The 56,923-nt window shown below is 55.6% G+C and carries 53 protein-coding genes (2 of these 53 only partly in view); 24 read left to right on the forward strand and 29 right to left on the reverse strand.

The window, feature by feature from the left end:
* From NH395_RS12390 to NH395_RS12410, 5 genes are all read right to left on the reverse strand, one after another.
* Positions 1 to 466 carry the 5' portion of a phosphatidylglycerophosphatase A gene (locus tag NH395_RS12390; protein ID WP_253025220.1) on the reverse strand. 14 nt of this gene lie to the left of the window's left edge, so only the first 466 of its 480 coding nucleotides appear in the window; its start codon is at positions 464 to 466; its stop codon lies off the left edge, out of view.
* On the reverse strand, positions 466 to 1,206 hold the full coding sequence (locus NH395_RS12395) for a tellurite resistance TerB family protein (protein ID WP_253025222.1): 741 nt from the start codon (positions 1,204 to 1,206) through the stop codon (positions 466 to 468). The genes NH395_RS12390 and NH395_RS12395 overlap by 1 nt, the downstream gene beginning before the upstream one ends.
* 117 nt (positions 1,207 to 1,323) lie before the next feature.
* Positions 1,324 to 3,927, reverse strand: coding sequence for an SMC family ATPase (locus tag NH395_RS12400; RefSeq protein ID WP_253025223.1), 2,604 nt, complete (start codon positions 3,925 to 3,927; stop codon positions 1,324 to 1,326).
* Entirely contained in the window at positions 3,924 to 5,069 is a 1,146-nt protein-coding gene (locus NH395_RS12405) for an exonuclease SbcCD subunit D (protein ID WP_253025224.1), read from the reverse strand. Before NH395_RS12405 ends, NH395_RS12400 begins: the two co-directional genes overlap by 4 nt.
* 94 nt (positions 5,070 to 5,163) lie before the next feature.
* Positions 5,164 to 6,792 carry a DASS family sodium-coupled anion symporter gene (locus NH395_RS12410; protein WP_366065857.1) on the reverse strand — a complete coding sequence of 543 codons (1,629 nt, stop codon included), beginning with the start codon at positions 6,790 to 6,792 and terminating at the stop codon, positions 5,164 to 5,166.
* A gap of 274 nt (positions 6,793 to 7,066) precedes the next feature.
* On the opposite strand from NH395_RS12410, the gene NH395_RS12415 reads away from it, so the two are divergent.
* A complete protein-coding gene (locus NH395_RS12415) occupies positions 7,067 to 7,702 on the forward strand; it encodes a CDP-alcohol phosphatidyltransferase family protein (protein ID WP_253025226.1) in 636 nt (211 codons plus the stop codon).
* Positions 7,703 to 7,781: 79 nt separating this feature from the next.
* Here the strand turns inward: NH395_RS12415 and NH395_RS12420 are convergent, their stop codons facing one another.
* Positions 7,782 to 9,083: an MFS transporter gene (locus tag NH395_RS12420; RefSeq protein WP_253025227.1), complete on the reverse strand. Its 1,302-nt coding sequence runs from the start codon at positions 9,081 to 9,083 to the stop codon at positions 7,782 to 7,784.
* 647 nt (positions 9,084 to 9,730) lie between these two features.
* Here NH395_RS12420 and NH395_RS12425 point away from each other — a divergent pair.
* From NH395_RS12425 to NH395_RS12440, 4 genes are all read left to right on the forward strand, one after another.
* Complete coding sequence (locus NH395_RS12425) at positions 9,731 to 10,012, forward strand: hypothetical protein (protein ID WP_253025229.1); 282 nt, start codon at positions 9,731 to 9,733, stop codon at positions 10,010 to 10,012.
* Between the two features lie 132 nt (positions 10,013 to 10,144).
* Positions 10,145 to 10,675 (forward strand): XRE family transcriptional regulator, encoded by a 531-nt coding sequence (locus tag NH395_RS12430; RefSeq protein WP_253025231.1) that lies wholly within the window; start codon positions 10,145 to 10,147, stop codon positions 10,673 to 10,675.
* On the forward strand, positions 10,672 to 11,394 hold the full coding sequence (locus tag NH395_RS12435) for an AzlC family ABC transporter permease (protein ID WP_253025233.1): 723 nt from the start codon (positions 10,672 to 10,674) through the stop codon (positions 11,392 to 11,394). The genes NH395_RS12430 and NH395_RS12435 overlap by 4 nt, the downstream gene beginning before the upstream one ends.
* Positions 11,391 to 11,729 carry an AzlD domain-containing protein gene (locus NH395_RS12440; protein WP_253025235.1) on the forward strand — a complete coding sequence of 113 codons (339 nt, stop codon included), beginning with the start codon at positions 11,391 to 11,393 and terminating at the stop codon, positions 11,727 to 11,729. Before NH395_RS12435 ends, NH395_RS12440 begins: the two co-directional genes overlap by 4 nt.
* A gap of 42 nt (positions 11,730 to 11,771) precedes the next feature.
* On the opposite strand, the gene NH395_RS12445 is transcribed toward NH395_RS12440, so the two are convergent.
* The gene (locus NH395_RS12445; RefSeq protein WP_253025237.1) at positions 11,772 to 12,632 is read right to left on the reverse strand and encodes a DMT family transporter; all 861 of its coding nucleotides are present in this window, start codon (positions 12,630 to 12,632) and stop codon (positions 11,772 to 11,774) included.
* A gap of 166 nt (positions 12,633 to 12,798) precedes the next feature.
* On the opposite strand from NH395_RS12445, the gene NH395_RS12450 reads away from it, so the two are divergent.
* Positions 12,799 to 13,734, forward strand: coding sequence for a LysR substrate-binding domain-containing protein (locus NH395_RS12450; RefSeq protein WP_253025239.1), 936 nt, complete (start codon positions 12,799 to 12,801; stop codon positions 13,732 to 13,734).
* On the opposite strand, the gene NH395_RS12455 is transcribed toward NH395_RS12450, so the two are convergent.
* Positions 13,731 to 14,480, reverse strand: a complete 750-nt coding sequence (locus NH395_RS12455; protein ID WP_253025241.1) for a helix-turn-helix transcriptional regulator — start codon at positions 14,478 to 14,480, stop codon at positions 13,731 to 13,733. The two genes, NH395_RS12450 and NH395_RS12455, sit on opposite strands and share 4 nt — an antisense overlap.
* A 159-nt stretch (positions 14,481 to 14,639) precedes the next feature.
* Here NH395_RS12455 and NH395_RS12460 point away from each other — a divergent pair, with 159 nt between their 5' ends.
* Positions 14,640 to 17,783: an acyl-[ACP]--phospholipid O-acyltransferase gene (locus NH395_RS12460; protein ID WP_253025243.1), complete on the forward strand. Its 3,144-nt coding sequence runs from the start codon at positions 14,640 to 14,642 to the stop codon at positions 17,781 to 17,783.
* Between the two features lie 93 nt (positions 17,784 to 17,876).
* On the opposite strand, the gene NH395_RS12465 is transcribed toward NH395_RS12460, so the two are convergent.
* Positions 17,877 to 18,188 (reverse strand): hypothetical protein, encoded by a 312-nt coding sequence (locus tag NH395_RS12465; RefSeq protein WP_253025245.1) that lies wholly within the window; start codon positions 18,186 to 18,188, stop codon positions 17,877 to 17,879.
* 63 nt (positions 18,189 to 18,251) lie between these two features.
* Entirely contained in the window at positions 18,252 to 19,979 is a 1,728-nt protein-coding gene (locus NH395_RS12470; RefSeq protein ID WP_253025247.1) for a mechanosensitive ion channel domain-containing protein, read from the reverse strand.
* A 304-nt stretch (positions 19,980 to 20,283) separates the two neighbouring features.
* Here NH395_RS12470 and msrP point away from each other — a divergent pair, with 304 nt between their 5' ends.
* Together msrP and msrQ are read left to right on the forward strand one after the other, a co-directional pair.
* Positions 20,284 to 21,303 (forward strand): protein-methionine-sulfoxide reductase catalytic subunit MsrP, encoded by a 1,020-nt coding sequence (gene msrP, locus NH395_RS12475; protein ID WP_066321441.1) that lies wholly within the window; start codon positions 20,284 to 20,286, stop codon positions 21,301 to 21,303.
* Entirely contained in the window at positions 21,303 to 21,923 is a 621-nt protein-coding gene (gene msrQ / locus NH395_RS12480) for a protein-methionine-sulfoxide reductase heme-binding subunit MsrQ (RefSeq protein WP_253025249.1), read from the forward strand. Before msrP ends, msrQ begins: the two co-directional genes overlap by 1 nt.
* A 50-nt stretch (positions 21,924 to 21,973) precedes the next feature.
* Here msrQ and NH395_RS12485 read toward each other — a convergent pair whose 3' ends face one another.
* On the reverse strand, positions 21,974 to 23,629 hold the full coding sequence (locus NH395_RS12485) for an FMN-binding glutamate synthase family protein (RefSeq protein WP_253025251.1): 1,656 nt from the start codon (positions 23,627 to 23,629) through the stop codon (positions 21,974 to 21,976).
* 89 nt (positions 23,630 to 23,718) lie between these two features.
* Entirely contained in the window at positions 23,719 to 24,633 is a 915-nt protein-coding gene (locus NH395_RS12490) for a LysR family transcriptional regulator (RefSeq protein WP_253025253.1), read from the reverse strand.
* 141 nt (positions 24,634 to 24,774) lie between these two features.
* Here NH395_RS12490 and NH395_RS12495 point away from each other — a divergent pair, with 141 nt between their 5' ends.
* Positions 24,775 to 25,176 (forward strand): RidA family protein, encoded by a 402-nt coding sequence (locus NH395_RS12495; protein ID WP_253025255.1) that lies wholly within the window; start codon positions 24,775 to 24,777, stop codon positions 25,174 to 25,176.
* Positions 25,177 to 25,180: 4 nt separating this feature from the next.
* Here the strand turns inward: NH395_RS12495 and NH395_RS12500 are convergent, their stop codons facing one another.
* Positions 25,181 to 26,113, reverse strand: a complete 933-nt coding sequence (locus tag NH395_RS12500; protein ID WP_253025257.1) for an AraC family transcriptional regulator — start codon at positions 26,111 to 26,113, stop codon at positions 25,181 to 25,183.
* A 202-nt stretch (positions 26,114 to 26,315) separates the two neighbouring features.
* On the opposite strand from NH395_RS12500, the gene NH395_RS12505 reads away from it, so the two are divergent.
* A complete protein-coding gene (locus NH395_RS12505; protein WP_253025259.1) occupies positions 26,316 to 27,059 on the forward strand; it encodes an SDR family oxidoreductase in 744 nt (247 codons plus the stop codon).
* 434 nt (positions 27,060 to 27,493) lie between these two features.
* Entirely contained in the window at positions 27,494 to 28,645 is a 1,152-nt protein-coding gene (locus NH395_RS12510) for an alpha/beta fold hydrolase (RefSeq protein WP_253025261.1), read from the forward strand.
* A gap of 138 nt (positions 28,646 to 28,783) precedes the next feature.
* Here the strand turns inward: NH395_RS12510 and NH395_RS12515 are convergent, their stop codons facing one another.
* Positions 28,784 to 30,907, reverse strand: coding sequence for a TonB-dependent siderophore receptor (locus NH395_RS12515; protein WP_253025263.1), 2,124 nt, complete (start codon positions 30,905 to 30,907; stop codon positions 28,784 to 28,786).
* A gap of 212 nt (positions 30,908 to 31,119) precedes the next feature.
* Here NH395_RS12515 and NH395_RS12520 point away from each other — a divergent pair, with 212 nt between their 5' ends.
* From NH395_RS12520 to NH395_RS12540, 5 genes are all read left to right on the forward strand, one after another.
* Positions 31,120 to 31,638, forward strand: coding sequence for a cupin domain-containing protein (locus tag NH395_RS12520; protein WP_253025265.1), 519 nt, complete (start codon positions 31,120 to 31,122; stop codon positions 31,636 to 31,638).
* 70 nt (positions 31,639 to 31,708) lie between these two features.
* On the forward strand, positions 31,709 to 32,005 hold the full coding sequence (locus NH395_RS12525) for a DUF1330 domain-containing protein (RefSeq protein WP_253025267.1): 297 nt from the start codon (positions 31,709 to 31,711) through the stop codon (positions 32,003 to 32,005).
* 36 nt (positions 32,006 to 32,041) lie between these two features.
* The gene (locus NH395_RS12530) at positions 32,042 to 32,584 is read left to right on the forward strand and encodes a hypothetical protein (RefSeq protein WP_253025269.1); all 543 of its coding nucleotides are present in this window, start codon (positions 32,042 to 32,044) and stop codon (positions 32,582 to 32,584) included.
* 324 nt (positions 32,585 to 32,908) lie between these two features.
* Positions 32,909 to 33,241: a helix-turn-helix transcriptional regulator gene (locus tag NH395_RS12535; protein ID WP_253025271.1), complete on the forward strand. Its 333-nt coding sequence runs from the start codon at positions 32,909 to 32,911 to the stop codon at positions 33,239 to 33,241.
* Positions 33,228 to 33,656 carry a hypothetical protein gene (locus NH395_RS12540; protein WP_253025273.1) on the forward strand — a complete coding sequence of 143 codons (429 nt, stop codon included), beginning with the start codon at positions 33,228 to 33,230 and terminating at the stop codon, positions 33,654 to 33,656. Before NH395_RS12535 ends, NH395_RS12540 begins: the two co-directional genes overlap by 14 nt.
* Before the next feature lie 96 nt (positions 33,657 to 33,752).
* Here NH395_RS12540 and NH395_RS12545 read toward each other — a convergent pair whose 3' ends face one another.
* Complete coding sequence (locus NH395_RS12545) at positions 33,753 to 34,661, reverse strand: LysR substrate-binding domain-containing protein (protein ID WP_253025275.1); 909 nt, start codon at positions 34,659 to 34,661, stop codon at positions 33,753 to 33,755.
* Between the two features lie 93 nt (positions 34,662 to 34,754).
* Between NH395_RS12545 and NH395_RS12550 the strand changes: the two genes are divergently transcribed.
* On the forward strand, positions 34,755 to 35,675 hold the full coding sequence (locus NH395_RS12550; RefSeq protein ID WP_253025277.1) for a DMT family transporter: 921 nt from the start codon (positions 34,755 to 34,757) through the stop codon (positions 35,673 to 35,675).
* A 43-nt stretch (positions 35,676 to 35,718) separates the two neighbouring features.
* Here the strand turns inward: NH395_RS12550 and NH395_RS12555 are convergent, their stop codons facing one another.
* Both NH395_RS12555 and NH395_RS12560 read right to left on the reverse strand, forming a co-directional pair.
* A complete protein-coding gene (locus tag NH395_RS12555; protein WP_253025278.1) occupies positions 35,719 to 36,831 on the reverse strand; it encodes a Fic family protein in 1,113 nt (370 codons plus the stop codon).
* A gap of 289 nt (positions 36,832 to 37,120) precedes the next feature.
* The gene (locus NH395_RS12560; protein WP_253025280.1) at positions 37,121 to 38,023 is read right to left on the reverse strand and encodes a LysR family transcriptional regulator; all 903 of its coding nucleotides are present in this window, start codon (positions 38,021 to 38,023) and stop codon (positions 37,121 to 37,123) included.
* 99 nt (positions 38,024 to 38,122) lie between these two features.
* Between NH395_RS12560 and NH395_RS12565 the strand changes: the two genes are divergently transcribed.
* On the forward strand, positions 38,123 to 38,962 hold the full coding sequence (locus NH395_RS12565; RefSeq protein ID WP_253025281.1) for a DMT family transporter: 840 nt from the start codon (positions 38,123 to 38,125) through the stop codon (positions 38,960 to 38,962).
* Here the strand turns inward: NH395_RS12565 and NH395_RS18480 are convergent.
* From NH395_RS18480 to NH395_RS12580, 3 genes are all read right to left on the reverse strand, one after another.
* Positions 38,959 to 39,240: a DUF4357 domain-containing protein gene (locus NH395_RS18480; protein WP_253025282.1), complete on the reverse strand. Its 282-nt coding sequence runs from the start codon at positions 39,238 to 39,240 to the stop codon at positions 38,959 to 38,961. The two genes, NH395_RS12565 and NH395_RS18480, sit on opposite strands and share 4 nt — an antisense overlap.
* A gap of 83 nt (positions 39,241 to 39,323) precedes the next feature.
* Positions 39,324 to 39,530 carry a hypothetical protein gene (locus NH395_RS12575; protein ID WP_253025283.1) on the reverse strand — a complete coding sequence of 69 codons (207 nt, stop codon included), beginning with the start codon at positions 39,528 to 39,530 and terminating at the stop codon, positions 39,324 to 39,326.
* 99 nt (positions 39,531 to 39,629) lie between these two features.
* The gene (locus NH395_RS12580) at positions 39,630 to 39,845 is read right to left on the reverse strand and encodes a hypothetical protein (RefSeq protein ID WP_253025284.1); all 216 of its coding nucleotides are present in this window, start codon (positions 39,843 to 39,845) and stop codon (positions 39,630 to 39,632) included.
* Between the two features lie 330 nt (positions 39,846 to 40,175).
* Between NH395_RS12580 and NH395_RS12585 the strand changes: the two genes are divergently transcribed.
* Entirely contained in the window at positions 40,176 to 40,808 is a 633-nt protein-coding gene (locus NH395_RS12585; RefSeq protein WP_253025285.1) for a hypothetical protein, read from the forward strand.
* Positions 40,809 to 40,887: 79 nt separating this feature from the next.
* Here NH395_RS12585 and NH395_RS12590 read toward each other — a convergent pair whose 3' ends face one another.
* The 5 genes from NH395_RS12590 to guaB all read right to left on the reverse strand — a co-directional run bounded on the left by NH395_RS12590 (position 40,888) and on the right by guaB (position 49,241).
* Positions 40,888 to 42,072 (reverse strand): response regulator, encoded by a 1,185-nt coding sequence (locus NH395_RS12590; protein ID WP_253025286.1) that lies wholly within the window; start codon positions 42,070 to 42,072, stop codon positions 40,888 to 40,890.
* A gap of 1 nt (position 42,073) precedes the next feature.
* The gene (locus NH395_RS12595) at positions 42,074 to 42,526 is read right to left on the reverse strand and encodes a hypothetical protein (RefSeq protein ID WP_253025287.1); all 453 of its coding nucleotides are present in this window, start codon (positions 42,524 to 42,526) and stop codon (positions 42,074 to 42,076) included.
* Positions 42,526 to 45,987, reverse strand: a complete 3,462-nt coding sequence (locus tag NH395_RS12600) for a hypothetical protein (RefSeq protein ID WP_253025288.1) — start codon at positions 45,985 to 45,987, stop codon at positions 42,526 to 42,528. The genes NH395_RS12595 and NH395_RS12600 overlap by 1 nt, the downstream gene beginning before the upstream one ends.
* Before the next feature lie 117 nt (positions 45,988 to 46,104).
* Entirely contained in the window at positions 46,105 to 47,682 is a 1,578-nt protein-coding gene (gene guaA, locus NH395_RS12605; protein ID WP_253025289.1) for a glutamine-hydrolyzing GMP synthase, read from the reverse strand.
* An 89-nt stretch (positions 47,683 to 47,771) separates the two neighbouring features.
* Complete coding sequence (gene guaB / locus NH395_RS12610) at positions 47,772 to 49,241, reverse strand: IMP dehydrogenase (protein ID WP_092829731.1); 1,470 nt, start codon at positions 49,239 to 49,241, stop codon at positions 47,772 to 47,774.
* Positions 49,242 to 49,411: 170 nt separating this feature from the next.
* On the opposite strand from guaB, the gene NH395_RS12615 reads away from it, so the two are divergent.
* Together NH395_RS12615 and xseA are read left to right on the forward strand one after the other, a co-directional pair.
* Positions 49,412 to 50,005 carry a DsbA family protein gene (locus tag NH395_RS12615; RefSeq protein WP_253025290.1) on the forward strand — a complete coding sequence of 198 codons (594 nt, stop codon included), beginning with the start codon at positions 49,412 to 49,414 and terminating at the stop codon, positions 50,003 to 50,005.
* A gap of 4 nt (positions 50,006 to 50,009) precedes the next feature.
* A complete protein-coding gene (gene xseA / locus NH395_RS12620; protein WP_253025292.1) occupies positions 50,010 to 51,353 on the forward strand; it encodes an exodeoxyribonuclease VII large subunit in 1,344 nt (447 codons plus the stop codon).
* A gap of 35 nt (positions 51,354 to 51,388) precedes the next feature.
* Here the strand turns inward: xseA and NH395_RS12625 are convergent, their stop codons facing one another.
* Positions 51,389 to 51,547 (reverse strand): hypothetical protein, encoded by a 159-nt coding sequence (locus NH395_RS12625; protein WP_253025294.1) that lies wholly within the window; start codon positions 51,545 to 51,547, stop codon positions 51,389 to 51,391.
* A 349-nt stretch (positions 51,548 to 51,896) separates the two neighbouring features.
* Between NH395_RS12625 and NH395_RS12630 the strand changes: the two genes are divergently transcribed.
* Positions 51,897 to 52,751, forward strand: a complete 855-nt coding sequence (locus NH395_RS12630; protein WP_253025296.1) for an SDR family oxidoreductase — start codon at positions 51,897 to 51,899, stop codon at positions 52,749 to 52,751.
* Between the two features lie 17 nt (positions 52,752 to 52,768).
* Here NH395_RS12630 and argA read toward each other — a convergent pair whose 3' ends face one another.
* The 3 genes from argA to NH395_RS12645 form a co-directional block, all read right to left on the reverse strand.
* Positions 52,769 to 54,085, reverse strand: coding sequence for an amino-acid N-acetyltransferase (gene argA / locus NH395_RS12635; protein WP_253025298.1), 1,317 nt, complete (start codon positions 54,083 to 54,085; stop codon positions 52,769 to 52,771).
* A 148-nt stretch (positions 54,086 to 54,233) separates the two neighbouring features.
* Positions 54,234 to 55,499, reverse strand: a complete 1,266-nt coding sequence (locus NH395_RS12640) for an inorganic phosphate transporter (RefSeq protein ID WP_253025300.1) — start codon at positions 55,497 to 55,499, stop codon at positions 54,234 to 54,236.
* A 44-nt stretch (positions 55,500 to 55,543) separates the two neighbouring features.
* A complete protein-coding gene (locus NH395_RS12645; RefSeq protein ID WP_253025302.1) occupies positions 55,544 to 56,224 on the reverse strand; it encodes a TIGR00153 family protein in 681 nt (226 codons plus the stop codon).
* 117 nt (positions 56,225 to 56,341) lie between these two features.
* On the opposite strand from NH395_RS12645, the gene NH395_RS12650 reads away from it, so the two are divergent.
* On the forward strand, positions 56,342 to 56,923 hold the 5' portion of the coding sequence (locus tag NH395_RS12650) for a CYTH domain-containing protein (protein ID WP_253025304.1). Its footprint extends 300 nt past the window's final position; the window shows 582 of its 882 coding nt (coding positions 1–582); the start codon lies at positions 56,342 to 56,344; its stop codon lies off the right edge, out of view.

Here is a 56,923-nt window from a genome sequence, read left to right on the forward strand (position 1 = left end):
GCGTTCGGCGTTGCCAGAGCTTCAACAGCAGCGCCAGCACGACCCAGGTCACGAGGGCGGCAATCACGTCGTCCAGCACAATTCCCAAGCCGCCATGAACATACTCGGCCAGGTGAATCGGTGGTGGCTTCAAGCCATCGAACAACCGGTAAACCACAAACGCCAGCAGCATGACCAGCGGCTGGCGTGCGGCCGTTAACCCGATGACGGCCAATGGAAAGGCGACATATTCATCGGCAACGATGCTGCCATGATCAAGACCCGCGTAATGCCATGCAGCGACGTGACATACCGGCACCGCCACCACCAACAGCACCGCGATCCCCGCAGCCTGATAGCCAACGGGCCTGCCCAGCAGCCACCACGCCAGCGGGATGCCAATCAGCGAGCCGAAAGTGCCCGGGGCCATAGGGGCCAACCCCAGACCAAAACCGGTGGCAACCCAGAAATTGAGTGTCTCGAGCATCAACCGGCCTGCCGGGCCTGTTGTTCAAGCTCGCAAGCCATGTCCGGCGATAACTCTAGGGCGCTTGCCAACTGGTCGAGCCAGGCGCGCTCCATGGGGTTTTGCTCGTCTGTCACGGCCACGCTGATCAGGTACATTTCCCGCGCTGCCTGGGGTGAATCCGCTTCAAGGGCCAGTGCCTGGGCGTCCAGGGGTGCCTTTAGCTGCCGCTCGACCCAGTTATGCATTTCCTGATCGGCGCCCAGTTCATCAATTTGCTCGGTGATCAGCGCCTGCTCCTGCTCGTCGATATGGCCATCGGCCCGGGCGGCCATGATCATCGCCTGCAGCAATTCCAGGCTGCGGCGTTCCTGATACTCGCCGTCCAGCACCTCGACGCGCTCACCTTCGGCACTGGCCGACGATTCGCCGGACGCGTTTTTACCGGCCTGCGAGCTTTGCCAGGCCTTCCAGGCCAATACGCCGACGCCCGCAATGGCACCGTACTTGAGGGCCTTGCCGCCCAGCTTGCGGCCGCGCTTGGAGCCGACCAGCATGCCCATGGCGCCCCCACCCAGCAGGCTTTTCATATCGAACCCGCTCGATGAACCACCACCGGACTTGCCGCCTTGATCACTTCCGCCCAGTTGTTTGGAGAGGCCATTCAGCATGCCTTTGACATCGACACCGCCACTGCTGCCGCCCTTCTGGCTACCGCCCGCCTGCTGCATCAGTTGCTGTAAAATCTTGCTTGCGTTCATCCTTGTACTCCTAAGTAGAGAGTCTTTTCAGGACTCGCTGACGACAATTCACGTTATAGAACATGCCATATGAACGCAGCATGAACTATGCCTACGAAAACCAATGCTCCCCTGGCATTAAAGCAGTGCCCCCTTTATGTCCACCGAGCTTCCCTGACGACTCGCCCGTACGTCAACACGGACCGGTATTTGCTCCTTGAGTTCGCTGACGTGGGAAATAATCCCGATCATGCGCCCGCCCATTTGCAGTTCGCTGAGCATGGCAATCGCCTGGTCCAGCGCATCCTGGTCGAGGCTGCCAAACCCTTCATCGATAAATAGCGTATCCAGTTGAATGCCGCCAGCGTAGGCCTGAACCACGTCGGAAAGCCCCAGCGCCAGCGAGAGCGCAGCCATAAAGGATTCACCGCCCGATAACGTCGCCACCGGGCGGTTCTTGCCGGTGTAGGTATCGGCCACGTCCAGCTCCAGCCCCGAGGCGCGGTTGCCTTTGGACGGGTCTTCCCGGCGCACCAGCTGGTAGCGACCGCGGCTCATGTGCACCAGGCGTTCGGAGGCTTGAATCAAGACGTCGTCCAGCAGCACGCCGAGCACAAACCGCTGCAGGCTAATGCGTTGCCCTGTGCGGCCATTGGCAACCTCGCTCAACGTCCCCCATACCCGATACTGGGCTTCAAGGGATGCCTGGGCGGCATGGGCGGCGTCGAGCTTTTCGCGCGTGGCATCCAACTGCGCCATCCGCGCGGCCAACTGCTGATAAGTTTTTTCAAAGGTCTGCTCCTGAGCCTTTGCTGCAGCTACCCGTTCTGCCAGGGGGGCGAGATCCGGCCGCTCCTGCCCCTCAAGGCGAGTGTGAATTGCCTCCAACTGCCCTTCCAGCTTGGCCAGTTCGCGCTGAAAGTGGGCCACCGCGTCGCTCAGTCGTCGCGCCTCTTCGTCGCTTAACCGCGCCTGGTTGAACGCCTCCTCGTCGTCGAAGACACTATCGGCCAGGGCGTGTTGCCACGCTTCCTGCGCCTCATCAAGGGCACTGTCGGCGCGGGCCTGGCGCTGGTTGACGTCGTCCAGGGTGGTCTCGGCGCGAGCCAGCGCCGTCTGGGCCTGCTGGGCTTTTTCCTGAGCGGTCTGCCAGGCGGTTTCGGCGGCTTGAATATCGGCCTTGAGCTTGGCCTGTGCGGCTTCCAGGGCCTCAAGCGAGGACTGCTCACCCAGTTCGCCGCGCAGCCGCTGGCAATGTGCCTCTTTGTCGGCGAGTTGCTGGCTTAACTGCGCGTGGTGCTGCTCGGCTTTCGACAGCGCCTGACGGGCTTTCTCGAACGCCGCACGCGCCTGCTTGACCTCGGCCTGGGTCACCGGCGCCTGCTCAGCGCTCGCCGGGGCCGGGTGCTCGCGACTGCCGCAGACCGGGCAAGGCGCCTGGGCTTCCAGTCGTGCTGCCAGAAGCGCCGCCTGCCCCTGATGCCAGCGCATTTCCTGCTCGGTGGCATGCTGCTCTGCGGCTTCAACCCCCGGCCGCCGTCGCGCGACCTCGGTGGCCGCGCCTTCGACCTGCTCGGCAAGCTGCCCACGCTGGGCCTCAAGCGCCGCCAGTTCCTGGCATTGCTCAACGGCACGGTGCAAGCGAAACGCCTGCTCGCGCATGGCGGGTAGCTGCTCAAACTGCGGCCTGGCATCCGCCAGCGCTTGCTGGGCATCGGCCTGCGCCGCTTGCTGATCGGCCACAGCGCGTTCTGCCTGGGCGAGCTCTTCGCGGGTCGACCGGGCCGTTTGCTGGGCGGCTTGCAGGCGTTGGTACACCGTTGCCAGCGCCTGCGTCTGGCCATGGGCGGCCAGCCGTGCCTGGGCGTCGTCGATGTCGTCTTTCTGATCTAGCAGCGCTTTCCTGGCCGCCTGTAGCTTTGCCTGTTGATCAAACTGGGCCTGCAGCTCCTTGCCCTGGCGCTCGGCGTTTTCAGCGGCCTCACGGCGCGCCCTGGCCTCGGCAAGGTCGTGCTGGGCGGCCTGGCGCTGAGGCTCGAGGGCGCGGCGTTCCTCGTCAAGGGCGGCATCGTTTTCCACGTCGCTGGCCTGCAGAATACCCTGCACCCGCTGACGGTGGTTATTGACCTCGCGCTCGATCTGGTTGGCCTGGGTCCGCAGACGCTCTTCGATGCGCTGGAAGATCTGCGTTTGAAACAGCTGAGAAAAGATTTTTTCGCGGTCTTTCGAGTCCGCCAGCAACATCTCGCGAAACTTGCCCTGGGGCAACACCATCACCTGTCGGAACTGGCTGGCATCGAGCCCTATCAGGCCCTGGACCTGGGTCGTGGCGTCGTTGACGCTTTTGGCGACCAGGCAATCGCCTTTCTCGCCTTCAGCGGTCAGTTGCCAAAGCTGGGCTTCCGCGTTTTGCGTAGTGGTCCCTTCACCACGCGCCTTGGGGCGCTCCTGCTGGGGCACGCGGCGTATCCGATAGGCGTTGCCGCGCAGACGAAAGTCCAGCGTCACTTCGGTAAGCGCATCTGCCGCGGCCTGGTCGCAGCGCATCTGGCTGGCGTCACGTTCCGCACCGGTGGTCTGGCCATAAAGCGCAAAGCACAGGGCGTCCAGAATCGAGCTTTTGCCCGCGCCGGTGGGGCCGTTGATCAGAAACAGCGGGCTTTGCCCCAGCGCGGTGAAGTCGAGGGTTTCCCGACCGGCGAAGGGGCCAAAGGCCTGCATGGTCAAGCTTAGCGGCGTCATCGGGTTTCCTCGTCACGGTTGAGCTGGCTGATCAGTTCGTTCATGGCCTCGGCCTGCTCGTCGGTCATCGCCTCGCCGCTGGTCTGGGCGAAGAAGTCGCTGAACATGTCCAGCGCACTGAACCGCAGCCGCTCGCGATCCAGCTGTTGGCGGCCGCGGGATTCCAGCATGCCGGGCTTTTCTAGGTGCAGTACGTTGGGGTAGGCCTCGCGCAGCTTGCCCATGGGGTCGAGGATGGCGTGGCGATCGGTCAGGCGAACCAGCAGGTAGTCGTCTGCATGGGGGTCGCCAAGCCCCTGGGCAATGAGCGAATCCAGCTCGCCTTCCAGGATCCGCACGTCCAGGCGCGGCGTCAAAGGGCGGTGTTCGATGTGGCGGACGCCCTGCTCGTCGATATCCACCAGGGTAACGCCCTTGCGCTGGCTTGCTTCGGAAAAGCTGTACTTGAGCAGGGAGCCACTGTAGCGGATATGCTCTCCGCCACGGCATTGGGGGCCATGCAAATGCCCCAGCGCCACGTAGTCGAACGATTGCATGGGCTCCCAGGCGACACTTTCAGCACCGCCAAGCGTCAACGGACGCTCGGAGTCCGAGGCACTGCCGCCATCCACAAAGCAGTGGCTCATCAATACCGTGGGGCGCGTTGGGCGGCGCTTTGTGTTGATGCATTCGACCAGGTGACGGTGGGCGCTGTCGAAGTCGCGCACGTCTACCCCTAACTGGCTGCGAACGTATTCCGGGTCGGCGTAGGGAATGCCGAAAACATCCACCTCCACGCCGTTGGCAGACAGCGTCACCGGCCGTTCGATGTCGGCCAGGTCAGACAGAATGTGCAGCCCCGCCTGGCGTAAATGGCGCGCGCCAAAGCCCAGCCGCTGGGCGCTGTCGTGGTTGCCGGAAATCATCACCACCGGCAGGTTGCGCTCGCTGCACAATGCCCTCAGGACGTCGTCCAGCAGGGCGACCGCCGAGGCAGGCGGCACCGAGCGGTCATAGATATCCCCGGCGATCAGCACCGCATCGACGGCCTCCCGGTCGATGATATCGATCAGTTGATCGAGGACGTAACGCTGGTCATCCAGCAGCGACAGGTTGTGAAACAGCCGACCCAGATGCCAGTCGGCGGTGTGCAGTAGGCGCATGGCAAACTCAGCAGCAAGAAGAATAACGGCATCATACTAGCAAAACGCCCCGCTCGTGGCGGGGCGTTACAGGCCAAGCTCAACCGCCAATGAATCAACGGCGGAAGGCGTCGGGGTAGCTGGTCAAATCAACGCCCCACATCATCGGCAGCAGGATATAGACCGCCGCGACGATCAGCACCAGCGCCAGGATATTGAGCCCGAAACCGTTGCGCACCATTTCGATAATCTTGATTTTGCCCGTGGCGAAAATGATCGCGTTGGGCGGCGTGCCCACCGGCAGCATGAAAGCGCAGTTGGCGGCCATGGCCGCGGGCACCATCAGCACGAAGGGGTGCACGTTCAGCGCCAGCGCCAGCGACGCCAGCACGGGCAGAATCATCGTCGCGGTGGCGGTATTCGAGGTGATTTCGGTCAGGAATAGCACCATGGCACTGGCCAGCAGAATCACCAGCAAGAAGTTGACGCCTTCCAGCACGCTCATCTGTTCGCCGATCCACTCGGCCAGGCCCGAGGAACTGAAGCCCGCTGCAATCGCCAGGCCGCCACCGAACAGCAGCAGAATGCCCCAGGGCACATCCTTGGCCACTTCCCAGTCCAGCAGGCAGCCGCCGCGACTTTTGGAGGGAATCAAAAACAGCGCAATGGCCGCCACCATGGCAATCATGGTGTCGTTGATGCCGGGGATATTGAGCAACTGCCCTTCCCATAAAAACGAGCGCGTGATCCACATGAAGGCCGCAAACAGGAACACGGCCAGCACGGCTTTTTCTTCAAAACTGGTCGTACCCAGCGCCTGTTTTTCCTTGTCGATCACCGCTTTGCCCCCTGGCAAATCGGCAAGCCTGACGCGATAAACCACCTTGGTCAGCAGCAGCCAGGCGGCGAAGAGCAGAACCACTACCACGGGAAAGGCAAAGAACATCCATTCGGCGAAAGATATCTGCACCCCGAACAGTTCCGACACAGTCGCTGCCAAGATGATATTGGGCGGTGTACCGATCAAGGTGCCCAGGCCACCAATGGTACCGCCGTAGCCGATACCAAATATCAGCGCCTTGCTGAATTTATCGATATCGTCGCTGTGGTCCCCGTCGGATTTGCTCAGTTCCTGGGTGACTTGATACACAATCGCCGTGCCAATCGGCAGCATCATCATTACCGAAGCGGTGTTGGACACCCACATCGACAAAAAACCAGTGGCCGCCATAAAGCCCAGCACGATGCGATTGATACTGGTGCCCAACAGGCCAATAATCACCAGCGCAATACGCTTGTGCAGCCCCCATTTCTCCATCGCCAGGGCGATCATGAAGCCGCCCAGGAATAAAAAGATAATCGGATTACCGTAGGCCGCCGTTACCCGACTGCCCTCAAGCGCCCCAGTGATCGGCAGCAATACAATGGGCAAAAGCGACGTCACCGGAATCGGGATCGCCTCGGTAATCCACCACACGGCCACCCACAATGTGGTGGCCAGCACCATGCGGCCTTCAACGCTGAGGTCGGCAGGATGGAAAAACAGCAACACAAAGGCGAACAGCAGCGGCCCCAACACCAGCCCGACTTTTTGCGGCTTTGTATATGCTGGCGGACGCGGCTCCCCGCCCGAGCCATTGCCTGAAGAGGCACCGCCTCCCGACCCACCCGAGGTGGGCAGCGCGCACATCAAGAGTGTTTTTGCCTGTTGGTGAGAGACCCAGAGCTGGTCCCACACCGTCATCATTCCATTGCTTCGCATACGACAATTTCGCTCACGGAGTAGGGTGTAAGGTATTGAACAATGCTCACGACCCACCATTGACCAGTGAGCCTATCAATACACGCGGATTCTCGGGGCCCCGTTTTCCACTTCCCTACGCCTTTAGTCCAGTACTTTATGGCTTACTAATACCAAAGTATAAAGACTTTAGTATTAGCAAATACGGCAGCCCAGGACACCGCATCACTGATTAGTCGATATGTTAACTTACTGTTTTTCTTCCAAGGAGCCCCATATGCTCGATCGCTGGACCATGCCCCTGTCCCACCGCCCGCTTGAGCGGCTTGCTCAACGGCTGAAGGGGCGCGCCACGCCCGACCAGGTGACCTGCGTCGCTTTCCTGGTCGGCATCAGCGCCCTGCCGCTGCTGGCCTGGGAATACTACGGTCTTGCGCTGGTGGCCGTGGTGCTCAACCGCCTGGGTGACGGCCTGGACGGCGCGCTGGCACGGGTAAGCGGCCGGTCGAGTGAGGCAGGCGGCTTTCTGGATATCGGCCTCGATTTTGTGTTTTACGCCGCGGTGGTGCTGGGCTTTGCCCTGGCTAACCCCGTGGAAAACGCCCTGGCGGCGGCGCTGCTGCTGTTTGCCTTTATCGGCACCGGCACATCGTTCCTGGCCTTTGCCATTGCCGCCAAACAGCAGGCCATCGAGCGTCCCCACTTTCCCAACAAGGCGTTCTACTATCTGGAAGGATTGACCGAAGGCACCGAGACCGTTGTCGCCCTGGTGCTGTTTTGTCTGTTTCCGGCGCATTTCACTACCCTGGCGGTAGTGTTTGCGGCTGCCTGCCTGATTACCACGGCCACGCGGCTATGGGGCGGCTACTGGACGCTGCGCGCCCACAAAGCCGACGGAGGTGGCATGGGATAAGCCACCCCTAGCCGGGCTGGCAAAGCACAGGCATTGCTTTGCGCCAGCACAATGACATGGGCAGTACCCGACACCAGCGTCATGCTTTTGACGTTAAAGCATCTCTAAGCCGCTCGCGCTCATGCGGTTCATAGAAGCTTGGGTCGTCAAAAAGATCACGCTGGGCATCATCAAGGATCATTTCCAGTGCTTCTGCACTACTTTGCACCATGGGCTCAAAGTGCGCCGTGTGGGTCACCAGAGCCGTTACCCGACGACGCCGGTAGATAGCGTACGCACCCAGCAGGGCGAACACACAGGCAATATAGATAGGTAGACCGTGACCACCGACGACCGTCATCAGTGAACCCGCGGCAATCGGTGCCACCGCGCAGCCTGCGCCGTGCATCACCAACATGTCCGCCGAGCCGGCGACAATTTCATCGGGATGGAGTTGATCAATCAGCTGCGCCACCGCCAGCGGGTAGAGCGAGAACGCCAAACCGCCCCAGATAAAATACAGTCCGAGCAGTATTTCATGGCTGGGCGCAAAGGGCATGGCCGCGGCGACCAGCGCCGCCAGCAGTACCACCCAGGTCATCACTTTGGGGCGGTCGTGCTTGTCCGAGAAGCGACCAATGGGAATCTGCAATAGCGCGCCACCGATGATCGCCACGCTCATCACCAGCCCGACGCCAGCGATATCAAACCCCAGTTGCGTGGCATAGACCGGCGTCATCGACCAGAACGCCCCCATGGCAAGCCCCGAGAGCGCGGCGCACGCTACCGCCAGCGGGGCGAAGCCCAGCAGTGCCCGCAGGCTGCTTTTGGGTCGCTCGGAAATCTTGGGCTGGACGCGACGGGTCATGGTAATCGGCAACAGCGCCCAACTGATCAGGATGGCAATCACCACAAACAGCAAAAAGCCTTGGGGCGACGAGAGCCGCAGAAGCTGCTGAGCCGTGGCCAGCGCTCCCAGGTTGACGACCATGTAGACGGCAAAAATACGCCCGCGCTCATGGCTGGCGGCCTGGCTGTTCAGCCAGCTTTCGATCACGGTAATCAGGGTAATAAACGAGAGGCCGTAGATAACCCGCAGCGGCAGCCATACCCAGGGCGTGATAAACACCAGGTGCAAAAGCGCCACCGTCGCACAAATCGACGCACAGAACCCAAAGGTGCGGATATGCCCCATTCGCCGAATCAACCGTCCGCTCACCCAGGTGCCGCAGATGAAACCGACGAAATAGCCGGACATGATCATCCCCAGTACCGCGCTGGAAAAACCTTCTCCCGTGCCGCGCAAAGTTAACAGCGTATTGAGCAGGCCATTGCCCAGCAGCAACAGCGCTACGCTCCAAAGAATCGATCTGACCGGTTTGAGCATCGCCAATGAACGCATTGAGCTTCCTCGTGGCAGTACCTCAATGGTGATGCATAAAGAGTGCCATGAAGCGCCCTGATGGCCAGGTGAGCGAGGATACATCGGCGGCGGGTAAAGAGGCGGGATGCCGACGCAAAAAACCCCCTTTCGGGGGCCTTCATGCATCTCACCGACATCCTGTCGTTTGTATCCATCCTGGATACCTTTCCTTGGCTTGTGCTGAATGACGTCCTGTCGTTCGACTTCCTATCATTCGACTTCCTGTCGTTTGACGTCCTGTCATATGATTTCCTATCGAGCTTACCGGCTTATCCATAAGCCTGCCTTCCTGGCGAGTCAGACAGTCCCCTGTCCTGCACATAATTAACACTAGATGCTACCCGGCAGTCTTGCAAACATTTGCACAAATTTATTTATTTGGACGCTAACAATTAACTTCAGTATCCGCCTTGCATAGCCACACGCCTAATCAAAAGATAAACTCATGTTATATAACCATAAATTTTAAAATAACGCTCATATTAAAAGACTTTTCATTTGCATATCCTAGGTTATGGTACCGAGATAGACATTATAATAGGCTCTCAACGTACAATTTAAGTACAAGATTAAAGGTATCGGTAACGTTCGACACCGACTACCCAGCATTCACAAGGAGAGGTGCTATGCAACGCGAACAGCGTATTGAGATTTCTCAGGCCGGGCTGCAACTCGCCATTCAGGAAATCAAGGACGACATGTTTGATACCCCCGCCTGCGACTACACCGTCGCCAAGCTACTTAGCCACTGCGGCCGCTTTAACGAAGCCGAACAGCTGATCGACACCATGCTGTTGCGCTGGGGCTCATCCCCGGATGTGGTCGCACTGGTTGAAAAGGGCTACGCAACTATCGATGCCATGAGCGTACCCATTGAAACCGCTTTCAAAAGTACCGCTTCAGCCTAGCGCGGTAACTCCTCACACCCACTGACGGCGGGAGCCAACGGCGTCGGTTGGCAGGTTGTTTGACAGCCGCCTGTTCTTTATATAGAACGTTCTATAAAAGGAACATCTATATAGCCAACAGGCGGCGCTCCCATGGATTCACTTTCACTCAACACCCTTGGCCACCATTTACAAAGACTCCGCCTAGAACGCGGCTGGTCGCTTTCGCAGCTGGCCAGCGAGGCAGGCATCGCCAAATCCAACCTGTGCCGCCTCGAGCAAGGCAACGGCAACCCTACCCTGGACACGATCTGGCGCCTGGCCGTGCAGTTGAACGTACCCTTCGGCACCTTGGTCGCGCCTATTTCCGTGCCGCTCGGCGAAGACGGCGTTCAGGTGCGTCTAATCGATCAGGGCAAGGATTCACCCCAGGTGGACGCCTACTGGATGCGCTGCGCACCCCATACATTGCGCCGTGCCGAAGCCCATACACCGGGCACGCGAGAATCCCTCACGCTGATCAGCGGCTGGCTGGAAGCAGGGCCCGAGGGAGACACGATAACGCTGACCCCTGGGTGCCATGTCACCTTTTGCGCTGACCGGCCTCACCTCTACCGCACCCAAGCGACGGCGGCCACCCTGCTCATGACCATTACCTACGGCAAGGAAGGCGAAACACCATGAGCCAGCTTGCCCGATATTCTGCCGTCCGAAGCGCGCTACAGGGCGTTCGTGAAGCAATTCCACTACTGGGTGGCTACATACCGGTGTCCCTTTCGTTTGGTTTGATTGCCACCCAGGCAGGCTTCAGCACTTGGGAAGCGGTCGTGATCTCGACGCTGATTTACGCCGGCGCCTCGCAGTTCCTGTTCGTGGGCATGGTGGCCGCTGGGTCTCCACTATGGCTTGTCGTGGCCATGACAATGCTGATTAACGTACGCCATGTGGTGTACGGCCCTAACCTGGCGGCGTTATTACCGCGCAGCCGCCACTGGCCCTGGCTGATGCACGGTCTGACTGATCAGGTGTTTGCGTTGGCCCTTACACGCCTCCCCCAACTGCCTGACGCCAAACGGTTTAGCTGGTTTGTCGGTGCCTCGCTGCTGGCCTGGGGCGCCTGGATCATCGGCACCGCCGTAGGCGCCACCGCCGGGGAAGCGTTTACCGCCCGCTGGCCACTATTGGGGGAGATTATGCCCTTCGCGCTCCCCGCACTGTTTCTTACCATGGTGGCGCCTCGCTTCACCGATAAACGCTGGGCGATGGCCATGGGGCTCACTATCCTGGCTGCGCTGGGTTTGACGCTGGTGGGTTGGAGCAACGTGGCCATTCCGCTAGCGGCCGCCTGCGGCGCGCTATGCTTCTATACGGTCAAATTCGACAACAGGAGGCGTGATTCATGAGCACCGCGCTTTGGCTCGCCGTTGTGGTGTCGGCTTTGGGCACCCTGCTCATGCGGGTAGTGCCATTCATGTGGATGCAGCGACGCCTGGATAGCGACACCGGTATGAACGCCATGCCCCAGTGGCTTGGCATCCTCGGCCCGCTGATGATTGCGGCCGTGCTAGGCGTATCCGTCGTGCCAGTGAACCCTGGCCTCATTTCCTGGATAGCGACCGTCATCGGGCTTGGCGTCACGCTGCTGGTGTGGCGGCGGTTACGCTCGCTGGGTTGGCCAGTGGCCGCCGGCGTCAGCGTGTTTGGCCTGGTGGAAATCGTGGCGGCTTTAGTGGGGTAAGCCCTCGTCAAGCCACCATTTATCACGCCGAGATCAAAGGCCTTATCGCGTCACCAGTACAATGCCAACCAGGATAACGCCGCCACCCATCAAAAAATTGATGCTTAGCGGCTCGTTAAGCAACAGAGTGCCGAAGAGGATGCCGAACAGCGGGCCGAGAAACGAGAACACGCCCAACTGGGACGCGCGATAGCGGCGTAGCAGCGTGAACCACAGCATCAGCGCGGCAAATGAAATGATCAGCGCCTGAAAACCAAGGCTGGCAACCGCCATGGAGGTAAATTGCGCGCTCATTAACTGGCCTGATAACGCCGCCACTGGCAATAGCACCAGCGCCGTCACACTCAGTTGATAGCTCAGGGTGAGCTCCGCGGGCGCCTCGGAAAGCGAGGTCTTGCGGATCACCACCGTCGTCGCTGCCCAAGAGAGCCCGGCCAGCAAACCCAGCGCATCGCCGATGAGGATATCGATGCTATAGGCACCGCTAGGCGCCATGGCAATCACCATGCCCATAAACGCCAGACCAACACCCCACCATTGGCGAAGGGAGAGCTGCTCGCCCGGCACCCACAGGTGCAGCCCCAGCGCGGCGAAGATGGGGGCTGTATAGAGAAAGACCGACATATGCGATGCCAGTGTGTAGGTCAGCCCCCAGGCAACAAAAGCAAACTCGGCCGCAAACCCGAGCCCAACCAGTAACCCAGCGCCCCGATGGCGGCTCATATCCGCCCAGCGAATGCCGCGCCAATAGGCCAGCACCCCCACCAGACAACCAGCGATAGCGGAGCGCAGGGCAATCTGAACGACGGGTGAGATATCCTCAGCCACGCCTTTGATCGCAACCTGCTGAAACCCTAGCACCAGGCAAAACAGGAGCATTAACGATGCGGCTGTAGTATCCACAGACTTTCGCTGCGAACGCCCAAGTATGCTGGCAGCACCGGCATTTGAGACTATCCTTTGATTATTCATCGTGAGCTCCTCTAGTATCAAGGCGCTCATTGCAGCAGTCAGCAAAATTGCGTACAAGCGATTACTTATCGGGTCTAGGCTCAGGAAAACTCATGCCATGAGAATTGAGAGGCTACCGCTGAATGCACTGCGCGCGTTTGCCGAAGCGGTGCGGGAAAATAGCTTTAAAGCCGCCGCGTCTCGTTTGGGAGTAACCCCTGGCGCCGTTAGCCGACAGGTGAAACAGCTGGAAGATCGATTGGGCGTGGTGCTGTTTGAACGGCATGCCAATGGCGTGTGCGCCACCGAAGCTGGCCGGGGGCTTGCCGAAGATGTTCAAGCGGGGCTTTTGCGCATCGCCAGCGGCGTGCAGAACGTCACCGAGCGCTCAGAAGACGCTTTTCGATTGCTACTGAGTGCGCCACCTTCTTTCCTACAACTTTGGCTACTCCCCCGCTTACCCGGTTTTGAAGCCAAAGAGCGGCAAATAGAAATCTCTCTGGATGCCGAGGCGCGCTTAACACCACCGTTATGGATGCCTAACAGGGCACGCTTATCGCTGCGCTACGGCCAAGGCCCTTGGCCCGGCGTCACCAGCCAGCGTCTATTTGAAGACACCCTCTTTCCTGTCTGCTCGCCAACCCTGTTAGACCAGGAAGATATACACGAGCCCGCCGACTTGCTGGCTCAGACACTGCTTACCGTCGATTGGTGCAGCCATGCGGGCCACCCGATCCCAAGCTGGCAAGACTGGTTTAAAAACGCCGGGGTGGCCATAAAGAAGCTCCCCCACCAGCGCCAATACTCGCTCTACAGCTTGGCACTCGACCAGGCTATGGCCGGGCAAGGCGTAGTACTGGCCAGTTACCCTCTCGTGGCCGACCGGCTCGCCAGCGGCGTGTTGGTGCGCCCATTTGGGGAACAGTATCCGCTCTCCTCTCCGTTCGCCTATGAACTGATTCTGCCTTCTGAAGGGGTAACACCTCCGGCAGTGGCGCGTTTCATCGAATGGTTAGAGCAAGAAGCCGCTCATTTTCGTGGTACAGCGCTTTAGGATTTTGCCTCGGCTTCACGTTTGTAATCCTGAAACAACCCATACTGCCACTGCCTTACCGCCAGCACGGAAGTGGTGCCAAACCGCTGGTGGATAGGCAGCCCGCTCTCTCGTTCGCATAGCGCATGAAACTCTTTAGCCAAGCGCTGCATGGTCTGCTGCCACTCGGTGTTACCGGCGGGGGACAACAAGCCATTGAGTACCACCAGCTTCTCGCTGTCGCTATCGAAACGGGAGTGGAAAAACTCGTTGGCGATATGCTGCTGAAAGAAGCGCTGGATCGGCCCATCCGCCTGCCAGCGGAAATTGGCAGCTACCCGCCGCCTGATCCGATTACCAGGAAGCAGCTCAATGAGTTTAAGACGCTCAAGCTTGAGTAACTGCTGAATACACTCGGCTTCACTTAGCTGGTACTGGTGATGAATTTCGTCGAAGCTATAGCCATTGATAACGCAGACCGCTACCAGAAACAGCTCACGGTCATCGACGATACTTTGCTCTTGGGCCTGAGTCAGTTCCTGAAGGCGTTGCTCTCCTGCCTGCATGGTCTGCACCAGCTCAGCGAACTCAAGGTTAAGCTGATCACAGATGCACTCTAGCCGCGCCAAAGTAAAGTGCTTTTCAGCGAACAGGCGCTTCACCGAGGCCTCGCTAAGCCCCAACCACCGGGCAACATCGGCATAGGTTTTACCCTGAGCGCGCAACTGGCTTTTAAGCGTTTCAATCAGTGACTCGGCTTGAGACATAAAAACTTCCTTGGACGGCATGGAAGGTATTACACATCAAAGTATCGCATAACGCTACCAACCGGCACTTATATCACAACTTTGTGCAAATGAGTTGCAACCAGTAAGCCTCATAGAGAAAGTGCCAACACTTCCAGGGACTTAAAAGGCTACACAACCATGCAACGACTGCTGCATTTAAAGGGCGCCTTGCCCTACCTGATCGCCATCTTTCTCAATGCCTTTGTGGATTTGGGGCACAAGATCGTTATTCAGAACACGATCTTTAAAAGTTACGATGGCGAAGCACAGGTCGTCCTCACCGCGTTGGTCAACGGGCTTATCCTGCTGCCCTTTATTTTGCTGTTTAGCCCGGCGGGGCACGTGGCAGACAGCTACCCCAAGGTACGCGTTTTACGCGTCTCTGCCTGGGCCGCCGTGGCGGTTTCTCTGGGCATTACGGCTGCTTACTATCAGGGCTGGTTCTGGCTGGCGTTTGCGATGACGCTAATGCTGGCGATTCAGTCAGCCTTCTACTCACCGGCCAAGTACGGCTTGGTCAAAGAGCTGTTCGGCAAACCGCGCCTGGCAGAAGCCAACGGGTTGATCCAGGCCGTCACGATTGGCGCCATTCTGGCGGGCACCGTGGCATTTACCGCCCTGTTTGAGACCTGGGTATCGCCAGAGGATCACACCCCAGCGCAGCTATTGCGCCAAATAGCGCCGCTCGGCTGGCTGCTGGTGCTCAACAGCGCTATTCAAGTGGCAACGCTTTACCGTCTGCCGCTTGATAGCACTACGCAACCGGATGCCCCGCTCACCTGGCAGCGCTACATTAAGGGGGCTGCGCTGAAAGATAACCTGCAGCTTATAGTCCGCCAGCCCGTCATCAGGCTTTCCATTATCGGCCTGGCCACCTTCTGGTCGGTGGGCCAAGTGCTATTGGCGGCCTTCCCCGCCTATGCCAAAGACGCCCTCAGTATCGATAACACCCTGGTGCTGCAAGGCATTCTGTCGGCTAGCGGTATCGGGATTGCGCTGGGCTCCATGCTGGCCAGCAAGCTTTCACATAACCGCATAGAAACAGGCTTGATTCCGGTAGGCGCTGTTGGGGTTGCCGTGGGGTTATGGTGTCTGCCGCTGTTCACCACGCCCGGCAGCCAAGCGCTGAACTTCGTATTTATCGGCATGATGGGCGGGCTGTTTATCGTGCCGCTTAACGCCCTGATCCAGTTTCACGCCGCAGACAACGAACTAGGCACCGTGCTGGCCGCCAATAACTGGATCCAGAACATCGCCATGCTGGGCTTTTTGGTGCTCACGGCGCTATTCGCCCTCGCGGGTGTGGATAGCCACTACCTGCTGCTGCTCATCGCCACCGTGGCGATGGTCGGCGGTGGCTACACCATTGTTAAGCTGCCCCAAAGCCTGGTGCGCTTTCTGTTGAGCTTCCTGCTGACCCGCCGCTACCGGGTCGATGTGCAGGGCTTGCAGAACCTGCCCGCCCAGGGCGGCGTGCTGCTACTGGGCAACCATATCAGCTGGGTGGATTGGGCCATGGTACAGATCGCCAGCCCCCGCCCGGTACGCTTTGTGATGCTCAGATCGGTTTACCAGCGCTGGTACCTCAACTGGTTCTTCAAAGCACTCGGCTGTATTCCCATCGAGCGCGGCAGCGGTGCCGACAAGGCCCTGGCCGATGTCGCTGAACAACTCAACGCAGGCGAAGTGGTGTGCCTGTTTCCTGAAGGGGCGATTAGCCGCACCGGCCAACTGGGGGAGTTCCGCCGCGGCTACGAGCGCGCCTGCAACATGGCCAACCCCGACGTCAAGATTGTGCCTTTCTACCTGCGCGGCCTCTGGGGCAGCCAGTTCTCCCGCTCATCCAGCAAGTTAAAGGAGCTACGCAACGCACCGCTGCACCGCTCGGTGGTGGTCGCCTTTGGCAAGCCGCTGCCCAAAGATACACCCGCTGATGTGCTGAAACGGCGTATTTTTGAGCAGGCAACCCGCTCCTGGCAGCAGGCCATGGGGGAGCTTTCCAGCCTACCCAACGCCTGGATTCAAAGCGTTAAACGCCGCCCTGGCGAGCTTGCCCTGGCCGATAATCTGGGCCGCCCACTCAACGCAAGCCAGGCACTCACCGCCAGCCTGCTGATGGCAAAACGGATTCGCAAACTCAACCCAGGACAGAACGTTGGCCTGCTGCTGCCCACCAGCAGTGCCGGGGTCATTGCCAATATGGCCACGCTACTGGCCGGTAAAACGCTGGTGAACCTGAATTACACCGCCGACCAAGAAGCGTTGACGTCCGCCCTTTCCCAGGCGGAAATCACCACCGTGTTCACCTCACAGCGCTTTGTGAAGAAGCTTGAGCAGCGCGGGCTCGACGTTAGCCAATTGCTCAGTGAGCAGCAGGTAGTCTTTTTAGAAGACCTGCAGACCAAGATTGGCCGCGCCGAGCGCTTGAGCACCTGGCTTGCGGTAAGAATACTGCCGACTTGGCTACTCCAGCATTGCTTCTGCCACGGCCACGATGCCGACGCGACTGCCGCCATTCTGTTCTCCAGCGGCAGCGAAGGCGAACCCAAGGGCGTGATGCTCAGCCATCGCAACCTGATGGCCAATATCAAACAAACCTCGGATGTACTCAACACCCAGAGCGACGACGTGGTGATGGGCTCGCTACCCCTGTTCCACGCCTTCGGCCTCACAGTGACTCAGTTGTTACCGCTGATTGAAGGGCTGCCGCTGGTGTGCCACCCCGACCCCACCGATGCTCCTGGCATCGCAGGCGCTATTGCCAAGCACAAGGCCACTATCATGTTCGGCACCTCCAGCTTTTTAAGGCTGTTTGTACGCAGCACAAAGGTGCATCCGCTGATGCTGGAGAGCCTGAGAATCGTGGTCGCCGGGGCAGAGAAGCTCGACGACAAGGTGCGTAACGACTTTGCGCTGAAGTTCCACAAGCCCATTTATGAAGGCTACGGCGCCACCGAAATCGCCCCCGTTGCTTCCGTCAACCTTCCCGATGCGATGGGCATCCATTACCAACAGATCCAACGGGGCAGCAAGTCAGGCACCGTGGGTATGCCGTTACCCGGCACCAGCTTCAAGGTCGTCGACCCGGAAAGTTTTGAAGAGTTGGCCACCGGCGAAGCGGGCATGATATTGATCAGCGGCCCGCAGATCATGCAGGGCTATCTGAACGACCCGACCCGCCAAGATGACGTCATCAAGGAGCTCGACGAACAGCGCTGGTTTGTCACCGGCGATAAAGGGTTTATCGATGAAGATGGTTTTTTGACGCTGATTGCTCGTTAACCTTTTAGTAATTGCGCAACCGTGGTGATGGAAAAATGATGCACAGTGACTTATAGATGTTTTGAAAAGAAACCCATCAGTAACTCGTAATGCCTATTCTGCCCAGCGCCGCTGGGTAGGTATATGACCCTCGTCTTCGTAGTAGTGCACTTCCGGGCTGCGACCGTGCTCACGCAGGCGTTTTTCCAGGCACTTGGTCATTTCAACCGACCACACCGCCGCTTGAGTAGCCATAAGGGAACGCCAAGAAGCCATGGGCGGCGAATAGTACCGCGTCCCGGTGGCTCCCCCCCACGCGCCTTCAGAACCATGCAGCAGCATGATGGCAGGAAAGGGTCCATCGCCCGGCGGGCCGTAAGTAGCGCCCCAGTCGGGCAACTCGCGCTGCACGATGTTTAAAGGCATTTAGACTCCCTTCAGGCTTCCCTCATCCTCACCCCCGTCGCCTACCGTCGACGCTGATGCATTCTATTCCGACGGCTCCCCCTCAGCGTTATCCGCCTCCGAGGAGTGTTTAACTTTCGCTCCACGCGCAACATCCTGATGGCTGATAACCACGACGTCTCTCGGCCACCACTCGGGATGATTATCGCGGATGAACGCCATGAGCTTTTCGCGTACGTGCATTTCCGCGGTCCACCCGGCCATGGGATCAGAGGTCATTAGATAACAGGTCACGGTTTGTGCAGTTGCCGTTTGTGCTGTCACGTAACAAAGCAGCTTATGGTGCTCGATGACGTTGTCTTCTTCCTTGGCAAACTCAAAAAACTTGTCTCTTATCAGGCCAAAATCCGCGCTCAGGTGCAGCGTTAGCTCCACATAGCGGTACATCTTGATGCTCTTGACCGAGAGATTCTGGAAAGGCTTGGACGTAAAGTAGGTCACGGGCACGATCAACCGCCGCTCGTCCCAGGTCCTTAAGCGGATAAAGGTATAAAAAATGCCTTCTACATAGCACCACTGATCTTCAAAGATCACCAGGTCACCAATACGAATCGGTTTGGCAAACGACAATTGAAAAGACGCTAAGATATTCCCCAACACTGCCTGACCAGCGACACCTACCAGGACTGCCAGCACGCTGGCAGACGCCAGAATGGATAACCCCATCGACTCAAAAAGCTGGATCTGCCCCAGGATGTAAACCGATACACCGGTCACAGCGACCAGGATAATAATGCGCCGCAGTGCGTACAGCGATGTCAGGAGCTTGCGCTCGTCCTTGGGTTTGGAGTCATCAATCTCCCCCACCAGCCGCCGTGTCATACGCAGCATCAGGGTATCCACAAAGCGCAGCGCGATGGTGCCTGCCCCCCAGGCAAGAATACCGATAAGCAACACACGGAAAGTGGTGGTCGCGACCGCCGAAAACGACACCACGTAGTCCAGCAGCATTTGGGTAAACAGCGACATCACGATCAGTGCCGTCGGCATACCAATCTGCTCGGCAAACATGCGGAAAGCGCCGACGGGCAACAAGTTCGACATCAAACCGATCAAGCGGTGGATTCCCCAGCCCACCATGCCCACGAACAGCAAAAAGACCGGAATAGCGAGCCATTCCCAAAGCCGCAATATGCCAAACGACGACTGCAGCCTTTCGGGAATGTATTGCTCCAGCATCGACGGCCCGTACTCTTCATACAGCACTGGAATATACGAGACACTGATGGGCATGATCAGCCACACCGGTTCATCATCCCCCACGCGGTAGCGAGCTAACCGAATATCATAGGTTTGCCCGTCGGCCCTCAACGACGCCAACTCAAGATTACGCCGTGTTTCGCCAACGCGCGGGTTTTGTCCGGCGGGGTCTTCTATCACGGCGTCTTCGCGCCCCGATAGGTTATCGACACTGATCCGTTCGCCACGCTTGAACACTTCTGCCAGTTGCCGAGCCAGTTCATGACCTTTTTCACGCTGCTCAGCCGCGCTCAATTCCGACAGATTGAGCATGTGGGCCGCTTTTTCGTACTCGCCCTGTTCGGTGAGGTCGAGAAAGCTTCGCATGGTCTCACGTGGCGTGACCCGGTTAGCTTCCTCAGGGACTTTGCCAAGGCCCGTATTCAGTGAATCGACGGTAAACCAGCGACTGTCGTCGCTCTCTCCTCCTTGAGTTTGGGCCGCGCACAGACTGGAAAAAGTGAACGCCACCACCAGTATCAGCCACGCGAGCCACGCGTTACTTTTTTTCATAAACGCCTTTTAAGTTGAGTGAGCCCAGGTATCTGCCACCAACTGCCAGGAAGGCTATCCGTGTCAGTAGCGGATAAAAGTACAGCCTACCTTATTCGATGAATCAAGGCTCTCCAGGGGCTTAATGCTGTCGCCTTCGCTACAGTTCATCGTTACCTCTCCCTGCATCCATTGTGTTAAAAGTTACGTAGAACTTTTTAACGTGCTTGGTCATCCAAGTGCCATTGCCGATAGATAGCGATGGGGGCTTCGCCAAAAAAGATGCCCCAATGCGGCGATCGGCTTATCCCACAGGAGGCATCCAATGCTCATCAAGATTGCCAAACCGAGTGACTTGCACGAATCCGATGTTACGCCCGAATCCATCTACCTCTCCCGACGTCGCTTCATGGGCGGCGTAGCAGGCCTGGGGGCAGGGCTTGCGCTCTCAGGCCATGCCCAGGCCGCCGCCGATGACTATTCGGACGTTCCCGAAGGCGACGCGCCCGGTTGGTTGAAAGAAAAAATCAGCGACGCCAAGTGGGATGCCATCACCCCAAGCGACCCTGAAAAAGACAAGCTCGCGCCCTTTGATGACGCCAGCCAATACAATAACTTCTTCGAGTTCGGCACCGACAAGGGCGACCCTGCCCGCCATGCAGGCAGCCTGGAAACCCAGCCGTGGAGCGTGGTGGTCGATGGTGAAGTGAACAACGGCGGGCGTTTTGCGCTCGAGGATCTGGTCAAACCGTCACAGTTTGAGGAGCGCATTTACCGCCTGCGCTGCGTTGAGGCCTGGTCGATGGTGATTCCCTGGCTGGGCATACCGCTCGCCGAGATCATCAAGCGCGCCGACCCTACCAGCAAAGCCAAGTACGTGCGCTTTGAAACCCTGGTCGACCCGGATCAGATGCGCGGTCAGCGTTCATCCTTCTCGATCATCGACTGGCCCTACGTGGAAGGCCTGCGTTTAGACGAAGCCATGCACCCACTGACGATAATGGCCATGGGCATGTATGGCCGAGAGCTGCCCAACCAGAACGGCGCCCCCTTGCGGCTGGTGGTTCCTTGGAAGTATGGCTTCAAGAGTATCAAGTCAATCGTGCGCATCTCGCTGGTCGAAGAGCAGCCGGTCAATTCCTGGCAGAAGATTGCCTCGGATGAGTACGGCTTTTATGCCAACGTCAATCCCAATGTGGACCACCCCCGCTGGAGCCAGGCGACCGAACGCCGTCTGCCCAACACCCTGTTCAACTCCAATACCATCGACACCCGGATGTTCAACGGCTACGAAGATGAAGTCGCTGAGCTGTATGCGGGCATGGATTTGAGGAAGCACTACTGATGGCAACGCAGCGCAAATGGTTAGTTTGGCGCGTGGCGGTGTTTCTGGCCGCACTCGCGCCGCTGATATTCTGGGGTTGGCAGGTGGCGAACAACGCCGCCGGGCCTGAGCCGGGGCGTTACCTGCTGCTCAACATTGGCATCGGTGGGCTGTGGTTACTGCTGTTTACCCTTAGCCTCACACCACTTACCAAGCTCACCCGCTGGAAAGGCTTCGCGCTGATCCGGCGCCAGCTGGGTCTCTGGACACTCGCCTACGCCACCCTACACCTGCTCAGCTACGCGCTGTTTATCTTGGGGCTGAACTGGGCATTGCTGGGCAGCGAAATCGTCAAACGGCCCTACATTATCGTCGGCATGATCGCCTTGATCGGCCTGGCCGTGCTGGGCGCGACGTCCAACAAATGGTCGATGCGCCGCCTGGGCAAGCGCTGGAAGTCGCTGCACAAATTTTCCTATGCCATTCTGGGCTTGGTGCTGCTGCACTTCTTCTGGGTGGTACGCGCCGACATGGGCGAATGGGCAATGTATGCGGTCATCGGCGCGCTCGTCATGGCCACCCGTTTGCCCCCCGTGTCTCGCACGCTACCCAAATTGCGTCACCGATTGAGTCGAGCGTAAGCAACGCGACAAGCAGGCATCTGCTATTGGCGTATCGCCGTGGTGTCCGTTCACTCCAGCTTAGTGAAACGCAGCTGGGCAATCCGCGAAGGCGGTAAGAACGAATCTGACCGGGCGTCCTCCCAGTAGTGCTCAAAGACCGTGTGATGGCCGTTACCGGTCAGCAGCTCGTTAGGCTTCAAGAACGTGAAAAGCTGATCGTAGGATTGAATCTCATTTTCCGACACCCGCCGGATAATGTGCTCGGGGCCCAGCTCACTGGTATAACCAAGCCCAGCGGCGGCCAGCATCTCTGCCAACGCCCTTAGCGTATTACGGTGGTAGAGATAGACCCGTTCAGACTTATCGGCGACATCCAAATGCTGCCCCCGCTTCGGGTCCTGGGTCGCCACCCCACTGGGGCATTTATCGGTGTGACAGCTGAGCGCCTGAATACACCCCAGTGAAAACATGAAGCCACGACCTGCGTTGCACCAATCCGCCCCCAGCGCGATGGTACGGGCAATATGAAAACCGGACATAATCTTGCCCGCCGCCCCAATGCGAATTTCGTCACGCAGCCCAGCCCCCACCAGGGTATTGTGAACCAGGGTCAACGCCTCGGTTAGCGGGACCCCCAGCCGATTGATAAATTCCAGCGGCGCGGCCCCTGTACCGCCCTCGCCTCCATCAACCACAATGAAATCCGGCCGTTCGCCGGTTTCAAGCATGGCTTTGACAATGGCAAACCACTCCCAGGGGTGGCCGACCGCCAGCTTGAAGCCCACCGGCTTACCCTCGGAAAGCTTGCGCAGGCGGGCGATAAAGTGCATCAACTCCAGCGGCGTGGAAAACGCCGTATGAGCGGCGGGCGAGACGACATCCTCGCCTACCGGTACACCCCGCGCCTCGGCGATTTCAGCGGTCACCTTGGCGCCTGGCAGAATTCCTCCATGACCGGGCTTTGCCCCCTGGGAAAGCTTGATCTCAATCATCTTCACCTGCTCGTCGCAGGCATTGGCCGCAAAGCGCGCCTCGTTGAAGGTACCGTCGTCGTTACGGCAGCCAAAGTAGCCCGAGCCTATCTCCCACACCAGATCACCACCGTGCTTGCGATGGTAACGGGAGATCGATCCCTCACCGGTATCGTGATAAAAACCGCCCTTACACGCCCCGGCATTGAGCGCCTCAATTGCATTGGCCGAAAGCGAACCAAAGCTCATCGCCGAAATATTGAAAACACTGGTTGAATAGGGCTTGCGACAGCGGCTGCCGCCAACCTGAACACGAAAATCGTGACTGTCGATGGTGCTGGGCTGAAGGGAGTGATTGATCCATTCATGGCCCGGCTGATACATATCCAGCAGCGAGCCAAACGGCTTCTTGTCGCTTTCATTCTTGGCGCGCTGATAGACCACCGCCCGCTGTTCCCGGGAGAAAGGGCGTGCGTCCAGGTCGGACTGGATAAAGTACTGCCGAATCTCCGGGCCAATCGACTCAAGGACATAGCGCAAGTGCGCCAGTATCGGGTAGTTACGGCTGACGGTACGCCGACGCTGACGCACATCATGAATCCCCAGCGCCGACAGCAGGCCGAAGACCACCACGCCCCACAGCCACATCAGCGAAAAAGCCAGCCCAATAAGCGAGATCGCCAACAGCAACAAACAGGCAATAAAGGTGGCATGTCGGAGAGGAATACGGGATAGCCCTCGAGCGTCGATCATAAGCGTACAAACTCCGTTTGCGTCGTTTCACACCAGATGGCGAAACTGGCTAGCATAACGCAGAGTGTGTACGATCGACCAAGCCGCTTTTACCCCATGACGGGTGCATGCTGCGCCATCAACTCGACGACCCAATCGATGAACACACGCAGCTTGGCGCTGACGTGTCGATTGGGTGGAAAGGCGATGTACATCGGCATCGGCTCCAGGTGCCAATCATCAAATAGGCGCACCAGCTCGCCCCGCGATACGTGCTCTCTGGCCATGTAATCCGGCAGCCAAATGACGCCGAGCCCCGCCAGTACCGCTGCAAGCCCCGCATTCCCATCGTCGACCGAAATCACACTTCGTCCCTGCACAGTGACACGCTCTTCGTTGCGGTGCAGGGCGTAAGGAAAGGCCAAGCCCACGCGCGCCCACCTGAAACCGACAATGGCGTGCTGAGGGAGTGAGAGCTCTTGCGGATGCGAAGGAACACCGGTCTTTTCCAAATAGCTGGGCGCGGCGAAAACCCCGAGCGTCAGATCGCCCACGCGACGCGCCACCAAGGATAAATCGGTAAGCTCCCCGCCGCGGATCACGCAGTCGATGCCTTCATCGATGAGATCCACCCTGCGATCACTCACGCCCAGGTCGAGCTGAATATCGGGATAGCGCGCGTGGAACTCGGGGAGGGCCGGAATCAGGATCATGCGTGCAAACGGGCTGGGGATGTCCACCCTCAGCCGCCCGCGGGGCAACATTGAGGCGTTGGACAGACTGGTTTCAGCATCATCCATATCGGCCAGCAGTTTAATAACGCGCTCGTAGTAGGCCGCCCCGTCCGCCGTGACGTTCACCTTGCGTGTGGTGCGGTTGAGCAGCTTGACACGCAGCCGGGCCTCCAGCTGTTGCACGAGCTGCGTCACACTGGTCTTGCTCATGTGAAGAGTTTCGGCGGCCTTGGTAAAGCTGCCCGTCTCCACCACCCGGGCAAAGGCATGCATTGCGTTAAAGCGATCCATGGTTGCGCCAAACACCTCGTGATTGTTTGCAAACTACAAACAATGTTGAACAGAATCCGCCGTTTATCCACCCCGAATTCAGGCCTAAAGTGACGTCACCGTAACTCACCGGTCGACTTCGACCTACTGATGGAGATTCACATGGCTAAGCGTGACGTCGTTTTCCCCTCGGGCCGCCAGGCGCTCTATGACAAGAACACCTATTCCGCCGCCGTCCGCTCGGGCGACTTTCTGTTTGTGTCGGGCCAGGTCGGCAGCCGTGAAGACGGCTCGCCCGAACCAGACTTCGCCGCCCAGGTACAGCTGGCCTTCGACAACCTGCAGAGCGTCCTGGCTGCGGCGGGGGCAAGCTTCGATGACATCGTCGATGTGACGAGCTTCCATACCGATCCGGAAGCCCAATTCCCTATCTGGCTGGAAGCCAAGGCGCGCGCGTTTCCGGAAAAACCCTACCCGAACTGGACAGCGGTTGGCGTCACCTGGCTGGCGGGATTCGACTTTGAAATCAAGGTGATCGCCAAACTCCCCGCGTCAACACCCTGATAACTCAAGCGCCTATCCGTTTCGGCGGAGCGGCGCTTCTAGTGGCGGCCCCGGTGGTTTTCTGCAAGCGCAGCGCATCACGCTTTGGCGGCGCCTTGAAAAGGCGGCCGTATTCACGCGTGAACTGGGAGACACTCTCGTACCCCACTTCAAAAGCGGCATTGCTCGCGGTAACCCCTTCATCAAGCATCAGTCGGCGCGCTTCGATCAAGCGCAGCCGCTGCTGGTATTGCCCCGGCGTTAGCGACGTCATGTGCTTGAAGTGCTTGTGAAACGAGCTAAGACTCATGCCCGCCTTAGTCGCCAACTGTTCCACCGGCACGCGTGACGTGTAGTTAGCCCTGAGCATCTCGATAGCAGCCGCAAGGCGGCTTGCGTAGCTATCCGGATCGGCAATATCGCGAAGGGCAATGCCATGAGGCCCCGAGAGCAGCCAGTAATGCAGCTCCTGCATGATACCCGGGCGTAGAAGCGGTTCGGACTCGGGGCGATCCAGCAGTTTCATTAGCCGGGATGCGCAGTCAATCACCTCGGCGTCGGTGTCTACGGCGAACAGCGTCTGCATTGTCGATGGGCGCTGGGCGGGGGCACTGCCCATGTGGGCAGTAAGCTCGCGCAAGATTCGTCTATCCAGGTCAATCGCAACGGCCAGATAGGGCTCACTCTGGCTGGCTTGGACAATACGCCCGACGACCGGCATATCCGCGCTCACGATCGCCGACTCCCCATCAGCGACCACGCGGGTCTGGTGCCCGACCGTCATCCGCTTTGCTCCCTGTAACACCAGGCAAACCATCGGCTTGTAGACCGATTGCAAATCACCGGCGGGGGTTTCGACACACATCATGCTAAGCCCGGGCACTGAGGTGAACACCAAGCCATCGTGGTTGGCGTGGTGCTTGGCATAGACTTGAACCGCCTGTTTGAGTGAGTTCATCTGTTTTCCTCTTGGCGCCTGTTGATCAACGTTAGCATGCGGAGACAGGAAACTCGCTGCGCTTACAGGATTAGGCAAGTTTTGCGCATGGGCTGGCAAGCCCCGCCGCCACTGAATGATCAACACTGGGGGCAGCTCGGCGATAACACCCACGCCTAAGGCATTCGACATACCGAGTTATTCAGCAATGGAGGCGTTAACCATGAACACATCAGGCAATACCATGCTCATTACCGGCGGTGGCTCCGGGATTGGCCGCGAACTAGCCCTACGCTTCAACGCGCTGGGCAACACTGTGATCGTCGCCGGGCGGCGCATGGAGGCGCTGGAGGAAACCATTGCAGGCCAGCGTGACATGCACGCAATGGCCCTCGATGTCGAAGACCCGACGGCCATTACCACCTTTGCGGAGCGCGTCGTCGCCGAGCATCCCAAGCTCAATGTATTGATCAACAATGCAGGCATCATGCGCCGCGAGGACTTGACCAGCACCCATGACCTCATCGATGCCGAACAGACGATTGTCACCAATCTGCTCGGCCCGATCCGGCTGACCAACGCCCTGACCGACCACCTGGTCAACCAACCGGACGCCGCCATCGTGAATGTCTCCTCAGGGCTGGCGTTTGTGCCGTTAAGCGGCACGCCGACCTACAGCGCCACAAAAGCGGCCATCCATTCCTATACGATCTCGCTCCGCGAGCAGCTCAAGGGCGAGGTTGAACTCATCGAGCTGGCCCCACCTGCGGTTCAAACAGAACTGACGCCCGGCCAGTCAACCCGTGAAGGCTATATGCCGCTCGATGACTACATCGACGAGGTCATGACGCTGTTCCAAGAAAAGCCCACGCCCAAGGAAATCCTGGTGGAGAAAGTAAAATTCCTGCGCTGGGCGGAGCGCGACGGACACTTCGATGAAGCGGTCGAGATGCTCAGCAGGATGTGAGTAACGTCGCTTTCCTTACGTACAAGCCAAAATGGGTAGCAAGCGAGTGGTCTTCGGCTTTGGTCATGGATATCAAAAAATGTATTTCGGCAGCAAAGCCGCTTTTAACCACTATGGTTATGGTTTGCCTCCATGCTCAAGCCTACTTGGCAAAGCAGCCTAATAGGCAGTGCCTACCAACGCCTTTAGATGGAAAGCGATAGACGATGAGGTAAAATCATCTTTTAGCTTTTCCTGTGTCGTCGTGATCGACTAAATAAACCATAAAATCTAACGATCAGGGTTGGTCAGGATAACGGTCTTGTGGCAACCCTACTCTGCTCGCCCCTGTCATCCACGAAATGAGGCCGCATCATGATCCAGTCACAGGAATAGCGCGACGCCATTAAAGCATCGTGCCAGGCGATGGCCTCTAATGATTGATGGAGCATCCCATGTTTCGCCGCCTTAGTGTTTTTCTTGCCATGCTTGTCCTGCTGGCCTCTTGTGCCGTGCCGCCGGATTCTCCGCGGTTCAAGCCCTCGAGCAGCCTGCCGCGCTATGACCAGGCCAGTTTCGATGAATACGTGCGTGATACCCGCGACTGGATTGCCGACAATCGTGCCTTCATCGGCGACGACCGCCAGCGAGAGATAGCGCTCAACGCCCCGTTTGAACGTCGCCCGGACACACCGGCAAAGCGCGGCATCCTGTTCGTGCACGGGCTGGGCTCAAGCCCTTGGTATTTCACGGATATGGCCAACGCCATGGCGGAAGACGGCTGGCTGGTTCGTTCGATTCTGTTGCCCGGCCATGGCACCCGCCCCGCCGACCTGATGCTGCCAGGCCATGATGATTGGGCAGATGCCGTCGCCCATCACACCCAGTTGCTTGCGGATGAAGTCGATGAGCTCTGGCTGGGCGGATTCTCGACCGGAGGCAACTTGGTGACCTCTCAGGCGTTCAAGGACGATCAAGTCGACGGGTTGCTGCTGTTCTCCCCCGGCTTTTATTCGGACAGCCAATACCTCTTTCTCGCCCCGGCCATTTCTTATTTCTGGGACTGGCTGGATATCGATGACGAAGACAATATCGTCACCTACCAGTCGCTGCCATCGCGCGGCGCCTCGCTGTATTATCGCTCGGTCAGTGCGGTGCAAAAAAACCTCGACGCCGAGCGCTTCGATAAACCTGTACTGATGACCATGAGCCAGCACGACAGCGTGCTGGACCCTGACGCGACGCTCGATGCCTTTCAAACTCGCTTCACCCACCCGGCCTCGCGCTTCGTATGGTACGGCGACACGCCTCAACACCTTGATGATTCCCGCGTCACCGCGCTGACCAGTTACCTGCCCGACCGGCGGATCAGCAACTTTTCCCACATGAATGTGCTGTTTGCACCCGACAACCCCTACTACGGCGAAGCGGGCAGCTACACCATGCTGGAAAACGGCCAGGAGGATTTAGACCCGCCCGACGACGCTGACGCTTTGTGGTTTAGCGCCTGGGGGCATAGCGACGCGGAAAAATACCACGCCCGCCTGACCTGGAATCCTTATTTTGACGGCCTTCTCGACACTATCCGCGAGATGACAGGTGACTAAACAGGCCGCTCAATTATGTTCATACCACAGACTTGAAAGGATCCGAATGCTCGCCTAGGTCGCCATGAAACCCAAAGCAAAGCCCCCGCCTGTAAAAGCGGGGGCTTTTCGATGTTGCCATGGGCCTGACTTAGCGCTTTACCAGCGATAGCTGACCTTCGCGCTGATTTCGCGGCCTGGATTGTAGTAGTCTGCGGTGCTTGAACCGACCACATGTTGTTCGTCGAGCAGGTTGCTAACGTTGACGGCCAGATCGGCGTCTTTGGTCAACTGGTAGCTAAAGGCTGCATCGAACAGCGTTGCTGCACTGCTCTTTGAAGTATTGGCGACATCAAAATAGTAGGAGCCAACGTAGCGGGCACCGAGACCAACACTCATATCCTGGCTCGGCAAAGTATAGTATCCCCACAGCGACGCCATATGGTTGGGTGTGGCGGTAAACTCGTTACCTTCTCTAGCGGTGTTACTGTCGCGCACCACTTCTGACTCCATGTAGGAGTAACCACCGACGATGCTCAGGTTATCGGTCAACTCAGCCTTGGCTTCCAAGTCGAGACCCTTTACGCGGGACTCCCCCACGGTTTCCTGCTCGATAACGCCATTGTCCTGTACCACCGAGATAGTGACGTCATTCTTCGTCAGGTCATAAATAGACGCTGAAAACAGCGCATTCGTACCGAATGGCGCGTATTTGGCGCCAATTTCATACTGTTCGCCCCGTTCAGGATCGACGCCAACCGTGGGCGGTGCGACCGACTCCACCATGCTGATATAGGTAGAAATTTCGTCAGTGACGCGATAGGTCAACGCGCCACGAACTGACGTCTCAGAGAAGTCATCAGACTCGGTAACCCCAGCCATGTTGGTGCTGGAAACATCCAGAGCGTCGTTGCGCACGCCCGCGGTCACAATAAATCGATCATAGAAGGACAAATTTTGGGTCAGGAAAGCCGACTCGGTGGTGAAGTTCTGCTCGTTGCTGCTAAAAATATTCAGGCTGCCTGGAGCTCCGCTAAAGGAAGGATTCGCCAGATCGATTGGCTCTGCATCTCCGTAGATGGAGCTGGCTTCCGTGCTGGCATCACGGTACTCGACACCCACAAGCGTGCTGCTATCAATCTGATCAAAGCGGGCATCATATTGCAGGATAGCGTTACCAATTAATTCCTCGGCTTCGTTGTCGGTGCCGAAATAATCGCGATCCACCACGCTGCCCACTCGAGCTGGAGAGTCAGTAATATAAATATAACCGAAGTCGTCGGTCAGGTCGCTGTAACGCAGGTTACCGCGTAAAGTGAGCCCGTTGTTGAAATCATGGGTCAACTGCCCGGTAAGGCTGGTGCGCTCAACGTCATGATAGTTAAAATCAGGCTCACCAAAGAACTCGCTGCGGTCGTACTCACGGTCAAGCGGATAACCACCGCTATTGGGGGTGTCATCACGCTTCAAGTAATCGAAGATAACACTTGCTGATGTGTAATCCGTTGGCTCCCAGGCAAGACCGCCCATCAAAAAGCCACTATCGTCTTTAGAATGATCGTATTCGCGGTCACTGTCCCGAAGGGTACCGGTTAAACGGTAAGCCACTGTCTCGTCAGCGTTTAGCGTGTCGCCAACATCAATACCGGCCTCTTTCTCATCAAATGATCCGTAGGAGAGGTAGCCTTCACCAAAGCGCTCAAACCGTGGGCGTTTGCTCACAAAGTTCACCGAACCACCCGGGTCTGCGGGACCAAACAGCGTAGAGTTGGCACCTCGCAACACCTCGACGCGCTCGTAAGCGTAGGGCTCCTCACGAACTCCGCGCATAGAGCCTAGCGTCAGCCCATCACGGTAGGTGGTCGCCTGGAAGCCGCGGATTTGGAAATAGTCATTGCGGTCATCGGTGCCGTAATAATCGGTAATGATGCCAGGTGTATATTGCAGGATCTCTTCAGTGGTAGAGGCATTCCGCTGCTCGATCTCCTTTTCCGTAATGACTGACACAGAAGCAGGCGTATCGAGAATGCTGGTCGCCACCTTGCCACCCACCCACAGCTCTTGGGCCACTATCGAGTTGGCGTCATCATCCGCGTAGGCCTGGGCGTTAACAATAACGGGGGCGAGGCGATAAGCCTCCTTTTCGTCATTACCATTGCCCTCGCTTGCCTCCTGCGCGACCCCGATCATGGGAAGAGTGACGCCGCACAAAAAGGCGGTAGTGGTCTGCTGCCACCGTAAGCGATTCGCATGGCACCGGACGCGGCTACTGCTGTCAGTCATGTTAAAGATCCCTTGAAATGAATAAAACTGCCCGGCTCGCCTTATGGTTTCTTTTGAAAGCCGTCGGGAGTATCAGAGGCACTACTACGTACCAAAATCAGTAATGCCAATCATAATCATTAGTTTTAGCAGGATTCTATATTAGAGCAACGCCGACCTATGCGCTAGCCTTTGCTAAGCAACGACGCTCAACGCAGCATCAGGAGGCCTTGATGACTCACCCAGAACCCGAAACATTCCATTGCGACACCGATGAAACAACCGGCTACCCCAACTCCCCACTGCCGGTACTGATCTACCGAGACGTTATCGACACACCTGATCCAGAGGCACGCGCCGCCACGTTCGAAGCCATGTTCAAGCGCCATGGCTGGCCGCCGTCATGGCGCTACCATCTCTATGACTTTGACCACTTCCACTCCACCGCCCATGAGGTACTGGGCATTTTTCGCGGGCAGGCCCGTGCCCGGCTGGGCGGCCCCAACGGCCGCGAACTGATGCTTTGTGCGGGCGATGTGCTGGTGCTGCCCGCAGGTGTCGGGCATGCCAGCCTCGAGGCGGATGATGATTTCTGCATGGTGGGCGCCTACCCGCCGGGGCAAAACCCGGCCATAGAGCGCGGCGACCCAGCACAGTTGGAAGCGGCGCAGGCGCGCGTGGCTAACGTGGCGCTGCCCGAGAGCGACCCGGTCGGCGGTTCACTCGCATCGCTTTGGACACAAGACGCTTAGATCCAGCAGCACCCTGCCCATGGCAGGTATGATGCACAGACCCACATTTCACACCGACGAGGAGCTCCCTATGACCGCTTATGTGGTAATGATCAAAGAACACACCCACGATGCTGACGAAATGGAGCGCTATAGCGAAAAGGCCAAAGCCGCCCGCGAAGGCCACGACCCGGAACCGCTCGCGTTCTACGGCGATTTCAAAGTGCTCGAAGGTAGCGCCATGGAAGGGGCCGTCATTCTACGCTTTCCCGATATGGCCGCCGCCCGCGCCTGGTATGAAAGCCCCGCCTACCAGGAAGCCCGCCAGCACCGTTTCCAGGGGGCCGACTATCGGGTGTTTATCGTGGATGGGATTGACGGCGCCTAAGTAACACACCATCGTCTATCAAGAGAGGACCGCATCATGATCGAGTCACGTGAAGACCTCGACGCCATCAAGCAGTCGTGCCATTCGATGGTCACGAGGAGTTCAGGCCTTTCTGCCGGGGCGGCGATCATTCCCATCCCCGGGGTGGATCTTGGCTCAGACGTGGCCATCTTGATGCGGTTGATTCCCCGAATTAATGAAAAATTTGGCTTATCGCCTGAACAAATCGAAAGCCTGGATACCGAATCCAAGCTCTTTGTGATGACCGCCATCTCCAACACCGGCAGCAAGCTGGCCGGGAAATACATCACCAAAAAACTCATCGTGACGGTGCTCAACAAGATGGGCATCAAGGTCGCCGCAAAAGGCGTGACTAAGTTCGTCCCGCTGATCGGCAGTGCCGTGGCAGGCAGCATCAGCTTCACCGCCATGAAGGTGATGGGCAACCGTCATATCGAAGACTGCTATCAAATTGCCTTGGCAGCGCTTGAAAAAGAGCGGCTTGCGCATGAAATCGTGATCGAGCCGGAGACAGAATCAGAGCCAGGACCGGTAAAGAACTCTCCTCAGTCGCAATAGCTCGGCCATCAGCCTTCTTTTTGATAAGTTTTTCCACCTTCGACAGTATGTGCAAACTTTGCACATACTGAATTTCGCTCCAACTCTCCCTCTTTAAAAACGTTGCGGATGTGCTTTGTAATAATCGAACGCTCGTGTCCGAAAAATTTATACATCTGCGCCTGGCTGAACTAAACAGTCTCTTGCTCCAGCGTCACCTTCAGGCCCTGCGCGTCATAAGTTACCCATGATCTTGGCATCTTGCTCATACAGGTCCATAATGAGCATTTTAAGATCCATTTAACAATTAATGGATCTTAAAATGCTCAAATAAACGGAATGGCGATGAAACGGGCACGCAGCTACTCTCGCGTCACGAAGCAGGCGCTCTCACTCTTTGGCAAGTTGATTAAGGCTGGCCGTCTGGAGCGCAAAATGACGGCTACAGAACTGGCAGAACGCGCGGGCATCACCCGCAGGACCCTCCGCAACATCGAAAACGGCGATGCCGGTTCTGAGATCGGCACCGTCTTCGAGGTTGCGACACTCGTCGGCGTCCGTCTGTTCGATGTTGACGAACGGACCCTGGCGATTCATAACGCCCATCTCGAAGACAAACTAACGCTGCTGCCTAAGAGCGTTCGCCCTAGTAAGCAGGAGGTCGATGATGATTTCTAAGCTTACTGACCACAAAGGAGCCTATGTCTGGATTTGGCTGCCGGGAGAAACACAACCTGTCGTGGCTGGCCGAATCACACAGCAAAGGGGCACCTACGCTTTCAACTATGGCGCCAGCTATTTGGAGCGTGATGACGCGATACCCATCTATGACGACGAGCTTCCGCTCCGCCGCGGCCTGATCGAACCGGCCGCTGGCTTGGCAATGGCCAGTTGCCTTCGTGACGGCTCGCCTGACGCTTGGGGCCGCAGGGTTATCATCAACCGTCTAATGGGTGCCAAGGCCGCCGAGACTGACCGGAAGCTCTTTGCCGGTCGGCAGTTTTTGAACAGCTATTGCATCGAAGGCCTGGGGGCCGAACATCGCACGCTACTTGAAGGCTTTGAGGCCGCGCGCGCACAGTTGCTCGGTTAAAAAGGCGGCCAGTGGCGCTGCTCCCAAGGATGCGTGCGCCGATTGACCCATCTATTCGGCTCATAGAGTTATGGAGAACATATACAAGCCCTACTATCACTCATGACTCAACACCTCACGCAGCCAACCAAGTAATGCTTCGCTGCCTTGGCGTTGAGGCGCCCCCTGGCGTGTGTATAGGGCGATGGCATCGTGCTGAGGCAAGCTTTCTGACACCGGGCGGATCAGTTCGCCATTTTCAATTAACCGTTGCGTTGTGCGCCGCCATCCCAAGGCGATACCGTGCCCCGCGACAGCCGCTTGCAGTAACAATGGATAGCTATCGAACACAGCGCTCTCCGCTGATGAAAACTCAAAGTGCCCCATGGCACGAAACCAATCATCCCACTCCAGCCAGTCCGGCGGTTCAGCGTGGTGGTGCAGTAGCCGCTGGTTCAGCAACGCAGTGAGACTCAACGGCATAGCGGCCCCTTTCAGGTAAGCAGGGCTGCAGACCGGAAATATCTCGTCCTCGGCGGTAAACACCACACGATGGCTCCCGCTGGGTCGTCCGTTGGTTTGCAGCGCAATGTCGAAGTTGCCACTAAATTCGGTGATCGGCCGTGTCGACGTCGCCAGCTGAATCTCAATTTCAGGGTAGCGCCGGTTAAAGTCAGCCAGCTGTGGCATCAGCCAATAGAACGCTTCGCATAACTGGCAGAACAATACGATGCGCTTATCATCCGGATCGCCACGCAGCCCCTGAGCTCCCATAGCAATACTCTCCAGCGCCTGGGAGACCGTACGGCCAAACTCGCGCCCCTCGCGGGTAAGAAACACACGGCGATGACGGCGCTCGAAAAGCATCACACCAAGGTCTTCTTCCAGCGCACGGATCTGTCGGCTGATAGCCGCCTGAGTAAGGTGTAGCTCATCGGCCGCGCGTGAAAAGCTTTCAAGCCTGGCGGCAGCCTCAAAGGGGCGTAGCGTCGCCAGCGGCGGAAGAGACTTGATGAAGTTATCCATAATCTGAGCTCATGCATCGTAACGTATAAGTCGTTTGAAGCACTGCGAGAGACAGCGGCATTCTAGAGCGGAACTCATCTCTGGAACGCTGCAATGAAGGCCACCGCTGAACCACAAGATAATATCCTACAGGGCATAAGTCTTATCGTGGGAGCCGTCTTTCTGCTGGCGTTGACCGACGCTATGGTTAAGTATCTGAGTGCCAGTATGTCGCTATGGCAGCTCTATGTCATCGCGTCATCCATATCTCTGCCGATACTTTTCGGGTTGATCATTGGCCATTCAGGCCCCCGCCCCAGGGTAAAATCACGCCGCTGGGTGGCGATAAGAAGCCTGCTTCTGTTGCTGATGTGGATAGCCTATTACGCAGCACTACCGCTGATTCCGCTTTCGGTGGCGGCGGTCGCGATTTACACCACACCGCTGTTTATTGCCGGGCTGGCTGCTTTTGGGGCAGGCGAGCATCTCTCGCGATTGGCGTGGCTAGGCATCCTCTGCGGTTTTCTGGGTGTGGTGGTGGTATTACGCCCCGGCGGCGACACCTTCACCCCTGCCACCCTTCTACCGGTGCTCGCCGCCCTCTTTTATGCGCTGGCTATGCTGGTGACACGCCACCACTGCCAAACAGAGCATCCTTTAATACTCACCTTGGGACTCAATCTAGCCTTTCTTGGGGCAGGCAGCGTTTTCAGTGTGCTGGTCGCCATTATCAGCACAGCATCAATCGCTGAACGCGCGCCCTTCCTGTTTGCTGTTTGGCAACCACTGGACACCACAACGCTAGCGATCATCAGCGCCTACGCGCTACTACTGATCATTGTGAATACCGGGGTGGCAAGGGCTTATCAAATCGCCCCTTCGGCGTTGATCGGCACCTTTGATTACGCCTACCTCATCTTTGCCAGCCTTTGGGGCTACCTACTATTCAGCGAAGTGCCCGATGCCATGACGTGGCTGGGAATGGGCATGATCTTAATGGGCGGTTTGATGGTGTTGCGTCAACAGCGAATCTGACGCTTATCTACTTGTGAACTAATGAGAAATCCTCGGCAGTTACTCACCCAAGCAGCACCCAATAACGCGTGCTGCGCCCCCCGCCGGGTAGCTTGTAGAGACAGCCCTTTTCTACCAGTTCAGCCAAATCACGTGTTGCGGTGGCTTTACTTACCTTAGCCAGCGATTGGTATTTACGCGCATTGATACCCTGCTCAAATTCCTCTCCTGCCGAATCCAATAAGCGGTTCAGCACCTTGATCTGGCGTTCGTTCAGCACGGTGGTGGCATGCTGCTGCCAGAAGGTGGTTTTCATTAGCACACGGTCGATTCTCAACAGCGCCTGCTCAAGGGATTCTTTCAGCGTATCCAGAAACCACAGCAACCAAGGCGTAATATCAAGGCTGCCTTTCTGAGCGCCTTCAAGGTGATCGTAGTAAGCGTTGCGGCGCGCCATGATGGCCGCGCTTAGGGAGTAGAAGCGGACGGATTGCTGTTCTGCCTGCGCTAGCGCTCTATCCGTCACCGCGCGGGTGACGCGACCATTTCCATCATCAAAGGGGTGCAAGGTAATCAGCCATAAGTGTGCAATCCCGGCGCGAACCAGTGCATCAAGCCCCTGCGGTGGATTGTTGAACCATGTAATAAACGCATCCAGCTCTGCCTCCAACTGCCCACGGGGCGGTGCTTCAAAATGAATATTAGGCTTGTCGAGCCGCCCAGATACCACTTGCATGGGATGGTCGCCACGTAGCTCCCCTACTCTTATATTCCCTAGCAAGCCAGGGCCTTGCACAAACAGCATGGACTGCCAAAGGCACAGCTTTTCGCGGGAAAGCGGCTCATCTAACTGACGGGTAGATTGCAGCAACAGCTCAACCAGCGCTTCTGATTCCGGTGTTGTGCGATTAGACACACCTGCCTGCTCTAAACCTAGCTGGCGGGCAACGGAAGACCTCACAGAGCCAACGTCCAGGCGCTCTCCCTCGATTTCGCTGGTACGAATAGCATTCTGGATCAGCGCATCCATTTCCACGTCCAGATCAGCCTGACCATGGGTAGCCTCGGTTTTACCCAGCACCCTCCCCTGGAGTAACCGCACGGCATCCAATGTAGGCCTTAGAGAGGATTCATCCCACTCAAAGTAAGGCCAATTGCGCTGTTCCCAGATATACATGAGCCGATCACACACCCTATTCAGATCATATTATGAGCCGATTATGGTTTATATTCGGCTCATGGGCTAGTACGAAGGAAGTTAGGTTAGAGAAACTTGGTGCCAGGGTTCCATATGACCCGAGCCGAGAGAGGGAAGATTTAAAAATATTGGCGACAGCGATATCTGGCTATAGATGACGCTGAAGCGTGAAGCGAGGTTTACCGAAAAGCTTTTTTACTCACCATCAGTGAGCCTGTTAGCTATATCTTGAACTCTTAATGTCAAACCTGCGTATCAAGGGGCGTGCTCAACACTCCCTCAAAAGTTGCTTACCCACAGGATTCAACGGCTGCCGCTTAGGCCAAAAGGCAATCAGGTTCCGGTCACGCCGGGGCGATAACGGCAACGTCACCACGTTGGCCGTCGGCTTATTACTTAACGCCAATGTGGGCACCAGGCTCACGCCAACATCGCCAGCGACCATCTGCAATAACGTTCGCGTATCGCGTACCCAAAAATCCACCTGGAAGGTATCGACTTCCTCCAGCGAGTGGGCAAATATCTGCTGGATAAGCGCCTCACAACCGCCTGACGACATAATAAGCGGGTGCTCAGCCAGTTCAGCCACCGTCACGCTGGATTGTTTGCTGAGTGGATGGCTTGCGGGCAGTACGGCAACAATCTCGTCCTTCTTTAATAGCTGCCAATCAAAGTGCTCACGCCAGTAGGTGAGATTAAGCTGGGTGACATCGGTTGTGATGCCCATGCTGATCACGCCGCTTTCCACCCACTCCTTTATCTCTTCTTCCATGCCCTCAAGAACAAGGCTGATGGCATCCGGGTAGCGGCTCGTGAAGCTCGCAAGCTGAGGCGACAACCAGCCAGATAACGCACTGGGAATAACACCTATTTTCAGCGTTTCATCCACCTCATCATGGAACTGGGCCACTTGCTGATTTAATACCTGAAGCTCACCTACCACCTTCCTGGCACTAGTAAGCACTAACTCTGCTAACGCGGTGGGTACTAGCCCTTCTGGGCTTTTTATCATCAGCGGGCCACCTGCCAGCTTCTCCAGTGCCTGCATGGAATGACTCACACCCGACTGGCTAACGCCAAGGCGCTCCGCCGCACGGGTATAAGACTGCGCTTCCGCCACGGCAAGCAGCGCGCGAAGTTGGGCAATGGAAATATCCGCCCCTCTGATCATCACAACTCCTCATGGTGACCATGACCTAATCGAGTTTCCAGCGGCACGTTAGCGGCTTCTATGCTGGCCCTTCCCTTATCATCGTGACCCGGAGCCCGCATGTCTATCGCCCTTGCGCTAAGCGCCATGGTGCTTCTCGGCAGTACGCACTTTATCAATGGTTTGCTCGCCCGTTTTTACCCGCCGCTCAACATTGCGTTTTATACACATCTGGGCGGCGCGCTTGTCGGCTTTGTGAGCGCACTGCTCTTTTCCACCTGGGAGCCAACCGTGTGGGTATGGGGCACGCTGGCGGGCATCGGCTCCGCCCTTGGGGCATGGCTGCTTTACCAAGGGCTATCTCGATCGCCCTTCGCTATCGTGGTGCCTGTTAGCGCGGTCGCAATGGTCTCCATCGCCCTCGGGCTTTCGCTGGCTTTCCTGGGCGAGCGGCCCAATGCCTGGGTATGGCTAGGCGTGATGATCGCCCTGCCCGCCATCTGGTTAACGGCGGGCGGGGGTAAACCGAGCAAAACGCGGATGAGCAGCAGCACCAGAGCGGGCCTGCTATTGGGTTTAGGAGCAGGCTTAGGGTTTGCCTTGCAGCTTCACTTCCTAGGTCAAGTGCCTGAGCCAAGCGCTTTCTATGGCATCGCCCTCTGCATGCTCAGCGGCGCTATATGTTGTCTGCCCTTTTATCAACACGCACACACAGCACAAAAGCGCTTTCCACTGCTGGCAACCGCAGCGGGCGGCATCAGTGCATTGGGGCTCACGCTGTATGCGTTATCGCGGGAGGGGCAACTTGCCATTATTAGCATCGTGATTGTGTCGATGTACCCACTAATACCGGTCGTGTTTGGCTCGCTGGTGCGCAGAGAAAGGGTTAGCGGCGCCAATGTGGTGGGGATAGAGCTTTCGATTTTGGCGATGGTGTTGATTGTGGCAGGGGATGTTTAAACACCTGAGACACGCACATCTTGAATAGCCTTCAACGTTTTTCTGCTCGCATCTTTCCAGGCGCGCCGACCATTGGGGCTGCTGCCAACCAATAAACCTGCCGTCGTAGAAGGGGATGAAAAATGAAAATCCTGGGTGAACACCAGCTTTCTATTCATAGGTGCCAGCACGCCGCGCTCTTGAAGCAGCTGGCGTTGTTCGCGCATGTGGTCGTGAATAAAAACTGTTTCTTCGACGCGAGCTAACGAGTCTTTAAAGACCACGAAGCCATCTGCCACTTCTCTGCCAGTGCCTTCTGCCCCTCGTTCATTTAGATATAGCGTGAGAGGTGGCTCGACGTGTTCTGATGATGAGTACTCGCTTAGCCACTCGCCGCTTCAAACGCATCAATGCACAGTAGCGGAAAGATCACCAGCATCTCGTCCAAAAACCATTCAGCATAGGCACTATCGGCTTCGTTCAGCGGTGGTGGTGAAGGATAAGCGGTATTCTCCACCGCCCATTGATTCACGGCTTTAGACAGCGCTAGCAAACGCGCCTCCAGATAGCACACGTTGGTCTTGTTCAAGCCTTCGTTGGTGCTGGTAAAAGCGATTGCCCGCGTCCAAAACTCCTTGTATGCCACATGCTGTTTGATGCGCTCGCCGAGTGCATCGGCCTCGCCAACTTACAGCTTGGCAGCACCTTCTTCCGTTTGCCCGGTCTGCACATATACGTCCGGCTGAACAATTTCGCTTCTTGCCAGCGCACACTCAAGCTGTGAGCGATTAGCCACTACCGCCCTGCCCATCCAGTTGGATTTCTCGACCACAGGCAGTCCTTCAGGGTTGCCATCAGCTAAAAAGATGCGAATGGAGGCTGGGCGGGCTTGGGTGGATGTCATATTGAATTACTATTGAAAGGTAATTAAAAAAATATCTAGCTATTGGATAATGCTGATGCCTGTTACAAAACTCAAGCTGCCGAGTTACTTATCCATCGGCGCCTCGTGGGTGCTGATAACTTATTGAAATATAACACCCTGTGAGTTAACTTGAAGCGACCAAAACTAGAGCTATACAATGTATCGTTAGCTCACTAAATTTCAAACCGAAATATGCTAAGCGCAATCAGTAACTCGTTTAAAACTTCAGGTTTGAACGGGATTTGCCTTTAGGAGCCATTTAATGTCTAATCATCATTCCAGAAAAATCTAATTAAGGCATAAGTTAGCATGGATTCACTGTCAATGAGCAACTTGATAGCAGCAGGAAGCGCAATAGTTGTTGCCGTCATTACTGTAGCTAAATTCTTTCATAACCGGCTAGCATTTACTAAACAGCATCACTTTGAAAAAAAAGCAAGGCTGCTTGATCTAGCAAGGCGATCAAAAAACAAATATCCTAATACTCGTGAAGATATAGGTTTGCTTCGTCACGCAATTTATGATTACTGCGACCAGAGGTCTACATGTATTAAGCTATTTATAATCTGCTTGAATACTCCAGAGCCTGAAGAGGCTGTAGAGAGCTACCAAAAAGCAGGACACCTTTATTACTTCTGCGCAATAAATAGAGTTATTATAAGGAAATCTGGTAACAAAGTTATTGATATAATAAAATCTATTTTAATTTTTATTTATTATGCTACCTCTATCGGGTCTCTCTGGTTTTTAATATTTTTCAAACCAAATGCGATGACGCTCGAAAACAACACACAGATATATGCTTACTCAATTTTACTATTAACATTAACTGTTGGAACAGTTCATTCTTTTTATGAGCTTGGTAAAGCTGGAAAAAAACATAAGTCTATTCAACACATTAGAAAAATTCAAAAAAACATCACAACCAATAAACTTAACTAGAAGAAGATAGGCCATAAAAACTATAACATAAAACCACATTATAAATTATCGCACCAATTATTTAATTAAATAATAAAGACTAAAGCTCATTCACAATATACATATAAGTAAGCTGAGCACTTGTATAAGCTGCATACGCTTGCCAGTCATCATTTTTTTCAAGGTTTGCAAAATCACAAACAGATTTAACAACCAAATTTCTAGTCAAACTTGAACTGATGCTAATGGCATAACTGAAACCATACGCCTCCATTTCCACACCAATTGTTTCTCGGTGCTGTCGAACAATATCTCTAACAGTGTTGGTATTTTCTAAAACTACGGCTCCAGAAGCTACTGGTCCGACTATAAGATTTAATGGATAACTTGGCCTTTGATTAGCTGGCCATGCAGTTGCAATTGCATCTAAATACTTACGTTCGGTAGAAATTCTTTGGAATTTAGCCCTTATAATAGGATCAATCTGAATTTGATGCGGTGCACTTAACAACCTGGCTTCTCCATCAACTACAGTGCTCTTTCCGCTTCCCCAATCCCAACAAGGGTCAGCTACTAAAATATCACCAACATTAGCTTTACCTTCTACACCTGCTGCAATACCAACCATAATAGCAATTTCAGGGTTAAATTTTTCACATAGCTTCATAGTTGTAGCTGCAGCGGACACCATGCCCATGCGTGAACAACTAGTTGCAACAATTTTTAAAGACTTCCCCCTCGAATTTATTATATCAGTAGTGTAATAAACATTGCTATCACCTTCGACATGTAGCTCCTCCCACTTAACTTCCCAATCGAGCAGCGCCTCAAACTCTACCTTATAAAGTGCAGTAACAACAGCTACATCGGCTTTTAATTCTCGTTTTGGAGAATGAGAGGCTTTATTTTCAATAATCGACTTTATATCGACAAACCCATCTTGAGAAAGCACTAAAGGCCACCCAGAATCATTAAAAAACTTCTGACTCTTTTGAAATGAATCTAGATGGGATGTCATCCCAATAATATATAAAGGTTTATTTATTAGATCACTACCAGCACAGTATTTTGCAAGATTTTCTCCTCCATCAAATTCAACATTTCCTCCAATTTCATTAGGTATTTGCAAGTCTACAATAAGAAGTTCAAATTTTTGTTCACGCATAAGCTTGATCGCTTCTTTAGCAGAATGACAGCACTCTACTTCACAAGAAAGCTCATGGCATGACTTAGCTACTGCAGCAGTTTTGCTATAATTATCATCTACTACTAACACTCTAATCATCTTAAAACACCTTATCTAAAAGCTTTTTTAAATCATCTTTCCAAGCTCTTTCAGCAGAGCTATAATAAACAGACCCACAATAAAAACTAGAATATTCTGACATAAAAAACTTATCTAAATCTTTTAAATCTATCTTACCTTTTGCAAAAGTAGCATATTGAGTTATTACAATAACGGGGTAATAGAGCTTTCTCAAAGACATTTGCGCAAGTAGCTCTTTACCCGCGAAACTTTCGGGTGTCCCTCCAACGGGGTCATCTGGCCCTGGATCATAGTTTGGCATACTCATATCCAAGAGCACTAGATCAACATGGCCATTCATCAATAGCGCTTTTAATCCAGAACGTAAAGACTGACAAATTTCAATTTTCAATTCAGGGCCTATTATTTCTTTTAAATATCCTTCTATATCTTCGCCTTTTTCTTTCTGGTCTTCTACTATAAGCACCTTCATTATAATACCACCCTTAAGCTATTGTTCTCGAAAAGTTTCAAGCTGACATTAAAAAATCCATCGCTATCGAAAAATATATCAAACTCATGTTTCACATCAAGATCTTTTTCTAAAATTTTCCAAAGTTTAAAAAACCCCGTACCACCTTCTTTTTGCAAAACATCTTTTATCACGTCTTCTTTACCATAAGCGTCTCTATAGAAGCCTAAGGCTTGGTTTCTCTTCGCAATTCCCCCAGTATAATTACAATTATTTTTTGATGAAATTACAAGAAAGCCATCTACCATTCTTATAATTAAGGATATTCTTAGTCTGTTTTTATCAATATTTGATTTGGAAATCGCATTTTCAAAGAGAATAAAAAACACATCTACCATATATGAAAGATTTCTTTCAGAAAACTTACAAGTTACTTCCTGTTTTAGTTCCACTTCAACATTTAGTGTCCTTTTTGCAATATTTATTGCAGTTTCAATATCATAATCTTCGCTTTCATCAACATCTGTATGAGCAAACCATGAATAAACCAACTCCAATTGAGAAGACAATGATCCTTTAGCTCGGTCCACACTATTTGAAAAATCAGAAATTGGGCTTGATGATGAGCATTTTTGGGCTATTTCTGCCTTTAAGGAATCAAGCAATTTATGTAACTTTGCCGAGAATTCACTTTCAATATAGAATTGAACTTGACGCAAGTTATAATCTGTCCTATCCCATAGCCATTGTATAGCCACTTTAACGAAATCATTATAGCTAGGGGAAATAGGTAACTCTTTTTGGAGAGCATACGATTCAAGCAACGACACAGAGTAGTCAAACATTGCATGATTTTCTTCTTTTGACACTCTGCTTCTAGCTAACTCTTCTTCCAATATATAAATTTGTAACCTATCGTCATTTAAGCCAGAAACAACTGTCTCAAATTGTGAAGAAAATTCCTTCAAAATTTTAAATATGATATCTAGCTCATCATCATTAAAGCCACGATTACCATCAGCTTTTTTACTATCTTTCCAGTCCTCAATTATTGCACTCTCGGCAATATATAAATTTTCATCTACCAGCGGTTTTCTTAATGCACTGGGTAAAACTCCATGCCGAATTCTTGTGCTAAGATGATTATTTAGCCCTCTATCTCCGTAAGCAAACTCCGTTCTTACCATCTTAGCCAAATTCAAAAAAGTAGAGTTTTTTGCGCTAGGGTTCACATTTGGCAAATGCAAAATTGAGAAACTTTTCCAATATTCTGGACTCCCTGCAGCATAGAGATCCCCTAGTGAATCAACTAGGCCAGAAAGTTGCTGTTCATTCGGAGCGGAAGAATCATCATTTCGTGATAGTTCTATATATTTCTCAAACAAAGTTCGATACTTTTGAGAGTCTCGACCTACCAAAGTAGATGTGTCTACGTATACACGGCTATTTTCTACTTTTTTAACGGCTCTACGCATTATATGAGAACGATTAATCTCTTTAGCTTCTGTTTTTAAAAATTCATCATTGTCACCAGACTCCATTAAATAGTTACAAACTCTCAGCCGAGACTCTTCAGTATGTCTAATATTATCAAAATGATAATAGAGCTTCATGACGTGAGGAACACATATCCATTTTAGAAAATATTTTAGCTCGCGCTGACCAAGCTCTTCTTCTCTACCAAAAAAATCTTCTGGAAATATTGCATTATTTCTTAGAGTAAACCTTTCGAAGGCTAATTGTAAATTCGGGTCATATAGAGAGTCTTTAAACCTAGAGTGCAACGAGTATGCTATAGGAATACTAATTGAGCTACTTTCTTCAGCATATTGCTTAGTAGAATTTAGTATGAAATCAGTGTCGAAAGTAGAAAAAACATTAATATTGCTTAATGATATTGATACAAAGTTTTCTATTGCTTCTTCATAATCACCGCCCATTACGAGGGATTCTATAAGAAGACGTGGAGACTCCACTGATAACACACTATCTTTAGAACTGAGTAATTTAGAAAATACTGCAGCTGCTTCTTTATAATTCTTTTCCTGCATTAATGAAATACCAAAATATTTTGTTTTTCTATCTTTCGATATTGAAAGGTCAAGCAATTCTTCTGAACGATTTTTACCATCTAACATCATATGTAAATGTAATGATGGCGAATTTTTATTTAGTTCTCTTAGGTAGGATATATAGCTTTTCTTTATATAATCTGAAATAGCCTTCAGTCTTTTAGGGCCACAATGTGGCGACATTAATAATCCCACCTTTTCATAATGGCTACGTACCTCAATAGAAGAAAAAAGAGCCTCTTTTCTAGTAAAATTCCAAAGTTGAGCATACCAATAACTAAACCTTTTGCTATATGCCTCACAAGCCAAAAATTGCAAAGAATATTCATACTCACTATTTTTTAAAAAAACATTGCTCATATGTTTTATTAAATCATTCATGCCCTCCAGCTCAAGTGTGTTACATCTAGCATTTGACTTGGCTGCGATTTCAAAAATCGGAAAACTAATATCCGATGTGCCTAAGCTCATTATTTTAGCACAAACTTCTTCGTACTCTCCTCTGGTGTAAAGATCTATAACATTTAAATCATCACTACTCACACACCAGTCAGCTTCAAGTCCGATAAACTGGCATAAACTATAGATAGGATAGTATTCAAAATTATCCCTCAAATCTCTAATTATATATTTAGCGGGATAGGATAATGACTCCAGATCTTCTTTATTATTTGTATGAAACAATAAATAGTCGACCATAAAGATAAAAATATCTAAAATTGATGTATCTTTAATCACTTCAAATATTTTTCCAAAATCATATGAACGACCTGCCTCAAGCCCAAAGAGGACATATAACAGATAATCTTTTATAGGTTCAGGCGCTGACCTTTCAATTTCAATAGAATGATTTTTTAAAGCTGCGAAAAAAATGTCGTGCTCTGAATAATGCCCAATATGGGTCAATATGTAATTAAAAATAGGGTCAATTGGCTCCTTAAATTTTCCTGCCTGACTAAATTGAGAAACCAGTTGACGGTTCGGATCAATTGTAGCGCGCAGCATTATAGACCATAACGAAACCCCACACCTAAGATCTACGCTATCTAAAATATTCGATAATTCTTCATATTCACCCCTAACAATTAGGTCATGAACTTTTTGATCGCACTCAATAGCAAACTGAATATCGTCTTTATGATGCAAAATCAAAGATAAACACCATGCGATATTCTTTTCCACATCTGCATAAGGTGTTTTGTACTTCAGGTAACTTTCCATGCCTCCAAGTTTAGTAAGTAATACGGCATCATTAAAAAAATAACTCTTAGCTGCAACGTGGAAGCCTTCTTTAATCTCTCTGAATGTTAAATCATTAAAAAAATTATACTTAGCTCGCCCGGAAGACTTCGCATTAAAAACAGCTTTAAACACTTTTTTGTTATGATTTTTTTTTATATTTCTTCGCATAAAAGCACGCCTTTTCTAAAAATTTAAAAACCAATTATTAATTAATAACATGCAGAGATTTCTAGAAAAAAACCCTAGCTTGCGCTTAGGGTCTTTTTATCAGTTTAATCTAGACTTTCACTCCCACTCAATAGTAGCAGGCGGCTTACTACTCACGTCATAGGTAACGCGCGACACCCCTTCCAACTCATTGATAATCCGGTTGGAGACCTTCTCCAGCAGTTCATAAGGCAGGTGCGCCCAGCGGGCGGTCATGAAGTCGATGGTTTCGACCGCGCGTAGCGCGATGACCCATTCGTAGCGGCGGCCATCGCCGACGACGCCGACTGACTTGACCGGCAGGAACACGGCGAAGGCCTGGCTGGTTTTTTCGTACCAACCGGCATTGCGCAGCTCTTCGATGAAGATGGCGTCGGCTTCGCGGAGGATGTCGGCGTATTCTTTTTTGACTTCACCCAGGATACGCACGCCCAGGCCCGGCCCCGGGAAGGGGTGGCGGTAGACCATGTCGTAGGGCAGGCCGAGTTCCAGGCCGAGTTTGCGCACTTCGTCCTTGAACAGTTCGCGTAGCGGTTCAACCAGCTTGAGCTTCATGGTTTCCGGCAGGCCGCCCACGTTGTGGTGGGATTTGATCACGTGGGCCTTGCCGGTCTTGGAGGCGGCGGATTCGATCACGTCCGGGTAGATGGTGCCCTGGGCGAGGAAGTCCACATCCTCGATTTTACTGGCTTCGTCATCGAACACGTCGATGAAGGTGTTGCCGATGATCTTGCGCTTGATCTCGGGGTCGTTTTCGCCCTTCAGTTTGTCGAGGAACAGGTCTTCGGCATCCACACGGATGACTTTCACGCCCATGTGCTTGGCGAAGGTTTCCATGACCTGGTCGCCTTCCGCTTTGCGCAGCAGGCCGTTATCCACGAAGACGCAGGTCAACTGGGTACCAATCGCCTTGTGCAGCAGCGCGGCGACCACGGAAGAATCCACACCACCGGAGAGGCCCAGCAGTACGTGGCGGTCGCCCACTTGCTCGCGTACGCGCTGTACCTGGTCTTCGATGATCTGCGCGGGCGTCCACAGCTTCTCGGCTTTACAGATATCCAGCACGAAGTGCTCGAGAATGCGCTGGCCTTGAAGAGTGTGGGTCACTTCCGGGTGGAACTGTACGCCGTAGAACTGTTTCTCTTCCCAGGCCATGGCGGCAATCGGGCAACTCGGCGTGGAGGCGGTCACGGTGAAGGTGTCCGGCGCCTGGGCGACTTTATCGCCGTGGCTCATCCAGACGTCCAGCAGCGCTTTGCCGGTCTCGTGGTCCACGTGATCCTTGATGTCGTTGAACAGCGCAGTAGGTTCGTCCAGGCGGATCTGGGCGTAGCCGAATTCGCGCTGGTTGGAGCCTTCTACCTTGCCGCCCAGCTGCTCGGCCATGGTCTGCATGCCGTAGCAGATGCCAAACACCGGCAGGCCCATGTCAAACACGCACTGCGGCGCACGCGGGGAATCCAGCTCGGTGACGGACTCCGGCCCACCGGCCATGATAATGCCGTTGGGGTTGTACTCGCGGATCTCTTCTTCGGTGATATCGAAGGCGCGAACTTCGGAATACACACCGATTTCGCGGACCCGGCGGGCGATCAACTGGGTGTACTGGGAGCCGAAGTCGAGAATCAGGATCTTGTGGGCGTGAATGTCACTCATGGCGGTATCTCGTTAAGCGGGGCGGGGCCACGGTAAGGCCAAAAAGCAAGCGGCGAGCCATGCCCGCCGCTATTGAACTAAAGCGCTGGTTAGCTCACCCGGTAGTTGGGAGCTTCTTTGGTGATCTGCACGTTGTGGACGTGGGATTCGTTAAAGCCAGCGCCGGTGATTTTCACGAATTCCGGCTTGGTGCGCATCTCTTGAATAGTGCTGCAGCCGGTGTAACCCATGGAGGCACGCAGGCCGCCCATCAGCTGGTGGACGATGGCGCCCATCACGCCTTTGTAAGGTACGCGGCCTTCGATGCCTTCCGGCACCAATTTTTCGGCGCCTTCGGCTTTATCCTGGAAGTAGCGGTCGGCACTGCCCTGATTCTCGGACATGGCGCCCATAGAGCCCATGCCGCGGTAGGCCTTGTAGGTACGGCCCTGGTAAAGCTCCACTTCGCCCGGGGCTTCTTCGGTACCGGCCAGCAGGCCACCCACCATCACCGCGCTTGCGCCAGCGGCAATGGCTTTTGAAAGGTCGCCGGAGAAACGGATACCGCCGTCGGCGATCAACGGAATGTCGTACTCTTTGAGCGCTTCAGCCACGTTGGAGACGGCGGTGATTTGCGGTACACCCACGCCGGTGACGATCCGCGTGGTGCAGATAGAACCGGGGCCGATGCCGACTTTCACCGCATCGGCGCCCGCCTCGGCCAGTGCCTTGGCGGCGGCGGCGGTGGCGATGTTGCCGCCAATCACCTGAATGGCCGGGAAGTGTTCCTTGATCCAGCGAACGCGGTCAATCACGCCTTCGGAGTGGCCGTGGGCGGTATCCACCACAATTACGTCGACACCGGCTTCGGCCAGCGCCGCGATGCGGTCCGGGGTTTCCGGGCCGGTACCCACGGCAGCGCCTACCAGCAGACGGCCATCGCTGTCCTTGGCGGCCATCGGGTAGGTGCGGGCTTTTTCGATGTCCTGGAAGGTCACCAGGCCGCGCAGGTGGAAGGCGTCGTCAACGATCAGCATTTTTTCGATGCGGTGTTCGCGCATCTTGGCTTTGCTTTCTTCGAGCTGGGTGCCTTCCGGCACGGTGACCAACCGATCGCGGGGGGTCATGATGTCGGCCACGCTGTCGCCGTGGTTGGGCTGGAAGCGCATGTCGCGCTCGGTCACAATACCCACCAGGGTTTCGCCTTCGACCACCGGAAAACCGGAGAACCCGTACTCGCGCGCCATGGCGAGCAGGTCTTCGAGCTTGGCTTTGGGGCTGACGGTAATCGGGTCTTTAACGATCACGCTTTCGTGCTTTTTCACCTTGCGCACTTCAGCGGCCTGCTGCGACATGGTCATGCTTTTGTGAATGATACCAATGCCACCTTCCTGCGCCATGGCAATCGCCAAACGCGCTTCGGTCACCGTGTCCATCGCAGCGGAGACAAGCGGAATGTTAAGCGAGAGATTGCGGGTCAGGCGGGTTTTAAGGTTAACATTCTTGGGGAGAACGTCCGAATAACCGGGCAGGAGGAGTACGTCGTCGAACGTAAGTGCTTCTTGAGCCATACGTAGCATAGCGGCAACACCCAATTTGAAGTGGAAGACGGGGCGTGAAAAGTTAATCCCCCATTATAACGGGTAGAGGGCTGTTCCAGCAATGCAGAGACGCCATTACGCTTATACCAATGGACAATGACGATTGATGGTAGCCTGATAGCTGACTCATTTACCGACACAAGGGGTGCGTGTTGACCCAGAAAATCATTGTTTACAGCGATTACGTCTGCCCCTTCTGCCTGCTGGCCGAAGAGGTGCTTGCCGAAGCCACCGAAGGCCTGGACGTCGACATCCAATGGCGCCCGTTCGAGCTGCGCCCGGCGCCGGTGCCCACCTTGAAGGTCGAAGACCCTTACCTGCCCAAAGTGTGGCGCGAGGCGGTCTACCCCATGGCCGAGAAACTAGGCGTGCCCATCAAGCTGCCCAATATTTCGCCGCAGCCGCGCACCGACAAGGCCTTTGAAGTCTTCGCCATGGCGGAAGACCACGGCGTTGGCCACGCCTATTCGATGGCCACCCTGAAAGCGTTCTTCCAGCAGGAACGCGATATTGGCGACCCGAACGTGCTGGCCGACATTGCCGACTCCGTCGGGCTGGAGCGCCAGGCGGTGCTGGAAGCGCTGGAACAGGGCCATTACCGCGAACGCCATCAGGCGGCACTGCGCCACGCGGTTGACGAAGCACGTATCCAATCGGTGCCTACCTTGATCATCGACGGCGAAACGATCCAGTGCGTCCCCGACCCGGCGGCGTTGAAACACTTCCTCACCGAGCGCGCCTGATATTATGTCCTCTTCCACGCCTCAAGCGCTTTCCGTCAGCCAGCTCAACCAGCGCGCCAAGCAGACCCTCGAGCGCGACGTGGGCGAGGTGTGGGTAGAGGGTGAGCTTTCCAACGTCTCGCGCCCCGCGTCCGGGCATGTTTACTTCACCCTGAAGGACGACCGGGCGCAGATTCGTTGTGCGCTGTTTCGTCAGCGGGCGCGGTTTGTGTCAGCGCCGATGCGCGATGGCGATCAGGTCAAGCTGCGCGGGCGGGTGTCGCTGTTCGAACCCCGCGGCGATTATCAACTGATTGCCGAGGCCGTTCAGGCCGCGGGGCTGGGCGAGCTGCTGGCGGCGTTCGAGCGCCTGAAAGCCCAACTGGATGGCGAAGGCGTGTTTGCCAATGCGCGTCCCCTGCCCTTTCCGCCGCGCAAGCTGTTGATTTTAAGCTCGGGGACCGGCGCAGCCATTCGCGACGTCTTGGCGGTATTGGCCGCCCGCTGGCCGCTGGCGGATGTCACGCTGATTCCGGTACCGGTACAGGGCGCCGAGGCGGCGCCTGCGATGATATCGGCGCTGGCATTGCTCAATCGCCAGGTGCGGCTGGACCCGGAGCGCGATGCCATCCTGATCACCCGCGGCGGCGGCAGCCTGGAAGATTTGTGGGCGTTCAACAACGAGCACCTGGCGCGGGCGATATTCCATTCGCGGCTGCCGGTGATGTCGGCGGTGGGCCACGAGGTGGATATCACCCTGGCGGATTTTGCCGCCGACATGCGCGCGCCCACGCCTTCCGCCGCGGCCGAGCGCCTGGTGCCCGACCAGCACACCCTCAAGCGCCAGCTTGACCACCATGAAAACCGCCTGATGCGGGCCATGCAGGCACGCCTGGAGCGGGACAGTCAGCGGCTGGATACCCTGCGTGCCCGCCTGCGCCACCCCGGCGAGCAGCTCAATCGCCAGCGCCAGCATTTAACCTCGCTCCACCAGCGCTTGAGCCGCGCCATGCAGCAAACGCTCACCCAACAGAAAGCGCAGGTATCGCAATTGAGCCGACGCCTGGCCAGCCAGGATATGGTCAAACTGCACCGTGCCGAGCAAGAACGGGTAAGCCTGTTACGTCGCCGCCTGGGCGTTGCCATGCAGCGCCAGCTGGAAACTCGCCAGGCCCGGTTAACCAGTGCCGCCCGGGAGCTCAATGCGGTCAGCCCGCTGGCGGTATTGGGGCGCGGCTATGCCATCGCCCAGGACGAGCAGGGGCAGATCGTGCGCAGCGCGGAAGAAACGACGCCCGGGCAGAAGCTCAAGCTACAGCTAGGCGAAGGCAAGCTGAGCGTGGAAGTAAAACGGCGCTACAAGGGGTAGCGCCGCGATTGCTGAGTTGACGGGATTAACCTGGCTTACTGCTTGTCTTTTTGCCTGTCCTTGCCCGGCTTCTGGGGCGAGTCTTCGGACTCAGGGTTTACATGATGCGTATCCGGCATCGGATTGGCTTCACTGTAGTGTTCGTCCTTAGGCTTGGGTGATGATTTCTCGTCTTTCCTGTCGGGATGAGACATAACGCGTACTCCTTGCGGTTAATAATGCTCGGCACATTACGTTGCCTGTCTTCACTGTAGTGCGTCACGCGTAACTTGCAATTAAGCACCTCTCGCCCACCCATCCCCTTCGAATTAAAAAATAATTTAAAAACAACACCCTATAAGAACCATGGTATTCAGAAAGGTGATTAGCAAACTAAATAAGGCACATCGACTGTCACTATCGTGTGGATTTCGGCTTACGCCATGCTGTAGATGGCCCGGTTTGCCTCTACTGGCGAGCCGGGTCTACATTAAAAAAGGGTGCCCAAGGAGGCTGGCACCTGCTGCATTTTACCTTTTTGTGCCAACAAAGGAGTGACCGCACATGAGCGATCCGCAACAACCCCCTCAGCATCAAGCCAAACAGCCGGGCGACGAACACGCCATGCGCCCGGAACCCGAGTTTATTCGTGAAAGCTATAAAGGAGCCGACAAGCTGCTGGATAAAGTGGCGATTATTACCGGCGGCGACAGCGGCATCGGTCGCGCAGTGGCGGTGCATTACGCACGGGAAGGTGCCGACAGCGTGATCGTGCACTTGAAGGAAACCCAGGACGCCAAAGAAACGCAACGGCTGGTTGAGGCCGAGGGTCGCCGCTGTCTGGTCCTCAAGGGCGATGTGGGCGCGCCCAGCTTCTGTCGAGAGATCGTCAAGCGTACCCTGAAAGAGTTCGGCAAGCTGAATATCGTCGTCAATAACGCGGCTGAGCAGTACGACTGGCGCGATATCAGCGAGATCCCCGACGACAAGCTGCAGCGTACCTTTCAAACCAACCTGTTCAGCCACTTTTACATGACCAAGGCCGCACTACCCCACTTGAGTGAGGGCGATACGATCATCGCCACCTCGTCGATCAACGCCTTTAAAGGCAACGACACGCTGATCGACTATACCGCCACCAAGGGGGCGATTCAGGGCCTGGTGCGTTCGCTTGCCATGTCGCTGATGGACCGCGGCATTCGGGTCAACGCCGTGGCGCCGGGGCCGGTATGGACGCCGCTGATTCCCGCCAGTTTTGACGACGACAAGGTCGCCTCATTTGGCGGTCAGGTGCCGATGAAGCGCGCCGGCCAGCCCAGCGAAATGGGGCCTGCCTACGTGTATCTGGCCTGCGAAGAATCGTCCTACATGACCGGGCAGACGATGCACCTAAACGGCGGCGTGATTCTCAATACCTGACAGCTGGGACCCGAGGCCTAGGAAGCCAGCGTTTTGATCAGCACCTTGGATTTGCGCGCGTGGTTGTAGGTTTCACGCTTCAGCGGCGGCAGCTCTTCCAGGCTGGCGGCGCGGAAGCCCCGCTCCACAAACCAGTGCGCGGTGTGGGTGGTCAGCACGAACATTTCCTGCACTGCGCGCTGGCGGGCACGGCGTTCCAGGGCCTCGACCAACCGCTCGCCGCGCTCGCCGCCCCGGTAGTTGCCATGCACGGCCACGCAGGCCAGCTCGGCCACGCCCGCATCCGGGAAGACATGCAGCGCCGCGCAGCCGATCACCATGCCGTCGCGCTCGATGACCATGTAATCGTCGATTTCGTGCTCGAGCCGCTCCCGGGAGCGTGCCACCAGCATGCCCCGGTTTTCCAGCGGTTCCAGCAGTTCCAGCAGGCCCGCCACATCGTTGAGCGTGGCCGGGCGCAGCTGCTCATAGCGGTGCTGGGTGATCATCGTCCCCACCCCGTCACGAGTGAAGAGTTCCCCCAGCAAGGCGTCGTGGTTGCGCCAGGAAAGCAGGTGCGTGCGAGCCACGCCTTCCCGCGCGGCGGTGCAGGCAGCGTTCAGATGGCGGGCCAGTTCGCTGCCTGGAACAGCCTGCTGCAGGCGCGGCTCGGCATCAGCGGGAGAAAGCTGGCGCAGCAGTGCGCCCTGCTCGTCTTCCAGGCCATCGGACTCGCCCAGCAGTATCAGCTTGTCGGCTTTGAGCGCCACTGCGGCGTGCTGGGCGACTTCCGAGGCGTCCAGGTCGAACACCTCGCCGGTGCTGGAAAATCCCAGCGGCGGCAGCAACACCAGCGAGCCCTTGTCCAGCAGGCCTTGAATGGCATCCGCCCGCACACGGCGCACTTCGCCGCTGTGGTCGAAGTCGATGCCTTCGCGCACCCCCAGGGGTTTGGCCGTGACGAGGTTCCCTGAGATCACGCTGAGTTCTACGCCATGCAATGGGGTGCTGGGCAGGCCCAATGAAAGCCGTGCTTCCAGCCACAACCGCAGGTGCGCCGCTACCTGCTCGACGTGGGCCATGACGGCGCGGTCAGCGACCCAGCGGCCATTGAGGCGCGTGGGCTCGACCCCCGCAGCGGTGAGCGCTTCATTCACCTGAGGGCGAATGCCGAACACGACCACCAGTCGCACGCCCAGGGTGTGCAGCAGCGCCAGATCCTGGATCAGCTGCTCCCCTCGGCCAGACGCCATGGCTTCGCCTTCAATCAAGATGACAAAGGTTCGTCCCCGGTGCGCGTTGATATAGGGGGACGCATTACGAAACCAGTCGACAAAGGGGAAACGTGTATCCAAGGGGCCGCTCTCCGGCAGCAGGTGAATGAAAAAAGCTGCCCTTACTTTACCAGAGCGCAAAAAATAGCGGCACCTTCTAATGCACTTATGCATAAAGAAGGTGCCGCTAGCGCTTGGGGTCGTCGGGTCGGCGGTAAAAAACCGCTGCTTAGCCGAACATGCCCTTGAACATGAAGAAGAACAGAATGGCCAAGCCCGCGCCCGCGGGTAGCGTGATCAGCCATGACATGGCGATAGTGCCAATCACACGTAGATTAAGCGCGGTCATGCCCCGCGCCAGTCCAACCCCAAGGACGGCGCCGACCAACGTATGGGTAGTGGAAATAGGCAGGCCGGTGCCCGAGGCCAACACAACTGTAGTGGCCGCAGCCAGAGTCGCTGCAAACCCACGGCTAGGGGTTAGCTCGGTAATTCCCGTGCCCACGGTGGCAATTACCTTATGACCATAGGTAACCAAACCTGCAACGATACCGCCGCCGCCAAGCACCAGCACCCACCAAGGCACCAGCGCTGAGCCTTCAATTTCACCGCCGGTTTGCACCACGCTGATCACGGCGGCCAACGGGCCAACGGCGTTTGCCACATCGTTCGAGCCGTGGGCGAAGGCCATGGCGCAGGCAGTGAAGATCATCAGCACGCCAAAGGCGCGTTCAACGTTGGCATAGCCAAAGTGGTCATTGCTACTTTGCACGTATGTCACCCGGCGCTCCATCAAGACACCAATGCCAGACAATACGACGCCCAGGGCCACCGAAATCAAAAGGCTCTGGACAAACGATAGATCAAGCCCAACATGCTTGAGCCCTTTGGTCATGGTAACCATGGAGACAACAAAGCCCACCAGGAAAACATAGGCGGGTAGATAGCGTTTGGCGGCGGCCAGCGGGTCACGGTCTTCAAACACCAGATGCTGGACCGACTTGAACAGCATAAAACCGGCGGTACCGGCCAATAGCGGCGACACCAGCCAGCTTGCGGCGATATTGCCTACCGCGCCCCAGTCAACAGTGTCAGCGCCCAGACCCGCCACAGCAAAGCCGACGATGGCACCGACAATCGAATGAGTAGTAGATACTGGCCAGCCTTTCATTGAGGCAATCAGCAGCCAAGTTGCTGCGGCCAATAGGGCTGCCATCATGCCGTAGACCAACAGCTGAGGATCCTCCTGCAGCAGTTCAGGGTCTATAATGCCCTTGCGGATGGTGTTGGTGACTTCGCCACCGGCAAGCCAGGCCCCCAAAAACTCAAATACCACAGCGATCAAGATCGCCTGTTTAATGGTGATGGCTTTCGAGCCGACCGAGGTACCCATGGCGTTGGCCACGTCGTTGGCCCCCACGCCCCAGGCCATGAAAAAGCCGAAAAGACAGGCCAGGATGATAAAAATATCACCGTGCTGAGCAATGATCTGCATAACGCTTCCCTTGTTTGGGGATCAGATATTAAGTCGGGATCAACTTAGTTGGCGGTCATGATCTGCAGGCGGCTGCCCACCCGCTCGGCACGGTCGGAGAGTTCGCCCACCCAATCGATGATCTGGTAGAGGAACACCACATCGACCGGCGGCAACTCACTTTCCAGGCTGAACAGCTGGCGGCGGATCGCGACCTGCTGGGCATCCGCCTGGTGCTCTAGGGTATGCAGTTCGCGAATCATGTTTTGCATCACATCCGAGACGTTGCGCCCGAAGCCTGACTCCAACAGGTCCTTGAGTTCTTCCAAGGCTTGGCGGGCTTGCGCCACACAGGCCACACTGGTGCGGATATAGTCACGCATGGGGTCGGCCAGTTCGCTGGGCACGGTCATTTTGCGGCCCAGCATAATGCCGGTAATGTCACGCGCCTTGTTGGCAATCTTGTCCTGTACGCTGATCAGGTCGAGCAGATCAGAACGCGAGACGGGCAGGAACATGGTGTTGGGAAGGTTCAGACGCAGCTCGGTTTTGAGTACGTCGGCATCGTGCTCCAAGCGCGTGACGTTTTCGCGCAGTTGCCCGGCGCTCTCCCAATCGCCGGCCAGCGTCGCCTCGAAGAATGGCAGAAGTTGATCAGCACATTCGTTTGCCTTGACGATATGCGCGAGTAGCGGCTGGAATGGCGAGCGGCCAAACATCGCGGAGAAGGGGTTAGAAGTAACCATAAAGCCTTTACGCCTGTTTTCGGGAAGCCATGAAATAACGGCGACAGTATAGTGACTGTGCTGCTCGACGTCATGAAAAGTTCACTAAAAATTCATCGAATAGGGGTAGCTAGCGTCATGTCAACACCCACCGAGATCGAACTGAAACTTGCCCTCGCCCCCGGGGGGCCGGCGTTGCTTTTCCAGCATCCCCTGTTGCAGTCGCTGACACCCAAACGGCAAACGCTCATCAACACCTACTTCGATACGCCCAAGGGAGCGCTTGCAGAAGCACGCATCGCCGTTCGGCTTCGCCAAGTGGATGACCAGGTGCTGCAGACGGTCAAGACAGCGGGTCACGGTGGCGGCGGATTTTCCGAGCGCCAGGAATGGGAATGGTCGGTACCGAGCCTTGAGCTGGATACCCAGCGCCTCGCCGAACTACCGCCTTTTCAAGGGCCGCTCGCCGAGTCGATCCCCGCCCTGGTGGCGCAGTTGAATACCGATTTTGTGCGCCACAGCTGGCAGTTGGCAGGACCGGAAAGCCATATCGAACTGGCGCTGGATCAGGGCGATATCCACAGCGGCGGCTATCGAACGAGCATTTGCGAGGCCGAACTGGAACTCAAACAGGGCGAGCCTGAATCGCTCTGGTCCAAGGCCCTGGCGCTTGCCGAGCAGGTGCCCCTGCGCCCTTCCGACAGCAGCAAGGCGGCCCGC

It is taken from the genome of Halomonas sp. Mc5H-6 (assembly GCF_024124705.1).
Lineage (GTDB): Bacteria > Pseudomonadota > Gammaproteobacteria > Pseudomonadales > Halomonadaceae > Vreelandella > Vreelandella subterranea.

Bases quoted from the DNA above. Each gene is read 5' to 3' on its own strand.
- NH395_RS12395 (WP_253025222.1), bottom strand. From the start codon at position 1,206: ATGAACGCAAGCAAGATTTTACAGCAACTGATGCAGCAGGCGGGCGGT.
- NH395_RS12400 (WP_253025223.1), bottom strand. From the start codon at position 3,927: ATGACGCCGCTAAGCTTGACCATGCAGGCCTTTGGCCCCTTCGCCGGT.
- NH395_RS12405 (WP_253025224.1), bottom strand. From the start codon at position 5,069: ATGCGCCTACTGCACACCGCCGACTGGCATCTGGGTCGGCTGTTTCAC.
- NH395_RS12410 (WP_366065857.1), bottom strand. From the start codon at position 6,792: ATGACGGTGTGGGACCAGCTCTGGGTCTCTCACCAACAGGCAAAAACA.
- NH395_RS12415 (WP_253025226.1), top strand. From the start codon at position 7,067: ATGCTCGATCGCTGGACCATGCCCCTGTCCCACCGCCCGCTTGAGCGG.
- NH395_RS12420 (WP_253025227.1), bottom strand. From the start codon at position 9,083: ATGCGTTCATTGGCGATGCTCAAACCGGTCAGATCGATTCTTTGGAGC.
- NH395_RS12425 (WP_253025229.1), top strand. From the start codon at position 9,731: ATGCAACGCGAACAGCGTATTGAGATTTCTCAGGCCGGGCTGCAACTC.
- NH395_RS12430 (WP_253025231.1), top strand. From the start codon at position 10,145: ATGGATTCACTTTCACTCAACACCCTTGGCCACCATTTACAAAGACTC.
- NH395_RS12435 (WP_253025233.1), top strand. From the start codon at position 10,672: ATGAGCCAGCTTGCCCGATATTCTGCCGTCCGAAGCGCGCTACAGGGC.
- NH395_RS12440 (WP_253025235.1), top strand. From the start codon at position 11,391: ATGAGCACCGCGCTTTGGCTCGCCGTTGTGGTGTCGGCTTTGGGCACC.
- NH395_RS12450 (WP_253025239.1), top strand. From the start codon at position 12,799: ATGAGAATTGAGAGGCTACCGCTGAATGCACTGCGCGCGTTTGCCGAA.
- NH395_RS12455 (WP_253025241.1), bottom strand. From the start codon at position 14,480: ATGTCTCAAGCCGAGTCACTGATTGAAACGCTTAAAAGCCAGTTGCGC.
- NH395_RS12460 (WP_253025243.1), top strand. From the start codon at position 14,640: ATGCAACGACTGCTGCATTTAAAGGGCGCCTTGCCCTACCTGATCGCC.
- NH395_RS12465 (WP_253025245.1), bottom strand. From the start codon at position 18,188: ATGCCTTTAAACATCGTGCAGCGCGAGTTGCCCGACTGGGGCGCTACT.
- NH395_RS12470 (WP_253025247.1), bottom strand. From the start codon at position 19,979: ATGAAAAAAAGTAACGCGTGGCTCGCGTGGCTGATACTGGTGGTGGCG.
- msrP (WP_066321441.1), top strand. From the start codon at position 20,284: ATGCTCATCAAGATTGCCAAACCGAGTGACTTGCACGAATCCGATGTT.
- msrQ (WP_253025249.1), top strand. From the start codon at position 21,303: ATGGCAACGCAGCGCAAATGGTTAGTTTGGCGCGTGGCGGTGTTTCTG.
- NH395_RS12485 (WP_253025251.1), bottom strand. From the start codon at position 23,629: ATGATCGACGCTCGAGGGCTATCCCGTATTCCTCTCCGACATGCCACC.
- NH395_RS12490 (WP_253025253.1), bottom strand. From the start codon at position 24,633: ATGGATCGCTTTAACGCAATGCATGCCTTTGCCCGGGTGGTGGAGACG.
- NH395_RS12495 (WP_253025255.1), top strand. From the start codon at position 24,775: ATGGCTAAGCGTGACGTCGTTTTCCCCTCGGGCCGCCAGGCGCTCTAT.
- NH395_RS12500 (WP_253025257.1), bottom strand. From the start codon at position 26,113: ATGAACTCACTCAAACAGGCGGTTCAAGTCTATGCCAAGCACCACGCC.
- NH395_RS12505 (WP_253025259.1), top strand. From the start codon at position 26,316: ATGAACACATCAGGCAATACCATGCTCATTACCGGCGGTGGCTCCGGG.
- NH395_RS12510 (WP_253025261.1), top strand. From the start codon at position 27,494: ATGTTTCGCCGCCTTAGTGTTTTTCTTGCCATGCTTGTCCTGCTGGCC.
- NH395_RS12515 (WP_253025263.1), bottom strand. From the start codon at position 30,907: ATGACTGACAGCAGTAGCCGCGTCCGGTGCCATGCGAATCGCTTACGG.
- NH395_RS12520 (WP_253025265.1), top strand. From the start codon at position 31,120: ATGACTCACCCAGAACCCGAAACATTCCATTGCGACACCGATGAAACA.
- NH395_RS12525 (WP_253025267.1), top strand. From the start codon at position 31,709: ATGACCGCTTATGTGGTAATGATCAAAGAACACACCCACGATGCTGAC.
- NH395_RS12530 (WP_253025269.1), top strand. From the start codon at position 32,042: ATGATCGAGTCACGTGAAGACCTCGACGCCATCAAGCAGTCGTGCCAT.
- NH395_RS12535 (WP_253025271.1), top strand. From the start codon at position 32,909: ATGAAACGGGCACGCAGCTACTCTCGCGTCACGAAGCAGGCGCTCTCA.
- NH395_RS12540 (WP_253025273.1), top strand. From the start codon at position 33,228: ATGATGATTTCTAAGCTTACTGACCACAAAGGAGCCTATGTCTGGATT.
- NH395_RS12545 (WP_253025275.1), bottom strand. From the start codon at position 34,661: ATGGATAACTTCATCAAGTCTCTTCCGCCGCTGGCGACGCTACGCCCC.
- NH395_RS12550 (WP_253025277.1), top strand. From the start codon at position 34,755: ATGAAGGCCACCGCTGAACCACAAGATAATATCCTACAGGGCATAAGT.
- NH395_RS12555 (WP_253025278.1), bottom strand. From the start codon at position 36,831: ATGTATATCTGGGAACAGCGCAATTGGCCTTACTTTGAGTGGGATGAA.
- NH395_RS12560 (WP_253025280.1), bottom strand. From the start codon at position 38,023: ATGATCAGAGGGGCGGATATTTCCATTGCCCAACTTCGCGCGCTGCTT.
- NH395_RS12565 (WP_253025281.1), top strand. From the start codon at position 38,123: ATGTCTATCGCCCTTGCGCTAAGCGCCATGGTGCTTCTCGGCAGTACG.
- NH395_RS12580 (WP_253025284.1), bottom strand. From the start codon at position 39,845: ATGACATCCACCCAAGCCCGCCCAGCCTCCATTCGCATCTTTTTAGCT.
- NH395_RS12585 (WP_253025285.1), top strand. From the start codon at position 40,176: ATGGATTCACTGTCAATGAGCAACTTGATAGCAGCAGGAAGCGCAATA.
- NH395_RS12590 (WP_253025286.1), bottom strand. From the start codon at position 42,072: ATGATTAGAGTGTTAGTAGTAGATGATAATTATAGCAAAACTGCTGCA.
- NH395_RS12595 (WP_253025287.1), bottom strand. From the start codon at position 42,526: ATGAAGGTGCTTATAGTAGAAGACCAGAAAGAAAAAGGCGAAGATATA.
- NH395_RS12600 (WP_253025288.1), bottom strand. From the start codon at position 45,987: ATGCGAAGAAATATAAAAAAAAATCATAACAAAAAAGTGTTTAAAGCT.
- guaA (WP_253025289.1), bottom strand. From the start codon at position 47,682: ATGAGTGACATTCACGCCCACAAGATCCTGATTCTCGACTTCGGCTCC.
- guaB (WP_092829731.1), bottom strand. From the start codon at position 49,241: ATGCTACGTATGGCTCAAGAAGCACTTACGTTCGACGACGTACTCCTC.
- xseA (WP_253025292.1), top strand. From the start codon at position 50,010: ATGTCCTCTTCCACGCCTCAAGCGCTTTCCGTCAGCCAGCTCAACCAG.
- NH395_RS12625 (WP_253025294.1), bottom strand. From the start codon at position 51,547: ATGTCTCATCCCGACAGGAAAGACGAGAAATCATCACCCAAGCCTAAG.
- NH395_RS12630 (WP_253025296.1), top strand. From the start codon at position 51,897: ATGAGCGATCCGCAACAACCCCCTCAGCATCAAGCCAAACAGCCGGGC.
- NH395_RS12640 (WP_253025300.1), bottom strand. From the start codon at position 55,499: ATGCAGATCATTGCTCAGCACGGTGATATTTTTATCATCCTGGCCTGT.
- NH395_RS12645 (WP_253025302.1), bottom strand. From the start codon at position 56,224: ATGGTTACTTCTAACCCCTTCTCCGCGATGTTTGGCCGCTCGCCATTC.